The organism is Gordonia sp. SID5947 (assembly GCF_009862785.1).
Classification (GTDB): domain Bacteria; phylum Actinomycetota; class Actinomycetes; order Mycobacteriales; family Mycobacteriaceae; genus Gordonia.
The window spans coordinates 1,609,939-1,667,609 of the sequence record NZ_WWHU01000001.1 but is presented as its reverse complement, the minus strand read 5'-3'; the positions used below and the strand labels follow the sequence as shown (position 1 = coordinate 1,667,609).

Here is a 57,671-nt window from a genome sequence, read left to right as displayed (position 1 = left end):
TCCATCGGCTCGTAGCGGGTCTGCACCACCGGCTTGTAATCCAGCTCGATGTCGGAGAGAAGGTCGGTGCCCTTCTTGTAAGCCATGGTGTGACGCATGTAGTTGACGTCGTCGCGGTCGGGGTAATCCTCGCGCGCGTGACCGCCGCGGGATTCCTTACGGTTGAGCGCACCGACGACGGTGACCTCCGCCATCTCCAGCAGGAAGCCGAGCTCGATCGCCTCGAGCAGGTCGCTGTTGAAGCGCTTGCCCTTGTCGTGCACTCGCACGTGGGAGTAGCGCTCCTTGAGGGCGTGGACATCGGTGAGGGCTTGCTTCAACGTCTCCTCGGTGCGGAACACCGAGGCGTTGTTGTCCATCGTCGCCTGCAACTCGGTGCGGATGTCGGCCACGCGCTCGTGACCGTGGTCCGACAGCATCAGTTCCAGCCAGTTGTCGACCATCGCGGTCGGGCTGTCCGGCAGATCGACGAAGTCAGCGGAGTTGGCGTATTCGGCGGCCGCGATACCGGCGCGCCTGCCGAACACGTTGATGTCGAGCAGTGAGTTGGTGCCGAGACGATTGGCCCCGTGCACCGAGACGCACGCGCACTCACCGGCCGCGTACAAGCCGTGCACGACCTCGTCGTTGTTGCGCAGGACCTGACCCTCGATGTTGGTCGGGATGCCGCCCATCACGTAGTGGCAGGTCGGGTACACCGGCACGTATTCGGTCACCGGGTCGACGCCGAGATAGGTGCGGGCGAACTCGGTGATGTCGGGGAGCTTCTCGTTCAGCACTTCCTCGCCGAGGTGGGTCACGTCGATGTAGACGTAATCCTTGTTCGGTCCGGCACCGCGTCCTTCGAGGACCTCGAGCACCATCGACCGGGCCACGATGTCGCGAGGGCGAGGTCCTTGATCGTCGGCGCGTACCGCTCCATGAAGCGTTCGCCGTCGACATTGCGCAGGATGCCGCCCTCACCGCGGACCGCCTCGGAGATGAGAATCCCCAGGCCCGCCAGGCCGGTCGGATGGAACTGGTGGAACTCCATGTCCTCCAAGGGAAGTCCCTTGCGGAAGACGATGCCCATGCCGTCGCCCGTCAGGGTGTGGGCATTGGACGTGGTCTTGTACATACGTCCCGAACCGCCGGTCGCGAACACGATCGACTTGGCGTGGAACACGTGGATCTCACCGGTCGACAGCTCGTAGGCGACCACACCGGTGGCCACCGACTCGCCGTGCTCGTTCTCACCGAGGCAGATGTCGAGGGCATAGAACTCGTTGAAGAACTCGACGTCGTTCTTGACGCAGTTCTGGTAGAGCGTCTGCAGGATCATGTGACCCGTGCGGTCGGCGGCATAGCATGCGCGACGAACCGGCGACTTGCCGTGATCACGGGTGTGCCCGCCGAATCGACGCTGATCGATCTTGCCCTCGGGGGTCCGGTTGAAGGGGAGCCCCATCTTCTCGAGGTCGAGGACCGCGTCGATGGCCTCCTTGGCCATGATCTCGACCGCGTCCTGATCGGCGAGGTAGTCGCCGCCCTTGACGGTGTCGAAGGTGTGCCACTCCCAGTTGTCCTCTTCCACGTTCGCCAGTGCGGCGCACATACCGCCCTGGGCGGCGCCCGTGTGGCTGCGTGTGGGGTACAGCTTGGTCAGAACCGCGGTCCGGGCGCGGGGCGCGGACTCGATTGCCGCGCGCATCCCGGCGCCGCCGGCACCCACGATGACGACGTCGTAGCGATGTTCCTGCATAAGTCTGTCAATCTCCTCTAGCCGACGCTGTTCACGTCGAAGGTCAGCAGGGCATACGTGCCGAGCACGAGCACCAGGATCATCGAGATGCCGAGCAGCACGTTCAGCCAGAATCGGGTGGAGTCCTTGCGCGAGTAGTCCGCGATCACGGTCCGCACGCCGTTGCCGCCGTGTAGCTGGGCGAGCCACAGCATGGTGAGGTCCCAGACCTGCCAGAACGGCTCACGCCACCGCGCCGCGACGAACGAGGCGTCGATGCGGTGCACACCGTCGTCCCACGCGAGCATGATGAACATGTGACCGATGGTCAGGATGATCAGGGCGAGGCCCGAGAAGCGCATGAACAACCACGCGTACTTCTCGAAGTTGCCGCCCTTGCGCATCCGCGGCGACCGCGGGTTGTCCAGACTTGCGGGTCGGTCGTACTCGGTGCCCAGCGTCTTGGCGGCACCCGGAGCGGCTTGCGATGCAGTCATCAGGTGCCTCCTAAAACGAGTGGGTGATCAGGATCTGCAGCAGGCGGATGGCCGCCGCGCCGAACACGATGACGAAGATGGTCACGATCGCCCACAGCATCTGACGCTGGAACTTGGGGCCCTTCGACCAGAAGTCGATCAGGATGATCCGGACGCCGTTGAATGCGTGGTACAGCACGCACGCGACGAGCGCGATCTCCATCAGGCCGATGATCGGCGTCTTGTAGGTCTCGATGACCTCGGAGTACTTGTTCGGATCGATCCGGATGACCGCGGTGTCCAGCACGTGGACGAACAAGAAGAAGAAGATGGTGACACCGGTGATCCGGTGCAGCACCCACGACCACATGCCTGGGTCGCCGCGATACAGGGAGCGTTTGCGCACCGGGTCGGGTGCTACCTCGGTCGGGGTGCTCATCGGGAAATTGGCCTCCAACAGCGTCGATGGATGTGCCGAGTCGGCATTATGAGGCTCGGCCGTGGACCCATGCAAGAGACTTTAAACCTATGCTGACCCCGCGCATAAATTGCCCGAACCGATTTGGGCGACAACTGATCTCGACTTAGGTTTGCCTTACCAAGTTTCCGACTGGTAGGGGATACCACATCCTGGTCGTCCGTGATGAGTGTGAGGAGTTCGATTTGGCCTCTGAGGTTGACTGGAAACAGTTGCGGGACAAGGCATTATCGATGACCGATCGGGCGTATGCGCCATACTCGGGGTTCCCGGTCGGCGCAGCGGCGTTCACCGACGACGGTCGGGTGGTACTGGGCTGCAATGTGGAAAATGTCTCATACGGACTCGGCATCTGTGCCGAGGTCGCGCTCGCCGCGCACCTGGTGGCCACCGGAGGCGGCCGGTTGCTCGCGGTGTCGGTCTGCGACTCCCGGGGCGAGATCCTCATGCCCTGTGGGCGGTGCCGTCAGGTGCTGCTCGAACACGCCGGCCCCGAACTGGCGGTGGACCATCGGCGTGGGGCGGCGAGGTTGGGTGACCTGCTGCCCGACGCGTTCGGTCCGGACGATCTGGCGGCCGGCCGATGAACGATGACGTGTCGATAGGGCGCGCTCGCGACGCCGTGGAGACCGAGGTGATCGACACGATCTCGGTGATCGCCACGAAACGGGACGGTGGCGAACTGACCGACGCACAGATCGACTGGGTGATCGACAGGTACACCCACGGTTCGGGCGGCGGGGCGCACGTCGCCGAGGAGCAGATGTCGGCCCTTCTGATGGCGATCTTCCTGCGTGGGATGAACGGGCGTGAGATCTCCCGGTGGACGCACGCGATGATCGAATCCGGGCGGCGGATGGATTTCTCGGGCCTGCGGCGAGACGGTCGCCGGTTGGTGACGGTCGACAAGCACTCGACCGGAGGGGTCGGGGACAAGATCACCCTGCCGTTGGCCCCGCTGGTGGCATCGTTCGGAGTGGCCGTGCCACAGCTGTCCGGCCGCGGGCTGGGCCACACCGGCGGGACCCTGGACAAACTCGAGTCGATCCCGGGCTGGCGGGCCGACATCGGACCGGCCGAGATGGCCGAGCAACTCGAGCGGGTCGGTGCCGTGGTGTGTGCCGCAGGCGGCGACCTCGCACCTGCCGATCGCCGGCTCTATGCGCTCCGGGACGTCACCGGGACCGTGGCCTCCATACCACTGGTGGCCAGCTCGATCATGAGCAAGAAGATCGCCGAGGGCACGGGTGCACTGGTCCTCGACGTGAAGTTCGGCAGCGGCGCGTTCCTGAAGGCGCAGGACCAGAGCCGCGAACTCGCCGAGACGATGGTGGCGCTCGGTGAGGCAGCCGGTGTGACGACCACCGCGTTGTTGACCGACATGAACACCCCGCTCGGCCGGTGTGCCGGAAATGCGCTGGAAGTGGCCGAGTCGGTGGAGGTGCTCGCAGGCGGTGGCCCGGCCGACGTCGTCGAACTCACCCTCGCGCTGGCACGCGAGATGCTCGACGCGGCGGGACTGACTGATGCCGACCCTGCCGAACATCTGGCGAACGGCGCCGCGATGGACTCGTGGCGCGCCATGATCTCTGCGCAGGGGGGCGATCCCGACGCGCCGCTACCTCGGGCGCGGCACACCGAGACGGTGCTCGCTGCCGAGTCCGGCATCATGACTCGGCTCGACGCCATGGCGGTCGGCGTGGCGGCGTGGCGGCTCGGCGCAGGACGTGCAGTTGCCGACGAGTCGGTGCAGGCCGAGGCGGGAATCACGCTGCACGCCAAGCCGGGCGACCGCGTGCGGGCCGGGGACCCGCTGTTCACACTGCACACGCAGACACCGGACCGTTTCGGTGCGGCGCGAGCGGCACTGACGACGGCGGTCGGAATCGGAGATTCTGCACCACAACCCAGGCCGCTCGTCGCCGACCGCGTTACCGTCGGTCCATGACGCCCGCAGACCCGACCCCGCCGCCCGGGCGGCCGCTGGATCTCCCCAACATCTCCCTCGCCCGAAGGTGGTGCTCCACGATCACCTCGACGGCGGTCTGCGACCGGCGACCGTACTCGAACTCGCGCGCGAAGTGGACTATCCGGATCTACCGGCCGACGATGCGGAGTCGCTGGCGGCCTGGTTTCGCGATGCCGCCGACAGCGGCTCGCTCGAGCGCTATCTCGAGACGTTCGCGCACACCGTCGCGGTGATGCAGACACCGTCGTCGCTGAGGCGGGTAGCCCTCGAATGCGTGCAGGATCTCGCTGCCGACGGGGTGGTCTACGCCGAGGTGCGGTATGCGCCCGAGCAACACCTCGCTCGCGGGATGACGCTCGATGAGGTGGTCGAGGCGGTGCTGGCGGGATTCCGGGACGGCGAGGCGGAGGCCGCGGCCAGCGGTAACCCGATCGTGGTGCGATGCCTCGTCACCGCGATGCGTCACGCCGCCCGCTCGCGCGAGATCGCCGAACTGGCGGTGCGCTATCGGGACGACGGCGTGGCAGGTTTCGACATCGCGGGCGCCGAGGCGGGCAATCCGCCCACCCGCCACCTCGATGCCTTCGAATTCATGCGTGCGAACAACGCGCACTTCACGATCCACGCCGGCGAGGCGTTCGGGCTGCCCTCGATCCACGAGGCGATCGCCTTCTGCGGCACCGACCGCCTCGGACATGGCGTCCGGGTCATCGACGACATCACGTTGCCGGTGGGGGCGGACCTGGCCGCCGAGTCGTTCGACGGCGCGGAGCTGGGGCAGATCGCGAACATCGTGCGGGACAAGCGCATCCCGTTGGAACTGTGCCCGAGTTCGAACGTCCAGACGGGTGCGGTCGGCTCCATCGCCGAGCATCCCTTCAACGTGCTCGCACGTCTGCGGTTCCGGGTCACGGTCAACACCGACAATCGGCTCATGAGTGACACCACGATGAGCAAGGAGTTCTACCGGCTGGCCGAGCAGTTCGGTTACGGCTGGGCAGATTTCGAGCGGTTCACGGTGAACGCGATGAAGTCGGCGTTCATCCACTTCGACGAGCGGCTGGCGCTCATCGACGACGTGATCAAGCCCGGGTACGCGGTGCTGTTGGGCTGACCGGTCGGCAGGGGGGACCTCGATACGGCAGCCTCGCTGCGCTCGGTACCCACTCGATCGGCGGTTGGGTGCGGTGGAGCGGGCGCCTGGCGGGGGTCAGGACTTCTTGACGAGGCGATCCTCGAAGTCGTGCACCAGAGCGCGCCAAGCCTCGGATTCGTTGTCGAACGGAGGGCTGGGTGCCATGCGCTTCGGGTCGGGGTTGACGGCGTAGTCGATGAACCAGCCCAGCGGCGTGGTCGAGCCGAGAGCCTCGTGGACGGAATCGTCGTCGGCGTAGTCCGCTGCATCGGTGAGGAGCTCGACGGCGAGGTCGAGCTGGTTGCGGTCGATCCGGCGCGGGCCGTCAGCGATGTCGTCCACCAGCCCGGGCAGCACATACACGTTGTCGTCGATGACGTCGAACTCGAGCGAACCGTCGGTGGCCGAGGTGCGCACCGCGTCGAATGTCGACAGCTCGATGAGGTCGTGGTCGCTCGCGTCGGCCAGGTATCGGCTCAGCGCCCGCGCGGAGGTGAACACGAAGATCTTGCCGTCGGCCCCTAGGAACACCGGGTCGTCACCGAGATAGCAACGCAGAGAAAGGTATTCGCCGTCACCGGTCACGATCCGGATGGGATCGATGCCGACGTTGGCCCAGAAGTCGTCCTCGTCGATCTCGTCGTCTTCGTCCTCGTCGTCCGAACCGTCGACATCCTCGTCGGCGTCGTCGTCCGTCTCGTCGGTGTCGCCGTCGACCAGTTCGAGATCGTCGTCGTCGGGTTCGTCCTCGTCCTCGGCAGATGCGGCGGCCTCTAGTTCGGCCTCGGCGGTGGAGACGGCCGCGGCGTCGACGTCCGGGGTGCTGATGACGTCGTCGATCGCGTCGATGACGTCATCCCAGTGCTTCGCGATGAGTCGGCCGATCCGGACCCACAGGTCCACGCCGTCGCGTCCGACGAAGTTGCGGGTGCCGGTGGTGACGGCGCCCAGGATCGGGTTGCCGTTGAAGAACTTGGTGATGACCGTCAGTTCGCAGACCTCACCGAGGATCCGGACGATCTCGAGCGCATCCTCGAGTTCGGCGATGACCTCGGGACTGGGATCCTCTGCGGCGAGTTCGGGCACCCCGACCAGGTCGTAGGAGTGCTTGTCGTCGGGAACCAACTCGTCGGCCTGCACTCCGACCACGGTCGACCACGCCGGATGGTCGGCGAGATCGTTGTCGGTGCCGGCGCGGATGAACGCGGCCAGCTCTGCGACGCCCGGGAAACCGTACAGATCCTCGTCGAGTCCGAGGAAGGCCTCCCACTCGTCGTCACCCTCTCGCCACCGGGGTGCCCAGAGGGTGAAGGTGTTTCCGTCGGTGAGTCCGAGCTCGATGGGGACGATGTCTCCGGCCATGAGGACACAGCGTAGCGATCCGACCTGTGAACTCGGGTGGCGCCCCCGCGACCGGTCGGTGAACGACGGTCGTTGCGCATGCGTCGTCACCGCGGACGGAAGAAGCCTTGGAAGCCCTGACCGGCGTTGGTGGTGCGCAACGGCGACACCTGAACCGGATCCCCGGCCTCCACGAGTTGATCGTTGCCCACATACATCGCGACGTGCCCATCCCAGACTGCGAGATCGCCGGGTCGCAGCTGCGACTGGCTGACAGGTATACCGGCGGTGTCCTGATCCTGCGCGAGTCGCGGCAGCTCGACGCCCGCCTGGCGGTACGACCACTGGGTCAACCCGCTGCAGTCGAAACCGTCGGGCGTGGTGCCGCCCCAGACATACGGGACGCCCCGCTGGCTCAGAGCCGCCCGGACGGCGGCCGCGGCGCGCTCATCGGGTGCGTAGGCGGTGGAACCGTCAGGCAGCGTGATCGGGATGCCGTCCGCGGTGGACGCGGACGCCGGGCCTGCGGCCTCCGCCGGTGCGGTGTGGCGTCCGATCGAGGTCATCCGGTGGGTGTCCGATGCCAGTTCGGCTTGCGTGCGTGACACGATCTGCAGCCCGCGGCCCACGTGATCGAGCGCGACCGGAAGAATCGCCGCCACCCCCTGCGGGGTGAACAGAGTGGGCCCGAGGGCCTGCGCCGCACGCTGGAAGGATTCGACGAGCGCGTTGAGATGATCGGCGGCGGTCTTGACCTTCATGCCCGCACTTTCGATCAGCGCCGCGATCTCGACGCTGTCGCCGGCGACGTTCGCCATCACGCGAGCGGTTCGGCCTGCCGCGGCCACGGCGCTGGTGGCGCCCGGGCCCTGCCACGACTGCGAGACCTGCTCCGTCGAAGCCGTCGACGTCTGGCGGATCTGTTCGAGTTGCGCGGTGGTGGTCCGGAGCCTCTCGGCCGGGTTGCCGGGCGGCAGCACCCCCGTGCCGAGTGCGGTGATCATGATCCGTAGCGGCGCGATGAGTATGTCGACGGTCAGCATCAGAGTCGCAGCTCCCTGTCGGTGGCGGTCGACGGCGCCGCCGTCGACGTCACGGCCGCGGCATTGCGGTGGTCGGCGTCGGTGTAGCGGGAGCATGCGTCGCGGGTGTGTTCACCCTGCATCTGGTGCCTCCTCGCGGCCCCGTCGAGGCTGCGCGCCCGGGAGTCCAGGACGTAGGCGGTCGCGGCGAGGAACTCTGCGCCGATGACGCCGAAGGTCATGGTGAGCTCGCCGACCTCACCGCGTTGGCGCGCCGTGTGCGATCGGATCTCGGCTGCGGCGGAACGTTGCCCGCGCGCGTACTCGGTCAGTGAGTCGGGCTGGACGGTTACCTCTGTCATGTGTGATCTGACGTCCCGCCGGTGGGTCCGGTTCCACTTAAGGTGTGAGTCATGCAGGTACAGATCGTCGATCACCCCCTCGCGGCCGCACGGTTGACGACCATGCGCGACAAGACCACCGACAACGCCCGTTTCCGGGCCGCACTGTCGGATCTGACGCAGATGCTGGTCTACGAGGCGCTGGCGGGGGCCCCGACCGAAGATGTGCCCATCGAGACGCCACTGACCGCGTTCGCCGGTTCGCGGCTGGCCACCCCGCCCCTTCTCGTTCCGGTGCTGCGGGCGGGGCTCGGGATGGTGGAACAGGCCCACGCGATGGTGCCGGAATCCCATGTCGGGTTCGTCGGGGTCGCGCGCGACGAGACCACCGCACAACCCATCCCGTACCTCGAGTCGCTGCCCGACGATCTCTCCGGGCTTCCCGTGTTCGTCCTGGATCCCATGCTCGCCACGGGAGGTTCGATGTTGCACACCATCGATCTCCTGGTGGCTCGGCAGGCCGCCGACATCACCGCGGTCTGCGTCGTCGCGGCGCCGGAAGGAGTGGCGGCGCTGGAGACCTCCGGGCATCCGGTGCGCCTGGTGGTGGCAGCCGTCGACGAAGGACTCGACGAGGTGTCCTACATCGTGCCGGGTCTCGGCGACGCGGGCGACCGTCAGTTCGGTCCGCGCTGACCCGGGACCTGCCCGCCTCAGGCGGCGACGGCCGCCCACCGGCCGCCGTCGCGCCGGACCACCACATCGTGGTCGAAGCAGATGCTGATCGTCGTCGACGTGAGCGCGTCGTCCACCGCACCGGACGCGACCACCTCGCCGTCGCGCAACAGCATCGCGTGGCTCGTGCTGGTGGGCAGATCCTCGAGGTGGTGGGTCACCAGCACACTGGCCAGTTCGGGCACCTCCGAACGCAATTGGTCGATGCCGGTGAGCAGCTTTTCTCGCGCGGCGAGATCGAGGCCGGTTGCCGGCTCGTCGAGTAGGAGCAAGGCCGGGCGGGGCATGAGGGCGCGCGCGATCAGCGTGCGCCCGCGCTCGCCCTGACTCATCACCGGCCACTGCGAGTCGCGGCGCCGGGTCATCCCGAGGAGTTCGAGCAGTTCGTCGGCGTGGCGGTGTTCGTCGTCGGTGTACCGGTGTCGCCGGTCGAGTTCTGGCGTGTTCGTCAGTCCGGTGAGCACCACCTCGTGGGCGGTGAGGGGGATGTCGATCCGCCAGCGCGGATCGACATGACCGATATGCGTGCGTAGTTCGCGCATGTCCACGCGCCCGAGTCGTTTGCCCAGCACGTCCACCGTGCCATCGGTCGGGTGGCCGCGAGCGCCGAGAAGCGCCATCAACGTGGACTTGCCGGCACCGTTGGGGCCGAGAAGGGCCCAGTGCTCGCCTGGCTCGACCCGCAGGTTCACATCTCGGAGCAGTGGACGGCCGCCGCGGATCACGTCGAGGTTCGAGGCGTCGAGGACTGGACGGGTTGCCGTGTGCACGACCATCACCGTAGCCAGTGGGCGAGCATCGGTTCGTCGGCGACCGTCTCATGCCCGTGGCTGATGACCAGGGCATCGGGTGAGATGACATATGTCACACCGTCGTTGGTGACCCGGAAGGTGTCTCCGGTCCGTCGTGGGTGATCGATCTCGACACTTCGGCTGTCGGCAGAACCCTTGTAGTACAGCCGCCCGGTCTGAGCGCCGACCTGGCAGATCACGATGCGGGAGCGGGCCGTCTCGCCGATCATCACGGCTGGGTCATCGGATCCGTTGCAGCGCGGGCCGTCCGGGAATCCCTGCCAGTCGGTGCCCGGCACGGTGGGCACCGTTCGCCCGGTGGTGACGGTTGCCGTCGAGGTGGCGATGTCGGTGACGGTGCTGGTCACGATCGTCCGGCTGGTGGACGCGGTCGATGACGCCGAGGACGGGGGCGGTGCGGTGTCGTCGTCGAACAGCAGCAATGCGGCAAGCGCGGCCGCGACGACGATCAGCACCCCGGCCCCGATGATCACGATCGGCGCCGCCCACGGGGAGCGATCCTTCGGCGGTGTCGTCGGTCGGCTCATGGTTCCCCTCCGGGGAGTTCCGCCGCCACCCGCCCGACGAGCTCGTACAGCTGTTCAGATGTCCGCGTGACATCGGCGCGTCCGGGGGGAGCGATGACCTCGAGGTAGTACTTGAGCTTCGGTTCGGTCCCCGAGGGGCGAGCGATCACCCGGAGGGACACTCCGTCGGCGGTGCGCCCGGTCAGCTGCACCGCGTCGGTGCGAAGTCCGTCGTCGCGGGTGGCGAAGTCGTCGAGGTCGACCGGAATCCCGGCAGGTGCGCGGGGCGGCGAGGTTCGCAGTGCCGACATGAGATCGGTGATCTGATCGACGTCGGTGACGCGGATCGACCGTTGAGCGGTGACGTGGACGCCGTGGGCGAGCGAGAGTTCGTCGAGGGCGGCAGACAGGTCCGAACCCATCGTGAGTCGTCGGTCGGTGAGCATGGCGGCCACCACGGCCGCGGCGATGCCGTCCTTGTCGCGGACCGCGTCCGGGTCCACGCAGTGCCCGATGGCTTCCTCATAGGCGTAGAGGAGTGGTTCTCCTGCGCGCACAAGCCATTTGAACCCGGTGAGGGTCCGCACGTGGTGGGCGCCGGCGGCGGCGGCCACGGATTGCAGCATGGAGCCGGAGACGATGGTGCTGGCCACGACGGGCTCGGTGAGTTCCGTGCCGGCCAGCAGGTACCCGCCGAGCAGCGCCCCCGTCTCGTCGCCGGTCAGCATGCGCCACGTGCCGTGTACCCGGGTGCCGATCGCACATCGGTCGGCATCCGGGTCGAGTGCGATCACGAGGTCCGCGTCGACGCGTTCGGCCAACGCCAGGACCCGGTCGGAGGCGCCGGGCTCTTCGGGGTTCGGGAACCGGACGGTCGGGAAGTCGGGGTCGGGGGCGAACTGCTCGGGCACGACGTGTAGGTCGGCAAACCCGGCGCGTCGCAGTGCCGCCAGTGCGAGGGAGCCGCCCACCCCGTGCATGGCGGTGAGCGCGATCCGCACCGGCGATCTGTGCACCCGACCGAATCGCGTCACGAGCCGGTCGAGGTACCTCTCGGCGTTGGCGTCGGCGCGGTGATCGCGCGAGACCCGTCGCCTGGCTATCGCGTCGGCCGCAGGTGCCGTCTCGATCAGTTGCTCGATCCGGCGGTCCGCCGGCGGCACCAGCTGGGCTCCGCCGGTCAGATAGACCTTGTAGCCGTTGTCGGTCGGTGGGTTGTGGGATGCCGTGATGGCCACGGCGGCGGCGGCGTCGAGGTCGCGGCAGCCGAACGCGACCAGGGGCGTGGGAGTCGGGCCGGGCAGCGCAATCACATCGAATCCCTGTGCGGCGAGGACTTCGGCTGTCGCGGAGGCGAACTCGGGAGAGCCGTGACGGGCATCCCGGCCCACCACCACCGTCGCCCCGTCGAGTCCCTCAGCGCTCAATGCACGTCCGAGGGCATGGGTGGCGCGGGTGACCACCGCGACGTTCATGCCGGCCGGACCGGCACGTACCGGTCCACGCAGGCCTGCGGTGCCGAAATGGAGTGTGCCGGCGAAACGTTCGCGGAGCTGGTCGGCGTTCAGTTTGGACAGCTCGGCCCTGGTCAGGGGATCGGGGTCGGCGGCGACCCAGTCGCGAGGATCGAGGTTCGACATCGCGGACTCACAACTCGGCGATGATCGACGCGAGGAGTTCGCCCATCCGGGTGGCCGATGCGCGGCCGACCTCGAGGACCTCGGCGTGACTGAGCGGTTCGCCGGTCATGCCGGCCGCCAGGTTGGTGACCAACGACATCGCCAGGACGTGCAGGCCGGCGGCGCGGGCCGCGATGGTCTCGTGGACCGTCGACATGCCGACCAGATCGGCGCCGACGGTGCGCAGCATGCGGATCTCCGCCGGTGTCTCGTAGTGGGGGCCCGGCAGGCCGGCGTACACGCCTTCGGCGAGTGACGGGTCGGTGCGCCGGGCGACCTCGCGTAGATCCGGTGCGTACGCGTCGACGAGGTCGACGAACTGAGCGCCGACCAGCGGTGATCGGCCGGTGAGGTTGAGGTGGTCGTTGATGAGGACCGGCTGTCCGACTCTCATGTCGTCGCGGAGGCCGCCGGCGGCATTGGTCAGCACGATGGTGTGTACCCCGGTCGCTGCCGCGGTGCGGACCGGATGAACCACGCGGGCGAGATGATGTCCTTCGTAGGCATGGATGCGGCCCAGCAGGATCAGCACCCGGCGGTCGCCGACCTGTACCGAGTGGATGATTCCGCTGTGGCCTGCGGCTTTCGGCAGGGTGAAGCCGGGCAGTGAGGCCATCGGGAGGCTCGCCACGGGGGTGCCGAAGGCGTCCGCCGCGGGGGCCCAGCCCGAGCCGAGTACGACGGCGACGTCGTGGGCGGCGCAGTCGGTCTCGGCGGCGATCGTCGCGGCTGCGGCGACGGCTGCGGCGTCGGCATCGGCGGTGGGGTCCATGGCCCTTACCCTAATGCGCGGCGATAAGGTCGCTACATGCCGTTTCTCAGTTCTGCAGGCGATGTCACCGAGCTCTATCTCGGCTCCGAGGGCGTCGAACTCGACGAGTCGAATCCGGACAACAGGTTCCGGCTCGAGTGGCTCGCCTCGGTCGGTGACCTCCTCGACCAGATTGCCGCGGAGCCGACGAAACCGCTTGTCATCACCGCCACCGGCAAGTTCTTCAGCAACGGTCTCGACACCGACTACATCGCGGCCAACGCAAGCGGATTGCCACGCTATCTCGATCGTGTCCAGGAGCTGTACGTCAAGCTCCTCACCCTGCCCGTGCCGACCGCCGCCGCGGTCAACGGGCATGCCTTCGGCGCCGGGGCGATGCTGGCCTTGTGTGCCGACATCCGCGTGATGAGGACCGAGCGGGGATTCTGGTCACTGCCCGAGGCTGCGCTCGGGATGCCGTTCACGCGCGGCATGAGCACGCTCATCCGCACCCGCCTCACCGATGCCACGGCCACCGAGGCAATGCTGACATCCAATCGATACGGCGGCGACGACGCCGTGCGTGCCGGGATCGTCGATGAGGCGGTCGACGTCGACCGCCTGGTCGGCAGGGCACGGGAGCTCGTCGCCGAACGGGCGCCGCTGGCAGGTCCCAATCTCGGCGCGATCAAGCGTGGTCTGCGATTGCCGCTGATCTCCGACCTCGAGATCCCGACGCCGGCGTCCCTGCTGTGAGGGGTGGGCATGGGCGTGAGTGAGACCGAAACCCAATCGGTGGCGCCGCGTGACCTGATCGGTGCGTGGTGGACGGCGCACGGTCAGGATGTGGTGGCGTGGCGTCGCCACATCCATGCGCAGCCCGAACTCTCGCGGCAGGAGATCAACACCACCGAACTCGTGATGGCCGAGCTGACCGCGGCCGGTCTGCAGCCGCGTCGGTTACCGCTGGGCACCGGGGTGGTGTGCGATCTCGGACGTACCGACCAGCCGCGGCTCGCCTTGCGCGCAGACCTGGATGCCCTGCCGATCACCGAACACACCGGGCTCCCGTTCAGCTCCACCGTCGAAGGGGTCTCGCACGCGTGCGGGCACGACGCCCACACCGCCATCCTCATCGGCGTCGCCAAGTTGCTGGCTTCCGTGGACGCGCTGCCGGTGGGCGTACGGCTGATCTTCCAGCCGGCCGAGGAGGTCATGCCCGGCGGCGCTCTCGATGCCGTCGCCGCAGGCGTGATGAACGGGGTCAGCCGGATCTTCGCGCTGCACTGCGACCCGAAACTCCCGGTCGGAGCGGTGGGGTTGCGGTCGGGTGCGCTCACCTCGGCGGCCGATCACATCGACCTGCAGCTGCATTCGGCCGGCGGGCACACATCGCGCCCGCACCTCACCGGCGACCTGGTGTACGCGATGGGCACGGTGATCACCGGTCTGCCGGGGATCCTCTCCCGCCGCATCGACCCGAGATCGGGAACCGTGATGGTCTGGGGCGCCGCGCATGCCGGGAACGCGCCGAATGCGATCCCGCAGGAAGGGCGGCTGCGTGGCACCGTGCGCACCGGCGACCACTCGACCTGGGCCGAACTCGAACCCCTGGTCCGCAGCGTGATCGGTGAACTGCTCGCGCCGCTCGGGGTGCGATATGACCTGTCGTACTTCCGCGGGGTCCCGCCGGTGGTGAACGACGAGGTCGCCGTCGAGATGATGCGGACGGCCGTCGCCGCGATCGGACCCAACGCGGTCGCGGAGACCCCGCAATCGCCCGGCGGTGAAGACTTCTCGTGGTATCTCGAACACGTGCCGGGCGCGATGGGCCGCCTCGGTGTGTGGGATGGGATCGGCCCGCACGGTGACCTTCATCAGCCCAACTTCGTCCTCGACGAGCGTGCGCTGGAAATCGGTGTGCGGACCCTTGCCGGCATCGCGCTCGGCGCCTGACCGACCAGGTGGCCGGGCTCGACAGGCTCTACGGTTCGACCGGTCCCGGCCCGGGCCCGACGTTGCGCGATTCGCGCAGACGGAGATCTTGCACATACTCGGCGGGCGCCCCGGCGATCTCCGCCGCCTCGGCCATCACTCCGAGATAGCGTGCCGACGGGAGACCGCCCTCGTAGGCGTCGAGTACATAGAGCCAGGCGAGCACCGGCCCGTCGGCGGTGTCGACGCGCGCCCGGATCTTGACGTGGATACCGAGTTCGGATCCCTCCCAGCGATCGAGGTTGTCCTCGTCCTCGGAGGTCACGTCGTAGAGGACGACGAAGACCTTGGCGTCGGAATCGTCGCGGTCCTCGGTGACGGTCGCAAGCGAACCCTCCCAGCCGATGTCCTCGCCGCCGAAGGTCAATCGCCAGCCGTGCAGCCACCCGGTTCCCGACATCGGCGAGTGCGGTGCACGCTCGGCCATCTGCTCGGGATGCATGTTCGACCCGTAGGCGGCGTAAATCGGCACGGGCGAAAGCCTAGATGGTCGGCGCGCCCCGCGAAAGCCGAGGCTCCCCGACCGCGCGCCGTGAAACGGGCCGGGGACTAGGTTGGAACACGACAGATCGGGTGCAGGGCGCGTGACGGCGGCCCGGATCAGCTCGGTCGGCCCAGGAAGAGGAGAGGATTCACAGTGACCAAGATCGTGATCATCGGCGGTGGACCCGCGGGTTACGAGGCAGCGCTGGCCGCAGCCGCCTACGGCGCCGACATCACCGTGATCGACTCCGACGGCATCGGCGGAGCATGCGTTCTCTGGGACTGTGTGCCGTCGAAGACCTTCATCGCGTCCACCGGCATCCGCACCGAGGTGCGCCGCGCCGTCGACCTGGGTATCAACATCCGCACCGACGACGCGTTGGTGACCGTGCCGCAGATCCATCAGCGTGTACGGGATCTGGCGTTCGCCCAGTCCGCCGACATCAGGTCCCGGCTCATCAGCGAGGGTGTCACGCTGGTCTCCGGTAGGGCGCAGCTCGACGAACGGCAGATGGGCGTGTCCACCCATGGTGTGATCGCCACTCTCGCCGACGGATCGACCCAGCGCTACGAAGGTGACGTTGTCCTGGTGGCGACCGGCGCCTCGCCGCGCGTGCTGCCCGACGCCCGTCCCGACGGCGAACGCATTCTCAACTGGCGTCAGCTCTACGATCTGGAGGAACTACCCGAGCACCTCGTCGTGATCGGTTCGGGTGTGACCGGCGCCGAGTTCGTGCACGCCTACACCGAATTGGGTGTCAAGGTGACCCTGGTGTCCAGTCGCGACCGGGTGTTGCCGGGCGAGGACGAGGACGCTGCCCTGGTGCTCGAGGACGCCCTCGCCGAGCGTGGCGTCGAGCTGATCAAGCACGCTCGTGCGGACAGGGTTGAGCGGCATGGGGATTCGGTCACCGCGCATCTGGCCGATGGACGTACGGTCACGGGCTCACATGTGCTGATGACGGTGGGTTCGGTCCCCAACACGAACGATCTCGGCCTCGACAGGGCAGGGGTGGAGATCGATCGGAACGGCTACATCACCGTCGATCGGGTCTCGCGCACGTCGGTTCCCGGCGTGTACGCCGCGGGCGACTGCACAGGTCTGCTCCCGCTGGCGTCCGTGGCAGCCATGCAGGGACGGATCGCCATGTACCACTCGCTCGGCGAAGGGGTCAGCCCCATCAAGCTCAAAACCGTTGCGTCCGCGATCTTCACGCGTCCGGAGATCGCCACAGTCGGAGTCTCGCAGACGGCCATCGACGCCGGTGAGTATCCGGCCCGGACGGTGATGCTCCCACTGGCGACCAATCCGCGCGCCAAGATGAGCGGTCTGCGCCGTGGTTTCGTGAAGATCTTCTGCCGTCCGGCCACCGGCGTGGTGATCGGCGGCGTGGTGGTGGCGCCGAACGCATCGGAACTGATCCTCCCGATCGCGTTGGCGGTACAGAACAAACTGATGGTCTCCGATCTCGCGCAGACGTTCTCGGTGTACCCGTCGCTGACGGGTTCGGTGACCGAGGCCGCACGCCAGCTCGTTCGGCACGACGACCTCGACTAGGTCTCGGCCAGGTTCAGCGGGCGGTGTGAAGCCCCGCGACGAGCAATGCGACGAGTCGGCGGGCATCGTAGTTCTCGTCGCCGCCGATGCACAGGTTGCCGATGCCGCGAAGGAATTCGAGCGCGGTGATGTCGGTGCGGATCTCGCCCGCGGCCGCGGCGGAATCGAGCAGCTCGCCACAGACGGGGAGTAGCCGGTCCAAGAAGTACGTGTGCAGGGTCTGGAAACGTGCGATGTCGGAGCGCAGGGCGGCGGCGAGGCCGTGCTTGGTGGTCAGGAAGTCGACGAAGAGTTCGACCCATTCCGTGAGTGCGCGATACGGACTGGTCGCGGTCGCCATGAGGGTGGGTCCGGCGTGCGCGCAGGCTTCGACCTGGTGCTGATAGACCGCGATCACAAGATCCGCCCGGGTGGGGAAATGCCGATAGATCGTGCCCATCCCGACTCCGGCGCGATCGGCGATCTCGCGTACCGGCGCCTCCACACCGGACTCGACGAAGGCTGCGGCGGCCGCCTCGAGCAATGCCTGCTCGTTGCGCCGGGCATCCGCACGCTTCCGTGAGGGCGCCCGCCGCCCTTGCTCGGACCCCCCGGATCTCGGCGTCGATCCCATGTCGGCTCCCATCGACCGTTGATAAACGGAGCAGTGTTCCGTATCGTAACCGGAGCACGGCTCCGATTGACTGTCATCATGCCAGAGGTTGCCGCGGGCATCGAGATCCCCCGATGTCCGGCGGCGACACCGACAACGGAGGAGGCGCCACGATGGCTCCCACCACCACATCCCCGAGTTTCGGGATCATGACCGCGCCGATGCAGGTCGGCTACGACGACATCCAGCGTGTGTGGCGCGAGGCCGATCAGGTCTCCGCGATCGACCACGCATGGCTCTTCGATCACCTGATGCCGATCGGCGGCGACCCGGACGGCCCGATTTTCGAGGGGTGGACACTTCTCTCGGCGCTGGCCGCGCAGACCGAACGGCTTCGTCTGGGAATCTTGGTGAGCAGCAACAGATTCCGCCCTCCTGCGATGCTCGCCAAGATCGCGACCACGGTCGACGTGGTGTCGGGCGGCCGCCTCGATTTCGGGATCGGTGCCGGATCACGGCCGAGTGTTCCGCAGGCCCGGCGGGAGTACGACGCCCACGGACTGCCGTATCACGATGCGGCACATGCCGTGGCGAATCTGTCCGAGGCGTGCACCGTCATCCGGCGCCTGTGGAGCGAGGACGAACCGTTCGAGGTCGATGGTGAGCACATGCATCTGACGGGAGCGTTCGGCAATCCGAAGCCGGTCCAGACCCCGTACCCGCCCATCGTCATCGGGGGACGGTCGGCGCAGACGCTGCGGGTGGTCGCCGAACACGCCGACATCTGGAACATCCCCGGCGGTGACATCGAGGACGCCGTCGAGCGCAGCGCGCTGGTCGACCGATTCTGTGTCGAGATCGGGCGCGATCCGGCGACCGTCACCCGGTCGATCGCCCTGTCGGTCTCCTACGACCGCCCCGACGCGACCCGCGTCGAGATCATCGAGGCGCTCGAAGCAGGGTTCTCACATGTCGTCCTCATGTTGCCGTCCCCGTACCCGGACCGCGTGGCGCACTGGGTCGCCGACGAACTGATCAGCGCCGTGGCGTGACCGATGTCCTCGGTCAGGCGAGGTCGAAACTGTGGCCCACCGCGCGATTCCACCCGTCGTACAGGCGGGCGCGGTCGTCGGCCGCCATCCGGGGCTCCCAGCGCTTGTCCTGCGCCCAGTTCGCGCGGATCTCGTCCTCGGATTCCCAATAACCGACCGCCAGTCCGGCGGCGTACGCGGCGCCGAGAGCGGTGGTCTCGTTGACCACGGGCCGCACCACCGGGACATCGAGGATGTCGGCCTGGAACTGCATCAGCAGGTCGTTGACCACCATCCCGCCGTCGACCTTGAGGGTGGAGAGCTCGACGCCGGAGTCGGCCTGCATCGCTTCGATGACCTCGCGGGTCTGAAAGGCGCTGGCCTCCAAGGCGGCTCGCGCGAGATGTCCTTTGTTGACGAAGCGCGTCAGGCCGACGATCACCCCGCGGGCATCGGGGCGCCAGCGCGGCGCGAACAGCCCGGAGAACGCCGGCACGAAGTAGGCGCCACCGTTGTCCTCCACCGACGCGGCGAGCGATTCGATCTCGTGGGCGTGGCCGATGAGACCGAGATTGTCGCGCAGCCACTGCACCAGCGATCCCGTCACGGCGATCGAGCCCTCGAGCGCATAACGTGCGTCCTGGTCGCCGATCCGATAGCAGACCGTGGTGAGCAACCCGTGGTTGCTGAACACCGGTTCGGTGCCGGTGTTGAGCAGGAGGAAATTGCCGGTGCCGTAGGTGTTCTTGGCCTCGCCGGGATTCAGGCAGGCCTGTCCGAACGTGGCGGCCTGCTGATCGCCCAGGATGCCGGCCAACGGTACGCCGGGCAGGGAACCGTGTTCGCGCAGCGGGCCGTAGACCTCCGATGAACTACGGATCTCGGGCAACAGGGACATCGGGATGCCCATCTCGGCGCAGATCTCCTCGTCCCAGGCCAGGGTGCGCAGATCCATCAACATCGTCCGCGACGCGTTGGTGACGTCGGTGATGTGCAGCCCGCCGTCACGCCCGCCGGTCATGTTCCACGTGATCCACGAATCCATTGTGCCGAAGCACAGTTCACCTGCTTCTGCGCGCCGACGGGCGCCGTCGACATGATCGAGCAGCCACCGCACCTTCGGTCCGGCGAAGTATGTCGACAGCGGCAGTCCGGTGCGGTCGCGGTAACGATCCATGCCGGCGTCGCCTGCCAGCGTTCCGCAGAGATCATTGGTACGGGTGTCCTGCCAGACGATGGCGTGGTGAATCGGCTCGCCGGTCTCCCGGTCCCAGATGAGAGTTGTCTCACGTTGGTTGGTCAGTCCGCAGGCCGCGATGTCGCCATGTTTCAGATCCGCCGACGCCAGTGCGGCGGCGGCCACGCGACGGGTGTTGCGCCAGATCTCGGCGGCGTCGTGTTCGACCCAACCTGCCTGCGGGAACACCTGCTCGTGTTCGATCTGCTCGGAACTGATCACGCGGCCCTGCCGGTCGAAGATCATCGCCCGGGTGGACGTGGTGCCCTGGTCGATGGCGGCGACGTATGTGCTTGCACTACCCACGACGGACAGTGTCGCACGCGGTGGCATCGCACGAGATGAATTAGGCTGGGCAAGCATGAACACCGAGTTCAACCCAGATCGACCTGCGGATATGGGTCCGCTCTACCGGGTCGAGGCATGGCGCCGACTGACCAGTGAACAGTTCGATCTCGTCGTCATCGGGGGCGGGGTGGTCGGGGTGGGGGCGGCACTCGACGCTGCGACCCGGGGCCTTCGCGTCGCCCTGGTCGAAGCCCGTGACATCGCTTCGGGCACGTCGAGTCGGTCGTCGAAGATGTTCCACGGCGGCCTCCGGTACCTCGAACAACTCGAGTTCGGCCTTGTGCGTGAAGCGCTTCGGGAACGAGAGCTGTCGCTGCGGCTCCTCGCGCCGCATCTGGTGAAGCCATTGCCGTTCCTCTACCCGCTGACCCGCCGGGTGTGGGAACGGCCGTATGTGGGCGCGGGAATCTTCCTGTACGACCAGATGGGCGGTTCGAAATCTGTTCCCGGACAAAGTCATGTGACGCGATCCGGGGCTCTGCGGGTGGCGCCGGCCCTGAAGCGGAACTCGTTGATCGGCGGCATCCGGTACTACGACACCGTGGTCGACGATGCCCGCCACAGTCTCACTGTCGCACGAACCGCGGCCAACTACGGCGCGGTGATACGGACCTCCACCCAGGTCGTCGGATTCCTGCGGGAGGCAGATCGTGTCCTCGGAGTGCGAATCCGCGATTCGGAGACCGGAGAGATCGGTGAAGTGCGCGGGCACTGCGTGATCAATGCCGCGGGGGTCTGGACCGACGAGGTCCAGGCGCTCTCGAAACAGCGGGGCCACTTCAAGGTTCGCGCCTCCAAGGGGGTGCACATCGTGGTGCCCCGGGATCGCATCGTGAGCGAGACCGCGATCATTCTCCGTACCACCAATTCGGTGCTCTTCGTCATCCCGTGGGAGACACACTGGATCATCGGGACCACCGACACCGACTGGAATCTCGATCTCGCCCATCCGGCCGCCACCCGAGCCGACATCGACTACATCCTCGAACGGGTCAACGAGGTGCTGGTCACCAAGCTCACCCACGGCGACATCGAGGGCGTGTATGCCGGCCTGCGCCCGTTGCTCGCCGGCGAGGACGACGAGACATCGAAACTCTCCCGCGAACATGCGGTGGCGATCGTCGCGCCCGGGCTGGTGTCCATCGCCGGCGGCAAGTACACGACCTATCGGGTGATGGCCGCCGATGCCGTCGACGCCTGCACCGACTTCATCCCCACTCGGGTCGCGCCGTCGATCACCGAACGGGTTCCGTTGCTCGGCGCCGACGGATATTTCGCGCTGATCAATCAGTGCGAGCACCTCGGTCGTCGATTCGGGTTGCATCCTTATCGGATCCGGCGCCTCCTGAACCGCTACGGGTCGCTCATCGACGATGTGCTGTTCTACGCCGACGCAGAGCCCTCACTGTTGCGGCCGATCGCCGCGGCGCCGCAGTACCTGCGCGTGGAGGTCGTCTATGCGGCAGTCGACGAGGCAGCTCTGCACCTCGAGGACGTGCTGGCGCGTCGGACGCGGATCGCCATCGAGTATCCGCACCGCGGAGTTGATTGCGCGCAGGAGGTGGCCGATCTGCTCGCACCGATCCTGGGTTGGTCGGATGAGGATACGGCTTTCGAGGTCGCCACCTACATCGCCCGCGTCGAGGCCGAGATCGCTTCACAGCAACAGCCCGACGACGATTCCGCTGACGCCTTGCGCGCCGCTGCACCGGAAGCGCGACCCGAGATCCTCGAGCCGGTACCGGTGCCGGACTGAAGCCGAGGTGTCGCAGGGAGGAGAAAGTCGGGACCTTTGGCACTGTCGGCCGGCGTACGTCTGCGGCATGATCGTCTGTGACAGAAGGACGGATCATGGTCGAGAATGTCGTGCAGGTGCTCACCGACGACGAGGCCTGGGAACTTCTCGCGACCGTCGAACTCGGTCGGATCGCGGTGAGCGTCAACGGTCAACCCGACATCTTCCCGGTCAACTTCCACGCCGGTGAGGGGCGGATCGTCTTCCGCACAGGGGAGGGCACCAAGCTCTCCGAGATCGCGGTCAACGAGAACGTCGCCTTCGAAGCCGACGACCACACCGCACTGAGGGGTTGGAGCATCGTCGCAAAAGGTGCTGCACGCGTGTTGGTTTCGACACATGACATCGCCGCCGCAGATGAGTTGCCCTTACGTCCGTGGACTCCCACGGTGAAGTACAACTACGTCGTGATCTCGGTAGACGAGATCAGCGGAAGGCGCTTTCTGTTCGGTCCTGAGCCGGAACGGTATCCGGTCTGAATCGGGGGCGGGTACCGCACGTCCCGGGGCCGCCGTCGCGATCGTCTCAGGTCTGACAACCTGGGCAGTAGTAGATCACGCGATCATCGCCGATCGAGCCGAGATGACCTCGCTCGATCGGCGTTCGGCATCGACGGCACAATTGGCCGCGCCGGCCGTATACCCACAGTCGGGCGTTGGGCGCTGTCTTTCCGGTGGTCGTGCGGTCGGTGCGTGATCGGTTGGCCCAGAGCAGTCGTCTGCTCAGATCGACGGTCGCGGGCACATCGGCATCGCGCACCGCCCGTGTCGGCAGCATGCCGCGCAGGAAGCAGATCTCACTGCGATAGACGTTGCCGATGCCCGCCAGGAGACGCTGGTCGAGTAAGACGGCGCCGATCGGATCGTCGGGACACTCGCGGATACGACGGATGGCTTCGTCCGGATCCCAGTCGTCGGCGAGCAGGTCGGGACCGAGGTGATCGAGCGCCGCGTCCGGGTCGGCCGACAACTCGAGGATGCCCAGCTCGAAGCCCACCGCCTCGGCCACGTCGGTCCGGAGCACGACGCGCGCCTGGAAACCTGGTCGCCGCCACCGGCGGCCGAGCGGGTGTACGTGCCAGGCACCTTCCATCTTGAGGTGCGAATGGATGCTCACCGCACCCACATCCGGTCGAGTCTCGTCGGGACCCTCGACATCGATGAGGAGGTGCTTACCTCTCGATCGCACCGACACGACGCGGCGGCCGGACAGATCTGTGGTGGCCAACCGGGGGACGCGGAACTGTGTATACGACAATTGCCTGCCCGCCAGTGCTTTTCGAAGTCGTTCGGCCGTTGCGAAAACGGTGTCACCCTCAGGCATGCTGGCCGTAGCGCATCCGGAGCCCGCGCGGGGTGGTCGCGAAACCGGCGGTCACCAGGGTACTTGCGAAGTCGGACCGCAACGCCGGCCGGGAATCGATCTGATCGATCATCAACCGCGACATGCGACCTGAGCGCACGAGTGTCGCGAGGGCGCCTGCGGCGGCCTCGAGCGCCGGCGCCGATTCGGTGAACGTCAACAGGGTCTTGCCGCCCCGCTCGACGAATACGGCCAGAGAGCCGTCGACGAGGACGACGAGAGAGCCGGGCTTGCGTCCGGGCCGGTGTCCGACCTCCTCGGAGATGGACGAGGGCCATTCCAGAGCGGCGCCGAAAGGGTTGGCGGGGTCGTTCGACGCCAGGACGAGAGCGGGACTCGCACTGCGGCGGTCGACGAGGGCGTGCCGCCGTAGATCGTCGACGGTGGCCGGCGACGCGAACTGGGCACCGCCGAGGCCGTCCACGTAGTAACCGCGCCGGACCTGGCCGTTGTCTTCGAACACGGTGAGGGCCTTGTAGATCCGGGCAAATCCTCCCTCGATGTCCTCACCGGCGACGCTGCCGCGGGTGATGACGCCGTAACGCGCCAGGAGTTGCTCACAGGTCGCCTGGGTCGCGACCGTCGGATCGGGATCGAGCCGGGCGAGGGTGAACCACCGGCCACCCGCGGTCGGGGCGACCGTGCGTCCGGTGGTGTGTTCTGCGAGATAGCGCGACGACCGACGCTGGGCTCGCAGACGCGGCGCACGACCGCGTGACCGGTGTGCGGGTGTCGATCTCGACGCGGACGCGCTGCGTCTCGGCTGGATCATCGCGCGTACCGGCGCGAACGAGTCGTTGCTGATCCGCCCTGCCCAGACGAGATCCCACAGTGCGGCCTCCACGTCGGAAACCGGGACCGGGGTCGAGTTCTCGGCGTCGACGGCGTCGGCGACCTGGGCGAACCGGAGGGCGCCGCCGGGACCGAGGACCCGAGCGACCTCGGCGAGGAGTGCAGTGGTGTCGATCTCGTCCGGCGGGGGCAATGTCAGGGGCGCCACGTCTGCCGGGTGCAGAGCGATCCATCCGTCGGAATTGCCGATGCGGCCATGCCCGGACCAGATCACCTCGCCGGAGCTGAGAAGTTCGTCGAGCATGGCGGGCAGGTAATCCCGGATCCGGGCAGGCAGGATCAGCGACTCCCACGCGGACGCCGGGAGCGGGTATCCGGCGAGCTGATCGACGACCGTCGCCACACCGTCGACGCCGCTGAGCTGGTCATCGGCCGTCGCGTGCTGCCATGACGCCAGGAATCGTGCCAGGACGTCGGTTCCCACCGGAGCCACCTCGGCCCGGCTGGCCGCCAGGGAACCACGCCGGATCTGACCGAGGACGTCGGCGTGGCACCACTGCGTGGCGCGGTGGCCTCCGGCCGGCTCGACGTCCGGGAGGAAGTCGCCTTCCACCACCCGCCGGTCGGCGGCCAGCCGGATCAGCGTGTCACGGACCACCGCCACGGCCATCCCCAACGCCTGTGCGGCCTCGGTGACCGTGAACGGCCCGTGGGTGCGTGCGTAACGACCGACCAGGTCGCCGACCGGGTCGGGTACGGGTTCGAGATAGGCGGCCGGGATCCCCATCGGCGCGGGCACGCCCAGGGCGTCACGCAGTCGTGCGGTGTCGTCGATCGCCGCCCACAATGGCCGCCCACCATGATTGACGGAGATGATCTGGCCGGTCCGGTGAAGGTCGGTCAGATGATCGAGCGCCGAGGCGTCGCCGCGGTAGCGTTCGGCGACCTCCGCGGTGCTCAGCGGGCCCAGCCACCGCAGCAGATCGACGAGATCCTCGGCGTCGCGGGCCTGACGGTCGGGGGACAGACGCTGCAGCCGCGTGGTGACCTCGGCGATCACCGCCGGGTCGAGAAGTTCCCGGAGATCGACGCGCCCCAGCAGTTGCGCCAGCAGGCTGGTGTCCAAGGAGAGGGCCGCGGCGCGCCGCTCGGCCAGCGGCGCGTCGTCGGCGTACATGAAGGCGCCGACGTAACCGAACAGCATCGACGCGGCGAACGGCGACGGACTGGCCGTCTCGGTTTCGACGACCCGGATGCGACGCTGCCGGATTCGGGTGAGCAGATCGACGAGGGCAGGCAGGTCATAGACGTCCTGCAAGCACTCGCGCACCGCCTCCAACACGATCGGGAAGTCGGGGAACTTCGATGCGACGGAGAGCAACTGGGCACTCCGCTGACGTTGTTGCCACAACGGGGCGCGACGGCCGGGGTCGCGTCTGGGGAGCAGGAGGGCGCGCGCGGCGCATTCGCGGAAGCGCGAGGCGAACATCGACGAATCGGCGAGGGCGTCGGTGACGAGCTGTTCGATGTCGTCCGGTTCGATGACGAACACCCCCGTCCCCGGCGGATCGTCGTCGGTGTCGGGCAGTCGCACGATGATGCCGTCGTCGGATGCGGTGGTCGCCCCCTCGATACCCAGTGTTTCCTGCAGGCGCGCCGAGATCGCGCTGGCCCACGGAGCGTGCACGCGTAAGCCGTACGGGGAGTGCAGGATCAGTCGCCAGTCGCCCAACTCGTCGCGGAAGCGTTCGACGACGAGAGTGCGGTCGGTGGGCAGGTGCCCGGTTGCCTCACGCTGCTCCGCGATCAGGGCGGCCAGGTTGTCCCGGGCGAATTCGGTGAGTCCCAGACGCTCGGCGTGCTCGACCAGGGTGTCGGGATCGGCGACGGCGCCGGTGAACTTGCCGATGGCGGCGCCGAGTTCGGCAGGGCGACCGATGCTGTCCCCGATCCAGAACGGGAGACGGCCGGGCTGACCGTAGGCGGGAGACACGAGCACGCGGTCGTGGGTGATGTCCTCGATCCGCCAACTGGTGGCTCCCAGTGCGAAGACGTCGCCCACGCGCGACTCGTAGACCATCTCCTCGTCCAGTTCGCCGACACGCGTGGATTTCTCACCCACCATGAACACGCCGAACATGCCGCGGTCGGGGATCGAACCACCCGACGTCACAGCGAGTCGCTGTGCGCCCCGCCGTCCGGCGAGGGTGCCCGCCTCCCGGTCCCAGGTGACCCGGGGACGCAACTCGGCGAACTCGTCCGACGGGAATCTCCCAGCGATCAGGTCGAGGGTGGCGTCGAAGACCTGGCGCCCGAGTTCACGGTACGGCGCGGCGCGGCGGACCACGTCGAACCAGTGATCGACGTCGAGATCGTCGATGGCCGCGGCTGCGATCGTCTGCTGCGCGAGGATGTCGAGGGGATTCTGTGGGACCCGGAGTTCCTCGATCGCACCGTCGAGCATCCGCTCCACGGTGACCGTGCAGTGGATGAGATCGGTGCGGTGCTTCGGATACAGCACCCCCTGCGAGATCTCGCCGACCTGATGTCCGGCGCGACCGATGCGCTGCAACCCGTTCGCCACCGAAGGGGGAGCCTCGACCTGGATGACGAGGTCGACGGCGCCCATGTCGATGCCGAGTTCGAGTGAACTGGTGGCCACCACACACGCGAGCCGCCCCGCCTTGAGGTCGTCCTCGATCTGCGCGCGTTGCTCCTTGCTGACCGAGCCGTGGTGGGCGCGCGCCAGTGTCGGCTCGGACCCGGCACTCGACCCGCTGGCCATGATGAACGCCGGGGCACCCCCCGCGACGCCCGGATTCGGCGGTGGTGGCCCGCCGGCGGTGCCGGTGCGCTCGGCGCGGATCTCGTTGAGGCGGGCGGTCAGGCGCTCGGCCAGCCGTCGCGAGTTGGCGAAGACGATCGTGGCCCGATTCTTCTCGATCAGGTCGACGATCGATGTCTCCACATATGGCCACAGCGAACCGGCGGTCGGCGAGAACGCATCGTCGAGTTCGTCGGAGGTCTCGGGAGCGGGGATGTTCGCCATGTCCTCGACGGGGACGTCGACACGCAGATCGAAGGTCTTGGTGGCGGCGGGTTTCACCACCCGGCACGGGGCCGCACCGCTGAGAAAACCGGCGACCACGTCGGGGGGCCGGACCGTCGCCGACAGCCCGATCCGCTGAGCAGGCGTGTCGAGCAGTTCGTCGAGGCGTTCGAGGGTGAGCGCGAGATGCGTCCCGCGCTTGGTGGCCGCGACGGCATGGACCTCGTCGACGATCACCGCCTCGACGTCCCTCAACGTCTCGCGGGCCGCCGACGTGAGCATGAGGTAGAGCGATTCCGGTGTGGTGATGAGGATGTCCGGCGGCGTCTTGACCAGCGATCGGCGCTGAGCGGGGGGCGTGTCGCCCGATCGGACCCCTACGGTGATGGCGGGTTCGGGCAGATCGAGTTCCTGGGCTGCGCGGGTGATGCCGGTGAGCGGTGCTCGCAGATTGCGCTCGACGTCGACCGCGAGCGCCTTCAGTGGCGAGATGTACACGACGCGTGTGCCGTGCCTGCGATCGCGCTCCGCGGCCAGACGGTCCAGTGCCCACAGGAAGGCCGAGAGTGTCTTGCCCGACCCGGTCGGTGCGATGACCAGCGTGTTGTGACCGTCTGCGATGGATGACCAGGCACCCGACTGCGCCGCTGTCGGCTCCTCGAAGGCACCCGTGAACCACCGCCGGGTCGGGGCGGTGAAGCGGTCGAGTACGGAGGCCTTTCGGGGCACATTGCCATCATCCCTCACGTCACCGACAGGACCGGGTATACAGTCTCCTCACACCAGTGCGCGGGGAATCCGGTGAGAATCCGGAGCGGTCGCGCCGCTGTGATCCCGGCTCGCCAGCCGTGCGGGGAGAGCCAGAATGCCGGGCGCTGGTGGTTCGTTTCGACAACCCGATCGGGACAACCCGTTTGGGACAGGACCGATTGGGACAACGACGTGGGACGCGAAATCCCTGGGAAAGGACCACCCGTATGACTGCCTCGACGCAGACGACAACCAAGGCCCGATCGCTGGCCGTACCGGATCTCTCGGTGGCGAGCGCCGCGCTGTGGCTCAGCCTGACCGTGCTCCTCGCCGGTCTCGCCTACTACTTCCTCGGCTACGACCAGGGCGCCGTGTCGGTGTTCGGTTCCGACACCCACGTGCACGAGTTCGTGCACGACGCCCGGCACTTCCTCGGCTTCCCCTGCCACTGAGCACCAGAGCAGGGGAGACAACCACACATGGAGAAGAGATTCATCGGCGCAGGCCTGCTGTCGGGCCTGATCGCCGGCATTGTCGCGTTCGTGTTCGCCCGGCTGTTCATCGAGCCGCAGGTGGCCGAGGCGATCGATTACGAAGAGGGACGCTCGCACGCCGAAGAGATGGTCGCGGGGGAGCACGGTGCACATGAGCACGGAGAGGTCTTCGCCCGTTCGATCCAGGAGAACGTCGGTGCCGGTGTCGGCACCGTCGTGTTCGCGGTCTGCATGGGTGCGTTCTTCGCGGTCGCGTTCACCATCCTGTGGGCGTACCTCGGACGCCATCACCCGGGTACCGACCCACGTATGGTGGCCGCGGCGCTCGGGCTGATCGGGTTCGTCGCGGTGTTCGGTGTCCCGTTCTTCGCCTACCCCGCCAACCCACCCGCCGTCGGCGACGACGACACCATCGGTGCGCGCAGCGGTGCGTTCCTCACGATCACGTTGCTGTCGCTGGCGTTCGCGATCGCCGCGGTGGTGTTCGCACTGTGGCTGCGTCCACGGCTCGGCGGGCTGCGCTCGGCGGTCGCCGCCGCGGTGGGCTACCTCGTGGCCGTGGGGATCACGATCGCCCTGCTACCGGAATTCCACGAGGTTCCCGGCCCGGTCACCGACGACGCCGGACAGCTGACGTTCCCGGGCTTTCCGGGCGACGTGATCGCCGATTTCCGGATCTACACGATCGCCGATCAGGTCGTCCTGTGGTCGGTGCTGACCGTGGTGTTCGCGCTGATCCTCGGACGGCTCGCACGCCCGTCCCGGGCCGCCGGCGTCCGGGCCGGCGACGAGGTCGTCACCGAACAGCGCTGAGCCGCCGCGTTGTTCGTCATCACCGCCGGCCGCACCGGTCCCAACCGATCGTTGCGGTTCGGCGGTGACCTGTCCCTGGACGAGCGTGGTCACCGCGACATGAGCGCACTTGCCGCGGCGGCAGTCGACCCCGCCGGTGTTGTGGTGATCTGTGGGCCCGAGAGAGCGACACGTGAATCGTGTGCGCTGTTGGCCGCCGATCACGTCGTCGACGCCCGGCTCGCGTCGCCGGACTTCGGTGCGTGGTCTGGGCTGGCACCCGAGGAGATCGAACCGGAGCAGTTGCGGGCCTGGTTCACGGACCCGTCGGCATGCCCTCATGGTGGTGAGTCGATCGCGAGCTTCGTCGAACGCATACACCGCTGGCGTGCGGATGCCGAACCGGCTCCGGATGTGTGCGTGGTCTCGATGCCGGTGGCGCAGGCGCTGTTGGCCGACGACGCCGCCCGTTACTTCGCGGTCGAGGTCCGCCCGCGACCCTCTACGAACTCCCCGGCGGGCGATGACACAGGATCGCCAGAGTGTCCCTTTACTTCCGCTATGAGTCCTGACACAGTGTTCAGAAAGAAACTGAAACATGTTCTGATCGTGGGGAGAGTACGGCGATGTTCGAGTGGTCCGAAGAAGACGTGATGGTGCGAGAGGCGTTGCGCGCGTTCATCGACAAGGAGATCAAGCCGCACATCGACGAGCTCGAGACCGGTCAGCTGCCGCCGTATGACATCACCCGCAAGCTGTTGTCGACCTTCGGGGTCGACGCGATGGCGAAAGAGGCCCTGGAGAAGGAGCTCGAGGCCGAGGCGAACGGGGAGAAGAAGCCGTCCGGTGGCGGTGGCGGGAACATGTCGAGCTCGACGTTCATGATCCTCAACATCGAACTCGCCGGGGTCTGCCTGGGGCTCGTCGGGTCGATGGGTGTGAGCATGGGCCTGACCGCGTCGACCATCCGCAGCAAGGGCACGCTCGCGCAGAAGAAGCGGTGGCTGCCGGAGCTGGTGACGATGGAGAAGGTCGGCGCATGGGCGATCACCGAACCCGACTCGGGTTCCGATGCCCTCGGCGGCATGAAGACCACCGTCAAGCGCGACGGTGACGACTACATCCTCAAGGGGCAGAAGACCTTCATCACCAACGGTCCCCACGCCGACACCATCGTGGTGTTCGCCAAGCTCGACGACGGCAGCGACACCCCGATCCGTGATCGCAAGGTGCTGTCCTTCGTGCTGGACAAGGGGATGCCGGGCCTGACCCAGGGCAAGGCATTCAAGAAGATGGGCATGATGAGCTCGCCCACCGGTGAACTGTTCTTCGACAACGTGCGGCTCGGCAAGGACCGGCTGCTCGGCGAGACCGAGGACACCGGTTCGGACACGCGCGGCGGTGAAGGTGCGAAGGCCGGTTTCACCGCGGAACGCGTCGGGATCGCGGCACTGTCGCTGGGCATCATCAACGAATGCCAGCGTCTGTCTCTCGACTACGCCAAGAACCGCAAGCTGTGGGGCCAGGAGATCGGCGGATTCCAGCTCATCCAGCTCAAGCTCGCCGAGATGGAGGTCGCGCGGATCAATGTGCAGAACATGCTGTTCAACGCGATCGAGCGGACGCAGGCAGGCAAGCCGCCGACCCTCGCGGAGGCGTCGGCGATGAAGCTCTACTCGTCGCGGGCCGCGACCGAGGTCGCGATGGAGGCGGTCCAGCTGTTCGGCGGCAACGGTTACATGGCCGAATACCGGGTGGAACAGCTTGCGCGCGATGCGAAGTCGTTGATGATCTATGCCGGCAGCAACGAGATCCAGGTCACCCACGTGGCCAAGGGGTTGCTGCGCGCCTGATCGTGTCGGCGGATCGATCCCGGGTCATCCGTGCAGCAGTCGCCACACGCGATCGCGAGACATGGGCAACTCGTGCGGGCGGACACCGATCGCACGACGGATCGCGTTCGCCAGCGCCGGCGCGACCGGGTTGTAGGGTGACTCGCTCATCGATTTGGCACCGAACGGTCCCAGGTCGTCGGAGGTCTCCGCGAAACAGACCTCCGTGGTGGGGATGTCGCCCATCTGCGGGACCCGATATGTCCGGAACACCGGTGTCAGCGGAACGCCGCGATCGAGCATGATCTCCTCGTAGAGCGACGACCCGATGGCCTGCGCGACACCGCCTTCCACCTGACCGACGCACTGCTGGGGATTCATCACGGTGCCCGCATCGGCGGACTGCACCGATTGCAGGATGACGACGGTACCGGTCTCGGTGTCCACCGCGACTCGGAATGCCTGCACGTTGAATGCGATCGAGCGCAGATCGCCGTTCTCCTCGCCGGTCGCGACGATCCGGCCGGCGACGCGTGAGTCGTCGTCGACCGCGTCGATGATCTCGCGGAAGGAGATCAGCCGTTCTCCGACCATGGCGCCGCCCGGGCCCAGGACCACGCGGTCCGGTTCGTCCGTCGCGATCGTGGCCGCCACGCCGATCATCTTCTCGCGCAACGAGATACACGCGGCATGGAGTGCCTTTCCCGCAACGGTGATGCCGGCCGAGGCGAAAGCGCCCGTGTCGTAGTCGGCGGCGTCGGTGTCGCCGTGGCTCAGCCGGATCCGGTCGGGTGTGGTGTTCAGCGTGGTCGCGGCGACCTGGGTGTGCACGGTGGTGGTCCCGTTGCCGAACTCGGATGTACCGATCCCGACGTGGTACTCGCCCTCGGCATCCACGCCGACCCGGACGCGGGAGATGTGGCCGCGCGGCGCCATGGTGGCGATGGCCGCCAGCGCCATCCCCTCGCCGATACGCCAGTGTGGTCCCGTCGGTGCCTCGACGTGGTTGCCGCGCGCCAACGCCGTCTGGGCGAGGTCGAGACACTGGTCGAGACCGTAACTTCCGTACACCAGATCGGGCTCAGGTTCGGGGTTGGTGGTGAGGAGTGGATCCCCTGCGGCGACGGCATTGCGACGGCGGAGATCGAAGGGATCGATGTCGAGTCTCACCGCGAGTTCGTCGAGGGCGCTCTCGATCGCGAAGATCACCTGCCCCAGCCCGTACCCGCGGAAGGCTCCGGACGGCGGGTTGTTGGTGTAGACGACCTCCGCGTCCACCCGCTTGACGGGGCAGTTGTAGACCGAGATCGACTCGGCGCAGGCGTGGAACATGACGCCGAGCGCATGATTGCCGTACGCGCCCGTATCGGAGAGGACATCGATCTTCAGGGCAGTGAGTCGACCATCGGTGTCGGCGCCGAGATCGACCGTCACGCGGAACGGGTGGCGGTAGGTGGTTCGGGTCATCTCGTCGGCGCGGCTCATCTCGTAGCCGCACGGACGGCCGGTGCGCAGGACTGCGAGTGCCACGAGATCTTCGGTGAGGAGTTCCTGTTTGCCGCCGAAGCCGCCGCCGATGCGGGCGGTGACGACCCGAATGCGATCCGGGTCGAGATCGAGGAGGTGGGCCAGTTCGTCGCGGACGAGAAACGGGACCTGGGTGCTGGTGCGGATCACCAGACGCCCGTCGTCGTCGAGCCAGCCGATACTGCCGTGCGTCTCGAGTTGGGCGTGCGAGACCCGCGCTGTCGACCAGGTGCCGGACACGGTCACGTGTGACTGTGCCAGAGCTGTATCCGCGTCGCCGCCGAATCCGTGATGAAAAGCGGCGATCGTGTTGCGGTCCGCGTGGTTGACGCGATCGAGTGCGGTGCGGTCCGGATGGATACGTGGCGCGCCCGGTTGCCGGGCCTGCTCAGGGTCGAAGACGGCGGGCAGCTCCTCGTAGGTCACATCGATCAGCCGGCACGCGTGCTCGGCGGCCGCTGCGGTGTCGGCGACCACCGCGGCGACCCGTTGCCCGACGAAACGGACCACCGAATCGAGGATCAACGTGTCGTCGGGGTCGTCCTCGCGGTGCTCGTGGCGCGCTGTCGAGAACCTGCGATCCGGGACGTTCTCGTGGGTGAGGATGAGCGCGACGCCGTCCACCCGCTCGGCGGCCGAGGTGTCGATGGACACGATGCGAGCATGGGGGAGTGGCGATCCGAGTACGCGGAGGTGGGTCATCCCGGCAACCGCGATGTCGAAGGTGTACGGCTCGGTGCCGGTCACCACGCGTGCGGCGGCCGGTGGATTGACGGACCGGCCGACACTCACGGTGGCGGGGAGCGTGTTGCCGTCGGAGCGATACGTGTTGCTGTCGACGGGATTTCGGTTGCTGTCGGGGGGATTCGTGTTGCTGTCGGTGCGGCCGTCGGAAAGGCCGGCGGTGATGGCGTCCCGGATCGCCCGGTAACCGGTGCACCGACAGAGGTTCCCTTTCATCCTGCGCGGCAGCTCGTCGAGATCGTCGGGTTGCAGGGTGGAGGCCGTGACGATCATCCCCGGCGTACAGAATCCGCACTGAAAACCGAAGTTGTCGATGAAGGACTGCTGCATCGGATGCAGATCGTCGGGTGTCCCGACACCGCAAGCGGTGGTGATCGAGCGATTCGAGACCCGTTGTGCCGGATAGATGCACGAGTGGACGGGGGAGCCGTCGACAAGCACCGAGCAGGCCCCGCAGTCGCCTGCGTCACAACCCTTCTTCACCTCGAAGTGGGCCGTGTCGCGCAGCAGCGTGCGCAGGCACTGCCCCGGACGGGGATCGGCATCGTGCGGGGTCCCGTTCACCGAGAATCTCATGGGGCGACCCTCTCGAGGAGTTCGGTTCGGATCTCCTCTGCCAGAACGGCAGACACCGCTCGCCGCCAGTCGGCAGCACCGAGCGGATCGCTGTAGTAGCCATCCAGCAGGGAGACGTCCCGGTGCAACCGAGCCGCCGATGGCGGTGACGGGTAACGCAGGACCGCGGGTCGGGGAGTGGCGGCGGTGACCCCGATGGTCATCGCACCGTCGTGATCGTGACGACCGGTCACGACTGCGCCCGAACGACCCAGGTCGGCCAGGGCGATCGTGCGGAATGCCGTGTGCCCCTGCATCGCCGTCGCGGGGATGTCGACGGCGCGGAGGACCTCGCCGTCACGGAGCTGATTGGTTCCGTTGCCGGTGACGAATTCGGCCACCGGGATTCGGCGGTCGGTGCCGTCGGGGCACCAGATGACGGCGACACCGTCGAGACCGGCGGTGAGCGAGACCATCGACGCCGCCGCAAACGAGCGGCAGATGTTGCCGCCGACGGTGGCCACATTCCAGATCTTGAAGGATGCCAGGAGGGCGTTCGCACAGGCGCCGAACAGTGGCTGCGCAGACCATCCCGGGCGGACGGGCAGTGCGGCCAGTTCGGCGATGGTGCACGTCGCCCCGATACGCAGACCGTGGTCGGGAAGATCTTCCAGTGCAGGCCATCCCATCTCGGAGATGTCCACGATGCCGGACGCGTCCACCTGGGGTTCGGAGAAGAACCACGTACCGCCGGCCACCAGGCGCTCGCCGGCGGCGAGTCGCAGATCGCCGCGGGAACGGGCATACCGATAACCGGTGATGGTGTGGAGGTCCATCAGGACGCCTTGTCGATCAGCCGACGATGCTCCGAGGCGACCTCGGCCGCGACGGTGTCGGCATCGACGGTGAGGATGACGCCGTCCCCGACGATCCGACGTCCGTTCACCCAGGTCCCGATGATGGGTGGGACGGCGCCGAGTACCAGTGCCGCGATAGGGTCGTCGATTCCGCTGTGGGCCACCGACGAGAGATCCCACAACACGAGATCGGCCAGCTTGCCGACCTCGATCGAGCCGGTGTCGCCCGCACGACCGAGTACTTGCGCGCCACCGATGGTCGCCAACTCGATCGCGGTCCGCGTGGTGAGCGCGGTCGGGCCGCCCCGCGCCCGCGCCATGAGGACTGCCTGGTGTGCTTCCTCCAGCAGGCGGCAGGACTCGTTGGAGGCCGCGCCGTCGACACCGAGGCCGACCGGCACGCCGGCATCGACGAGGTCGCGGGTGCGGCAGATGCGGTTGCCCAGACGGGCATTGGAGGTCGGGCAGTGAGCGACACCGGTTGCCGTGGCAGCCAGGCGCGCGATCTCATCGTCGTCGAACTCGACGCCGTGCGCGAACCACACATCGTCGCCGACCCATCCGACCGACTCCATGTATTGCAGTGGGGTGCAGCCGAACTTCTCGTCGCAATAGGTGTTCTCGTCGACCGACTCGGCGAGGTGGGTGTGCAGGCGTACCCCGAGCTCACGGGCCAACGACGCCGACTCGCGCAGCAGGTCTGTGGTCACCGAGAACGGCGAGCAGGGCGCCAGCGCGATACGCAGCATCGACGACGTGCCCGCGTCGTGCCATCGGGACACCGCGTCGGCACTCGCGGTGAGTATCTCGTCGATGCCCTCGACCACCGAGTCCGGCGGTAGCCCACCGTCCTTCTCCGACAGGTCCATCGACCCGCGGGTGGGGTGGAATCGCAGCCCGATGGTCTGCGCGGCGTCGATCTCGGCGCCGAGCAGGTCGCCTCCTTCGGCCGGGAACACATAGTGGTGGTCGGTCGTGGTGGTGCAACCGGACAACGCGAGCTGGGTGAGACCGCCGAGGGCGGCGGTGCGCACGGCGTCCTCGTCGATACCGGCCCAGATCGGGTACAGGGTGGTCAGCCATCGGAACAAGGTGTGGTCGGCGGCGAGGCCGCGGGTGATCCATTGGTAGAGGTGGTGATGGGTGTTCACCAGCCCGGGCGTCAGCACATGCCCGCTCCCGTCGATTCGCACGGTGTCCTCGGGCAGCGCGGCCGGGGGCTCTCCGATCGAGACGATGCGCTCACCGTCGATGAGCACCGACGCCCGCGGGAGTTCGCGACGCATGGCGTCGACGGTGATCACGTATGCGTTCTCGATCAGGGTCATGGGGTCCTGGGAACGACGTGAGCGGGCCGGGTCACTGCGGGGGGACACTCGCGAAACGCTACGACGCTTGTGTCACAGGCGCATGTCGAGCGAACCGATGGTCAGACGTCCTCGACGAACATCGGGCGGCTGGGCGGAATGGCCAGCGCCAGTACGGTGGCCAGCCCGCAGGCACCGAGTGAGATCGCCGATGCCCAGAGGTAGCCGCTCTCGGCGGGAACGGTGACCGCGCCCCCGTCCGGGCCGGCCACCGTGACCATCGACCACGTCAGGATCATGCCGACCACGGCCGCCGACGTGGATGTCCCGACGACGCGCATGAGCGCGTTCACGCCGTTGGCCTCCCCGGTCTGCTCGACGCGGACCGCACGCATGATCAGGGCGGGCATCGCCGAGTACGCGATCCCGAGCCCTGCGCCGATCAGGCACGCGACGATCAGCATCAGCCACCACGCCAACGCCCAGGAGCCGGCGATGGCGACGATGAAGACCACGTAGCCCACACCGATCACCGAGCCACCGGTGGCGAGTGAGACCCGTGGACCGAAGGCACGGGTGAGGTGGGCGCTGACATGGGAGAACACGAACATCAGCAGGCCGCTCGGGGCCAGCACGAGGCTCGCGGTCAGCATGTCGAGTCCGAGCCCGTTCGGGCTCGAGGACGGTGCCATCAGCAACTGGATGGGGATCAGCTGCATCGAGTAGAAGGCGAACCCGGTCGCGACCGATGCGATGTTCGTCAGGAGTACGGGGCGTTCGATGGCGAGTGCGAGGTCGATGAGCGGATTCGCTCGGCGTCGTTCGACGAACCACCATCCGGTCGCCACGACGACGAACGCGGCAAAGAACGCGAGGGTGATGGGGTCGGCCCACCCCCAGACCGACCCTTTCGAGAGTGGAAGGAGCAGGCAGGAGAGCATGGCGGCCAGGCCGAGGGCGCCGACGACGTCGAACCGTCCGCCGGTGCGGGATCGGGACTGCGGGACGGTGAACGCGATCCCTACGCCGCCGGCGACGGCGGCCGCGGCGCATGCCCAGAACAGCGCGTGCCAGCTGACGTGCTGCGCGATCGCCGCGGCGAACGGCAGACCCAGGGCGCCACCGACACCGAGGGAGGCGCTCATGGTGCCGACCGACGATCCGAGATGTCGCGGCGGCACGATGTCGCGCATGACGCTGATCCCCAGCGCGATGGTGCCGAAGCCGAGCCCCTGCAATGCGCGGCCGACGAGGAAGGGAAGCAGCGAGCCCGACAGGGCGCACACGACAGACCCGACGGCCACACAGCCCATGCTCGCCAGGAGCATGAGACGTTTCCCGTACATGTCGCCGAGCCGACCGCCGATCGGCGTGATCACGGCGCCCACGAGCAATGTGATGGTCAGGGCCCAGGAGGTGTCGGACGGTGCGGCGTCCAACAGCACCGGAAGCTGCGGGATCAACGGCACGATGATCGTCTGCATCAGTGCCACGACGATCCCGGCAGCACAGAGGACGGTCACGGCCAGGCGGGGGTGGCCATCTGGGACGGTGGCCTGCGCACCGGTCTGTTCGTCGACCGGCCCACTCATCGCACTCACGACTGACACACCTCCGATGGCTACGCTATCGACCCCCGCTCATTCGGAGAAATCCGATATGACACACGTATCGCTCAGTCGTACCGCGGCCACGCGAGATCAGGGCCAGGGGATCGTGCGCTGCGGTCCTGTCGGCTCACGCTCGGCCGATCGCCGACGAATCGATCCGGCCACCGGGGTAGCCCGTCGTCGAGTCGATGGGGACGGACCTCGGTCCGAGCGCTCGGTCGGTGCTGTTACCGAAAACGCACAGGTCAGCGGCATTCTTGTGAGACCGTCGGTCTGAGGTCTGATCCCCCTGCGTTGCCTTGGGCGCCGTGTTGCCCCGATGTCCGCACCAGTAATCTGAGAGCACTCCAGCGTGTAATCCATGCGGCAAGGTGAGCGCTCGCCACGGTGAGGTGGACGTGCTCCGGCGCCCTGACGAGAGAGAGTCACGTGTTCGACAAAGTCCTGGTGGCCAACCGCGGTGAGATCGCGATCCGTGCCTTCCGCGCAGCCTACGAACTCGGGGCCAGAACGGTCGCGATCTTCCCCTACGAGGACCGGAACTCGGTCCACCGTCTCAAGGCCGACGAGTCCTACCAGATCGGTGTGCCGGGCCATCCGGTTCGCGCGTATCTGTCGGTCGACGAGGTCGTCGGGGCGGCGGTGCGGTGCGGGGCGGACGCCATCTACCCGGGTTATGGATTTCTCTCGGAGAACCAGGGGCTGGCTGCCGCGTGCGCGGAGGCCGGAATCACGTTCGTCGGGCCGTCGGCCGATGTGCTCGAGCTGACCGGGAACAAGGCGACCGCGGTGGCCGCGGCGAAGGCGGCGGGATTGCCGGTGCTGGCGTCGTCGGAGCCGTCGGCTGACATCGACGAGTTGCTACGCGCGGCGCAGGACATGCAGTTCCCGGTGTTCGTCAAGGCGGTGGCCGGCGGTGGTGGGCGCGGCATGCGTCGGGTCGAGCAGCTCGACGACCTCGCCGACGCGATCGCGGCGGCCTCGCGAGAGGCGGATGCCGCCTTCGGGGACCCGACCGTGTTCCTGGAACAGGCGGTGGTCAATCCTCGCCATATCGAGGTCCAGATCCTGGCCGACACCCATGGTGACGTGATCCACCTCTTCGAGCGGGACTGCAGTGTGCAACGCCGCCATCAGAAGGTCGTCGAGCTGGCTCCGGCACCGAACCTCGACCCGCAGCTGCGTGAGCGGATCTGCGCCGACGCGGTCGCTTTCGCCCGGCACATCGGCTACACGTGTGCGGGCACGGTCGAGTTCCTGCTCGACGAACAGGGCCGTCATGTGTTCATCGAGATGAACCCGCGAATCCAGGTGGAGCACACGGTCACCGAGGAGATCACCGACGTCGATCTGGTCGGCTCCCAGCTGCGGATCGCGGCGGGTGAGTCGTTGGCCGAGCTGGGATTGACCCAGGATCGGATCACCATCCGCGGCGCGGCGTTGCAGTGTCGCATCACCACCGAGGATCCCGCCAACGGGTTCCGTCCCGACGTCGGGCGCATCACCGCGTATCGCAGTCCCGGCGGCGCGGGGGTGCGCTTGGACGGTGGCGCGGTACTGGGTGCCGAGGTGAGCGGCCATTTCGATTCGATGCTCGTCAAGCTCACTTGTCGCGGAAGGGATTTCGCCACCGCTGTGCGCCGGGGACGCCGGGCGGTCGCCGAGTTCCGTATTCGCGGCGTCGCGACCAACATCCCGTTCCTGCAGGCGGTGCTCGATGATCCGGACTTCCGCGAGGGTCGCGTCACCACGTCCTTCATCGAGGAGCGGCCGTCGCTGCTGACCTCGCGGTCCTCGGCCGATCGCGGTACCAAGATCCTGTCCTATCTCGCGGACGTGACGGTCAACAAGCCGCACGGTGAGCGGCCGACGAAGGTCTACCCACGCGACAAGCTGCCCACGCTGGAACGTGCCGCCCTGGCCGCACCGCCGGATGGCTCTCGGCAGCGTCTGTTGGCACTCGGTCCGGAGGGGTTCGCCGCGGATCTGCGTGACTCCAAGCGGCTCGGTATCACCGACACCACGTTCCGTGACGCCCACCAGTCGCTGTTGGCGACCCGGGTGCGCACCAACGGACTGATGATGGTTGCGCCGTATGTCGCGGCGTTGACGCCGCAGTTGCTGTCGGTCGAATGCTGGGGTGGCGCAACCTATGACGTCGCTCTGCGGTTCCTCAAGGAGGATCCCTGGGATCGGCTGGCGCAGCTCCGCGAGGCCATCCCCAACATCTGCCTGCAGATGTTGCTGCGGGGCGCCAACACCGTCGGCTACACGCCGTATCCGACGAAGGTCACCACCGCGTTCGTGGCCGAGGCCACCGAGGTGGGTATCGACATCTTCCGCATCTTCGACGCGCTCAACAACGTCGATCAGATGCGACCGGCGATCGACGCGGTTCGGGAGACCGGTACCGCGGTGGCCGAGGTGGCGATGAGCTACACCGGCGATCTCGCCGATCCCGACGAGGATCTCTACACCCTCGACTACTACCTGCGGCTGGCCGAGCAGATCGTCGAGGCGGGCGCACATGTGTTGGCGATCAAGGACATGGCCGGACTGTTGCGCGCCCCGGCGGCCACCACGCTGGTCTCGGCGTTGCGCAAGGAGTTCGACCTACCGGTGCACGTGCACACCCACGACACCCCCGGCGGGCAGCTGGCCACCTATCTGGCGGCTTGGCAGGCCGGCGCGAGTGCGGTCGACGGCGCGAGCGCTGCGTTGGCCGGCACCACCAGCCAGCCCGCGCTCTCGGCGATCGTGGCGGCGGCCGCGCACACCGACCGTGACACCGGCCTCGACCTCAAGTCGGTATGCGATCTCGAGCCGTACTGGGAAGCGCTGCGAAAGGTGTACGCGCCCTTCGAATCCGGTATTCCGGCCCCGACCGGACGCGTGTACACCCATGAGATCCCCGGTGGCCAGCTGTCGAATCTGCGCCAGCAGGCGATCGCGCTCGGTCTGGGCAATCGGTTCGAAGCCGTCGAAGAGGCCTATGCGGCCGCCGACCGTATGCTCGGCCGGCTCATCAAGGTGACACCGTCGTCCAAGGTGGTCGGCGATCTCGCACTGGCGCTCGTCGGGCGTGGCATCACCGCCACCGAGTTCGCCTCTGACCCGTCTGCCTACGACATCCCGGATTCGGTGATCGGCTTCCTGCGGGGTGAGCTCGGCGATCCGGCAGGCGGGTGGCCGGAACCGTTGCGCAGCATCGCGTTGCAGGGTCGTGGTGAGGCCGCCCCGCCGGAGACATTGACCGACGACGACTCCGCGGCGCTCGACGTGCCCGGTCGCACGCGGCAGGAAACGTTGAACCGCTTGCTGTTCCCCGGGCCGACGAAGGAGTTCGAGAAGCACTACGAGGACTACGGCGACACCTCGCGTCTGTCGGCGAATCAGTTCTTCTACGGTCTGCGCTACGGCGAGGAGCACCGTGTCGAACTCGAACCCGGCGTCGAACTGCTCATCGGGCTCGAAGCCATCAGCGAGCCCGACGAACGGGGTATGCGGACGGTGATGTGTGTGTTGAACGGGCAGCTGCGTCCGGTGTCGGTACGCGACGGGTCGGTGGACTCCGCCGTCGAGGCGGCCGAACGGGCCGACCGGTCCAACCCGCATCACATCGGCGCCCCGTTCGCCGGGGTGGTGTCGTTGTCGGTGGACGTCGGTGACGAGGTCGCCGCGGGTGCGGCGATCGGCACCATCGAGGCGATGAAGATGGAAGCCACCATCACCGCACCGCTCGGCGGCAAGGTCGCGCGCGTCGCGGTCGGCGCGGTCACCCAGGTCGCACCGGGTGACCTGCTGATCGAGATCGGGTAGTCGCGAGGCGCGAGCCCACCCAGGACTCCCGGATGCCCGTGCGATAGCGCGTGTGTCCGGGAGTCCTGCGTGTCAGAAGAGCGGGGCCGTGCCATCGACGACGAGGTCCGCGCGATCCCGGGTGTTCGCGACGAGCGCCGCGTTCGGCTCGTCGACGTTCTCGACCCACGCGCGGGCAGCTTCGGTCGATCTGCCCGCGGCGACGTGGCGGGATACCAACCGATTCCGGCGCAGGCGGGTCGGCGCGTCCACGTAATACAACCGGGTGAGCAGATCGGCGACCGGTGACCATCGTCCGTCGAGGGCCAAGTAGTTGCCCTCGGTGACGATGAGGCCCGCCGTCGCCGGCAGCACGAGCGCCGCGGCGACCGGCTCGCCTGCGCTGTGGTCGAAGTCGGGGGCGTAGACGTCGCGGTCCGCCCCGATCACACGGGTCAGCAGCGCGATGTAGCCGTCCACGTCGAAGGTGTCCGGTGCGCCTTTGCGTTCGGATCGGCCCAATTGTGCGAGAACGCGATCGGCGAGATGGAACCCGTCCATCGGGAGATGGCCGACGAAACCATCGCCGTGCAATCTCCGATAGTGGTCGGTGAGACCGCGCGCCAGCGACGTCTTGCCCGATCCGGGCGGACCGGTCACGCCGACCACGATGCGCTCGCCGGCGCGGGCGGCGAGCACATCGTCGAGGTCGGTCAGGACGGACACAGCAGGAAACGATAGTCCCGCCACGTCGCTGGACTCGCGTGTCAGGACACTTCTGGCCGCACCGTCGTGATCTGGCCCGGAGTCGACTGTGCAGCCACGAAAAGAAGGGTGCGACGGGCGCCGGATTCGTGGCTCAGACGGGTTCGCTTTCGTCACGGTTATCTCAAAAGTCACAAAGTGTGCGATGATGGTCGAGCGAGTGCCACACGGCCCTCGTGTGCAAAATAGAGAGAAGTACCAGCATCATGGCTCAAGGAACCGTCAAGTGGTTCAACAGCGAAAAGGGCTTCGGCTTCATCGCTCCCGACGACAGCACCGATGGTGACGTTTTCGTTCACTACTCGGCCATTCAGGGCGGCGGCTACCGCAGCCTCGAAGAGCAGCAGCGTGTCCAGTTCGAGGTCGAGCAGGGCCCCAAGGGCCCGCAGGCGACCACTGTGACCGCCATCTGACCACAGTCTTCAACGACGAACGCCGCCCGGATTTCCGGGCGGCGTTTGTTGTATCTCGTCGTTGCTGGTGTATCTCGGTGTCGCTGTAGAATCTCGGTGTTTGTATCGTGCTGTTGTTGTGCCGCAACAGATGTGGCCGACGCCGATCATGCCATCGGCTCAGCCGGCCGCTTTTGGCTCTATGGCGCCGCACTGGAGTGCAGCGCGATGAAGGATCCGCTGGGCGTCGCGGTAGAGGTGGCTGTGCTCGGAACCGGGTGATGTGGTGCATTGGCCGGCTTGCCGCAACAGGGTGGCGGCAAGGGCAGACTGGGTTCTCGGCGGAATGACGAGCAGCGTCACCGTGGCGTGGTCGGCCGTGACCGACATCAGCGGCAGCACGTCGGGCGAATTCTCGGAGTCTAATCCGGGATAGCGCGCGAAATTCCGCCAATTCACGTCGATACGGCTGATGACACCCAGCCTGCTGCGGCCGGCCGCTTGGAGGGCCGGGAGTTCCTGTGAGATCTGCGATGTGTAGGGCAGCCAGGCCCCGGCGATCGGGAGAGTGAGGTCAGGTGCCAGTTTGAGCCGAGTCGGGCCGAGTGCGGGTGCCACGGTCGGACCGCCCGCTCAGTCTCGCCCCGCGGAAGTCGGATCGTCCGGCGCGTCGGAGAACTCGAGATCTGAGGTCGCGGTGGTCGCCAGCACGGCAGCGTGCGTGGTGTCGGTGCAGTGTGAAAAAAGATTGGCATCGTTGGACATCGGACATCCGTTCGGAGAAGTGATCGGTGGAGTGCGGCGTGATATCCGTTCCACCGCCGACTCGGTCCCCGCGAATGCGTGGACGCGTCGTATCGTCGGCTTCGTCCTGACTCTACCCCCTAGGGAGTGAAGTACGTCGCATCCGGTGCGGTGTCGGTCCGCACGCCGGGGCTCGCGGCGCCACCGTTGTGCCCGGTCAGCTGCCGCGGTAGGTCGTGTAGGAATAGGGGCTGAGCAGCACCGGGACGTGGTGATGGCGTGTCGGGTCGTCGACCGCGAAGCAGATGTCGATCTCCGGGTAGAAGCCGGTGATCCCGTGCGTGTCGAACCATCGACCGGTGTCGAACACGAGATGATAGGTGCCCGGTGTGACCGGTTCCGTGTTCACCTGAGCGATGCGGCCGTCATCGTCGGTGACGCCTGTCGCCAGCACGGTTCCGGTCGAATCCCTCAGGGAGATCGCCACCCCCCGGGCCGGTGAGCCCGACACCGCGTCGAGCACGTGAGTGGAGATGCCCGTCATGTCGTGGCTCCTTCGTCGAGGTGGCTACTCGCAGGGGTCAGCATCCTCGTCAGCCTACTGAGATTGATCTTCGCCAATTCCGTTCGCAGCTCCCGTCGTTCGGTTTCGGCGTCGTTGTGCATACGTCGACCGAGGATGTCGAGCAGCTCGTCGGCGGGCCGGCCGTCGGCGAACACGAGGTACACGTGGCCGAACTTCTCCTCGTATGCGGTGTTGAATTTCTCGAGGTCGGCGAGGACCGATGCGTCGGCGCCGGCCACCCCGGATTGCTCCCGCTCGGACGACGGGTTGTCGGGTCGGTCTCCGATACGTGGGTGCCCGGCGAGGGCCTCGTCGAGATCGGCGTCGGTGAGGTCGGCGAGGATGAGGTCCGCGTACTCGAGCAACGCCTCGTCGTCGGGGAAGGGGCGGGCATCGGCCACCCGTGACGCCCAGATCGAGGAGCTGCAGCACTCGTACAGCTGTTGGATGGCCTGACGTTCGGAGAGTTGGTTGAAACTCGCCAGTCCGCGCCAATCGACACGTCTCATGCGGTCAGCCTAGGAGAGTTCGGACGCTCGCGTGAACCGGGCTGACCTGAGCTGATCGACGGGGGCCACTCTCGTCTTGCGGTTCGTTCCGCGGATGGCGCTGATGGAGCCTGTGACCATGCTCGTTCACCTCTGTGTCGGCCGCTGACCGCTACAGCGTGAACCCAACCGGCCGACCCCGATGGACGGCGGATCGGGTGATTCCTTGGGTGAATCGGACAAAAGGCTTGTGTCGCACTAGTATCAGCGGTCGTCATGGGTGAGGAAATGCGCGGTCCGACGCACCGTCGCGACCCGGGCGGCATCATGGGTGTGGTGCTGGCGGCGGGTGCGGGGCGCCGCTACGGTGCACCCAAAATTGTTGCTGGCGAGGGTGATTGGCTGCGACGGTCCGTGGACGCCCTGGCCGACGGCGGGTGTGGCGTCGTGATGGTTGCCATGGGTGCCCGCATCGTCGACCCACCGGATAATGCTTCGATGCTCATCGTGCCGGGCTGGCGGAGCGGTGTGGGGGAAACGGTCCGGGTGGCGGCGACCGCGGCGCTGGACGCCGATGTGGACGGCATGGTCTTCCACGTTGTCGACACACCGGACGTGGGGCCGGAGGTGACCATCCGCCTCCTTGAGGCTGTCGGCCGTCGGCGCGATCGCATTGCCCGGGTCGTCTTCGGCGGTAGGCCCGGACATCCGGTGTACATCGGTGCCGATCACCTCACCGGGGTGATCGCGACGGTGGCCGGTGACGTGGGAGCGCAGTCGTATCTGGCCGGGCGCGCCGATCTGCTCCGGGTGGAATGCGGGGATCTCGCCTCCGGGCAGGACCGGGACACCCCGACCTGACTCGTGATCAGTGGCGCAGGGTCGCGATGATGAAGTCGAGCGTCCGGTCGCGGGAGGGTAGCCCGCGGGCGTGGCCGACGAGCATCGGCTGGGCGTACCGCATGAAGACCGACGCGATCAGCAGATGCGCGGTCACCTCGGCGTCGACTGTGGGAGCGATGACGCCGGCGGCTTGCGCGGAGCGGAGGTAGCCGCTGATCGCCGTCACGCCGCGCTGTGGCCCGTAGTCGTTCTCGAGGATCACCCCGCCCAATTCTGCGCGGAGCGCGGTGTCGGCCTGCGCGGCCATCAGCACGTCGAGTCCGTCTTCGAGGAACTCCTCGAGGCGGGTGGTGAACACGGTGAGGACCTCGCGCAGTTCGGAGATGTCGTGCGGCGCCGACGGCATCATCGGCCCGAACTCCCACAGTGGCCGCAGCGACTCGGTGAACACTGCGCCGACCAGCCCCTTTCGGTCCCCGAAGTGGTAGAAGATGCTGCCCTCGGAGATGCCGAGCCGATCGGCGATCTCCCGGGTGGTCAGCCGGGCGATTCCCCGGTCGCGCAGGACCTCCAGGGTGGCGGTGACGATCTCGTCGCGTCCGATTCTCGGTGGCCTTCCTCGCGTCGTCACGTCTGGCACTCTACGTGGGCGGAGGATTATTGAGTAATCGCTCAGAATATGTGACGATTAACTGAGTGTGAACTCAAAAAAGGAGCGCGCGATGCCCCGGAAATGGCTGACCCTGGCTGCGGTGTGCACAGGGGTGTTCATGTTGTTGCTCGACGTCACGATCGTGAACGTTGCGCTACCCGATATCCAGAGAGACCTCGGATCGTCGTTGGCCGGTCTCCAGTGGGTCATCGACGCGTACGCGCTCACTCTCGCGGCGCTCCTGCTGACGGCAGGGACCGTCGCCGACATCATCGGACGCAAACTGGTGTTCGCGTCCGGCATCGTCGTGTTCACGCTGGGTTCGCTCGCCTGCGGTCTCGCACCGACCATCGAGTTCCTGGTCGGGGCGCGGGCGGTCCAGGGAGTCGGCGGGGCGATCATGTTCGCCACCTCGCTCGCGCTGCTGGCACAAGCGTTTCCACCCAAGGAGAGGGGTATCGCGTTCGGCGTCTTCGGCGCCGTGACGGGCGTCTCTGTCGCCGTCGGGCCGGTCCTCGGCGGTGTGTTGACGACCGGTCTGTCGTGGCACTGGATCTTCTACGTCAACATCCCGGTCGGCATCGCGGCGCTTTTGGTGACCTACGTCGGGGTCGACGAGTCGAAGGCGTCCGGGATGCGGCGCATCGACTGGATGGGCTGCGTGAGTTTCAGTGCGGCCCTGGCCTTTCTGGTCTTCGGGCTCATTCGCAGCCACGCCGACGGCTGGGGTTCGGTGAGTGTCGCCGGATCGCTCGTGGTGGCCGGAGTGCTCCTCGTCGCATTCGTCGTCGTGGAACGGATGGTCGCGGATCCGATGATCGACGGCGCCCTGCTCCGCGTGCCGACCTTCAACGGCGGCCTCATCGCGGCGTGGGCGGTGTCGGCATCGATGTTCTCGACGCTCACCTATCTCGTCATCTACCTACAGACCATCATGGGGTACTCGGCGCTCGAGGCCGGTCTGCGCTTCTTACCGTTCTCCGGGGTCGTGTTCGTCGCGGCGGCCGTCGCCGGCCGTCTCTCGGACCTCGTGCCGGTCCGATGGCTCATCGGTCCGGGTTTCGTACTCGTCGCGGTCGGACTGTGGCTGATGCGCGGTACGGACCCGACCGGGAGCTGGACCCAGCTGGTCCCGGGGTTCGTCGTCGCCGGCATCGGGACCGGGTTGATCAATCCGCCGCTGGCCTCGACGGCGGTCGGGGTGGTCGAGCAGGAGCGGGCCGGCATGGCGTCCGGCATCAACTCCACGTTCCGGCAGATCGGGATCGCGACCGGGGTGGCGGTGCTCGGCAGCGTGCTCGCATCACATTTCGCCGGTACCGTGGCGTCCGCGTTGACCGGCGGCCCACTGACGGCGCGTGCGCAGGAGATCGGCGACGCCGTCGCGGACGGCAATGTTGCCGGTGTGATGGGGACAGTGCCGGGACCGTTGCGTGCCGAGGTCGCCCGGGTTGCCGCACAGGGATACGCAGACGCCCTGGATCGCGTTCTCCTCATCGCCGCGGTGGTCGCCCTGGTGGCCGGGCTGGTGGCGGCGGCGTTGATCCGAAGTCGCGACTTCCACGACCCCGACGCACCGGCGTCGACCGATCCCAGAGCAACCGGCGTCGAGGCTTCCGCGACCACCCGCTGAGTGCGTATCCGCGAGACTCGGGCCGGCGCCATCTGGTGAAACGTCCACGCCTCTGCGGATTCGTTGCCTTCTCGTCGCCATTCCGATGCACGGTGACGCCGCGGCGCGCATGTCGACCCGCTTAGTGTGCAGGTGAGCCGACAGCCCGGGAACCAGCGGGTGAGGAGGTGGTCGTCGTGACGCGAGCACACCACGGACCTGCCGCCGCGCTGGCGGCTGCCGGCCTCGCGATGGTCCTGATCTGCGGGTGTGGAGGCAGCCCAGGCGTGCCGGTGGGCCCCGAGCCCGGAACGGCCGAACACGGGCCGGCCGAACTCGACATCACGTTCCGATGGATGCCGAGCCCGGTGTTCGGACTCTTCGGTCCGGAGGGCACCTTCGTCCGCGCCTACATCGAATCGTTCGAACTCGCCGATGCGGGCCGGTCGACGACGTGGGGCTACCACGGATTCGTCGCGGCGTCGCCGTCGAACATCGACAGCATGATCGCCGCCTATCCGCCCGACGTGTCGTCGGAGAGGCCGGGCGTCGGCACCGCGATCTTCACGGGCCTGCGCCGGGTGGACGACGGCAACTGGACACGGATCGTGCTGTGCCGGCACGGATATCGGTCCGTTCGCGACGACCGGGCAAGCGGGTCGTCATGGACGTCGCGCAGCGATCCGCCGCGACCGGTGGAGATCGACTTCCGCCGAGTCGGCGCCGGGCCGCCCGACGTCCGGAGCGGCACCAACCGCACTCCGGACGGGGACATGTTCGGTGACTGGCGCACCACCCGGCTGGATTTTGCGGCCATCTATCCGACGCCGACCGGCGATCAGAACGCCTGCGCGACGATGACCCCGCCGGGTGTGCCCCAGCGTGCGCCGGCTCACAGCCGGCAGCCGTGGCCCACGATGGCTCCGAGTCCGGGGTGGTCGGCGACTTCGCTCCTGTGAGCGCACGGGTCAGCCGCCGGTGGCGGTATCGGTCGAGCTGATCGTGAGGCCGAGGGCGCCCTCTGCGAAACGGCTCACCGGGGCAGGGAAGCCGCCAAGGCCTCCTCGTGACCTGTCCGGGCACGGCCCCACAGTCGAGTACCGTCGGCGTCTGGCGCGACGCCGACCAGCGCGACGAGTTCACCGGTCGTGGGAATGCAGACAGCCCAGACGTAGCGTGTCTCGTCCGACCAGGCCGCGTTCGCGGCCGAAACGTAGGCGTCCGGGTCGACGATGCCCAGATCCGACAACGCCGGGACGTCGGTCATCCGCTCGTCAGCGCGCAGCGCTCGCAGATACCACGTCCCGGCGTTGATCTCGACCGGATTCATGCAGTTGGGGAGTTGCTACTTCAACTCGAGGAGCATGGTGCCCTGGGTCACCGCGGCACCGGCCTCGACAGCCAGGCCGGTGACCACACCGTCCTTGTGCGCGGTGACCGGGTTCTCCATCTTCATCGCCTCGAGCACGACCACGAGCTCGCCCGCGGAGACCTCCTGGCCCTCCTCGACCGCGACCTTGACGACAGTGCCCTGCATCGGTGCCTGCACGGCATCACCGGAGGCGGCGGCGCCGCCGCCCTTCTTGCGTGAACGTGCCTTCGGCTTCTTGCGGACCACGCCGTTGGCGCTGCCTCCGCCGCCGCCGAGTGCGAGGTCGCCGGGCAGCGAGACCTCGACGCGACGGCCACCGACCTCGACCACCACGTTCTGACGCGGCAGCGACTCGTCTTCTTCGATCGGCTCACCACCGGTGTACGGCTCGATCGGGTTCTCCCAGTCGGTCTCGATCCACTTGGTGTAGACGTCGAACTTCTCGTCACCGTTCTCGTCGACGTGACCGTGGAATGCCGGGTTCTCGACGATGTGCCGGTGGAACGGGATGACCGTCGCGAGTCCTTCGACCTGGAACTCGGCGAGAGCGCGACGCGAGCGCTCGAGCGCCTGTTCGCGGTTCTCGCCGGTGACGATCAGCTTGGCGAGCATCGAGTCGAACTGACCCCCGATGACGTCGCCCGCGACGACGCCCGAGTCGACGCGCACACCGGGACCGGTCGGCTCTTTGTAGACCGTGACGGGGCCCGGGGCGGGGAGGAAGTTGCGGCCGGCGTCCTCGCCGTTGATGCGGAACTCGAAGGAATGCCCGCGAGGTGTCGGATCCTCGGAGATCTCCAGCTTGTCGCCGTTGGCGATCCGGAACTGCTGGCGGACGAGATCGATACCCGAGGTCTCCTCGGTGACCGGGTGCTCGACCTGAAGTCGGGTGTTGACCTCCAGGAAGGAGACGAGACCGTCGGCTCCGACGAGGAACTCGACCGTGCCCGCGCCGTAGTAACCGGCCTCTCGGCAGATCGCCTTGGCGGAGGCGTGGATGCGGTCGCGCTGTTCGGTGGTCAGGAAGGGTGCAGGTGCCTCCTCGACCAGCTTCTGGAAGCGACGCTGCAGTGAGCAGTCGCGGGTACCCGCGACGATGACGTTGCCGTGCTGGTCGGCGATGACCTGCGCCTCCACGTGGCGCGCCTTGTCGAGGTAGCGCTCGACGAAGCACTCGCCACGACCGAAGGCGGAGATCGCCTCGCGGGTGGCCGACTCGAACAGGTGCGGGATCTCCTCGATCGTGTAGGCGACCTTCATTCCGCGACCACCACCGCCGAATGCGGCCTTGATCGCGACCGGCACACCGTGCTCCTTGGCGAAGGCGACGACCTCGTCGGCATCCTTCACGGGATCCTTGGTACCCGGCGCCATCGGGGCGTTGGCCTTGAGGGCGATGTGGCGTGCGGTGACCTTGTCACCGAGGTCGCGGATCGACTGCGGGGACGGCCCGATCCAGATCAGTCCGGCGTCGATGACAGCCTGTGCGAAGTCGCCGTTCTCCGAGAGGAAACCGTATCCGGGGTGGATCGCGTTCGCGCCGGACTTGGCTGCCGCGTCGAGGATCTTGTCGAACACCAGGTACGACTCGGCGGAGGTCTGACCACCCAGGGCGAACGCCTCGTCTGCGAGCTTGACGAACAGTGCGTCGGCGTCCGGCTCTGCGTACACGGCGACACTGGGGAGCCCGGCGTCGCGGGCTGCGCGGATCACGCGGACGGCGATCTCACCGCGATTGGCGATGAGCACCTTGGAAATAGTGGTCGAGCTGTTCGCAGAGGGACTAGGCACTTGTTCTCCTGGGCGTCGTGTCGTCGTCGGGCGACACCGGCTGGTGGTCGGGCATCACACTCGTTCTTGGGTCCACCCCGTGACGGACATGGTGGTGGCCGACCAGGGTGACGCATGACACTTGGAGTCTAGGTGCCACGCGCTCAGGGCAATACCCTAGCCCACCGATCAATTGCTCGGTCGGGGGACGGGTGCGTTCGGGACACCGAAGGTGCTGCTGTCGCCGATGGCTCGGAGGAGCTCGGTGAAACGGCGCAGGTAGGCGTGTACCGATGCGGCGGTGTCGTCGGCCCCGGTGCCGTCGGCCCTGGTGTCGTCGAAGGTGGTGTCAGTGAGATTGTTCACGTCTGTCGTCGCATCGACGATGGGGCCGACGACGGTGTCTGCGCTGGCCGGGAAGCGTGCCGAAACACGCATACCGGATGGCGTCCGGTTGATCCAGATGAACACCTCGTCGGTGGCGTAGCTGTGACTGCGCAGCACCTTGGCGCGGCCTGCATCGGCCTCGGCGGCGCCGGGTGCGTACCGGGTGTCGATGAACGAGATGACGAAATGCGGCTCGCCCTGGTAGCCGATGAGTTCGGCGACGCGCAGGAATGGGAGGGACGCCCCTTGCCGGGACCGTTTCAGCTCCGCGGTGGCCCGCGTCACGGCTTGATCGAAGGTGGGGGAGTCGGAGACGTCGAGGCAGAACGGCGCCACCGCGACGAACCAACCGAGGGCGGTCAGCCATCGGCTGTGATCGCGCGTGTGTCGCGGCAGGACGCAACGGAACTCAGGGTCTCCGGTGCGTTCGTGGTAGACCATGGCGAAGGCCGCCAGCACCCCGGCGGTCAGTGTGCCGCCCGCTTGTGAACACACCGCGGTGAACCGGTTTGCGGCATCGTCGTCGAGGACGACCCCGGTGATCGAATCCTGCGGGACAGAGCCTTCTTCGGGAGCGGGGGCGAGCTCGCCGGTGGCGTCGTCGGCAGCGGGGCGAACCATGGCGCCGCCTGCGCCATTGTCTCGATAGTCGAAGCCGGGCAGGTCGCCGCGTCCGGTGCGCAGGAATGACGACCAGGTGGCCACCGCAGGATGGTCAGCGCCGGTCTGGTCGGCCTGCCGACGTTCCTCGGCGCTGAAGTCGACGTAACTGCCGACGGGCGGCAGGTCGGGCTCGGTGCGATCGCGAGCCGCGCGGTAGAGCGTCACCAGTTCCTGTTGGGCCATGATCAGCGAGTAGCCGTCGACCAGCGAGTGGTCGGCGGCGAACAGCAACGTGAAGGAGTCCTCGCGACCCACCGTGGCGAACATGTAGGCGGGCCAGTGCAGGGGTGCGGTCGCCCGGTCGAAGGCACCGGCGATCTGCTCGACGAGTGGGCCGGACTGGGTGTACCAGCCGATCCGGCCCATCTTGAGCTTGACGGTGCCCTCGGCCGTACTCAGTCGTTGGAGGCCGTCACCCTTGATGACGACGTGGCTCCGGAGGACCTCGTGACGGTCGATCCACGTCATCAGGGTGCTGCGGATCGCGGGGATCGACAGTGGCTCGTCGAACTCGATGGACAGGCCGAGCCACGATTCCCGGCCACCTTCTCGGCGTGTCCGCAAACGGTATTCGAAGGCGGACCGAAGGTGTTGTTCGTGATTGTGGGAGGTCAATCGGGAGTCGTGACTCCAGTTGCCCAGCCCACCCGGGACGTAGGGCATCCACTCGACGAGACCGCCTGGCTCGATCGGCTCCTCGAGGATCTGGATGAACTTCATGTCGTGGCGGGCGGCCCACCGGACCCGGCGGTCTGCGCACGCACCTGACCCTTGATCCGGGCGAGCATGCCCGCCATGCCGCGCAGTCGCAGGGGACTCACCGCCGAACCGAGGCCCAGATCGTGGTAGAAGTCGGCCGGTACGGCGAGGATGTCGTCGGCGGACGCGCCGTCGAGACCTTGATGCAGGATCGATGCGAAGCCACGTGTGGTCGGGGCTTCCGGTGGGGCGCTGAAGTGCAAGCGCACCGACGCCGGCTCCGACGCGTCGACCGACAGGAACACCGGAGACTGGCATTCGGGGACCGGCTCCATCGCATCCTCGAGTAGATGCTCGGGCAGGTCGGGGAGCTCGCGGGAGAACTCCAACAGGAGGGTCACCTTGTCGGCATCGCCGAGTGCGCCGAAGTCATCGACGATCTCGGCGAGCGCGGCCGGGAGGCTCATGCCGAAGCGGGTGCCGAGCCGGGTTCCGTGCCGACGGCGATCGGCACCCGCACCGCGTTGCCCCACTCGGTCCAGGAGCCGTCGTAGTTGCGCACGTTCCCGAAGCCGAGCAGGTGGGTCAGCACGAACCAGGTGTGACTCGAGCGCTCGCCGATCCGGCAGTAGGCGATCGTCGGCGTCGACGGCTCGAGATCGCCGTAGATCTCGTCCAGTTCGGCCTTGGCGCGGAACCGGCCGTCGGGAGCGGCGGCCTTGGCCCACGGGATGGAGATCGCGGTGGGGATGTGTCCACCGCGCAGCGCGCCCTCCTCGGGGTAGTCGGGCATGTGGGTGCGTTCTCCGCTGTACTCCTGCGGCGATCGGACGTCGACGAGGGGTTCGGAACCGAGCGCGCCGAGAACCTCGGGCGCGAACGCCCGGATCAGCGTGTCGTCACGCTCCACGACGGGGTAGTCGGAGCGGGGATAGTCGGGGACGTCGAACGATGTCTCGCGGTCCTCGGACATCCAGGCGTCCCGGCCGCCGTCGAGCAGTCGCACGTCCTCGTGACCGAAGAGTGTGAACACCCAGAGCGCGTAGGCCGCCCACCAGTTGCTCTTGTCGCCGTAGATGACGATCGTGTCGTCGCGTTCGATGCCCTTGCTACGCATCAGTTCGGCGAACTGTTCACCGTTGATGTAATCCCGTGTCACCGGGTCGTTCAGGTGCAGATGCCAATCGACCTTCTGGGCAGTCGGGATGTGGCCGATGTCGAAAAGCAGGACGTCTTCGTCGGACTCGATGATCTTGAGTCCCTTGGCACCGAGATGTGCCGAGAGCCACTGCGTCGTGACGAGGCGCTCCGGGTGGGCGTAGTCGGCGAACGCCGGATTCGGATCGGTCTCAACGCTCAACTGCGGTCCCCTTCGTGATGTGTCGTCGGTCCGCGACGGGCTGGACTGTGGCGGACCCACCGACGTACGTGTCTCGCACATGAGCCTACCCACAGTTCAAGTCGCATGGTCGGCCGCGTGCCGCGGCGTGGACGAGGCCTGGGCTCGCTCGTTCATCGAGCGTGCCCGGTTCACCCCACCTGACGGCACAGCACGCCGGACGAGACGACGCGGAGGCGGTCGTCGACCGCTTCGAGCACGCCGGCCATCGTCGCCCGCGCGAGCGCGGTGTCCGGATACCTGGCCCGCAGATGGACACCGTCCGCGTCACGCCAGAACCAGAACTGTGCGGTGTCGGCGCGGCGTGGACTCGAGATCTGCCGAGTGGTCACCGACGCCGGCAGACCGAGCTTGCGATAGTCGACGTAGGACACCATGAAGACGTCGTGCCGCACGGCTCGGATCAGGTCGCCGTAGGCCCGGTACACGGGCGTGAGGCCGATCCGGGCGAGCGGAAGTGCATCGCCGAGCCGTGTTGTGTTCGCGCGCAAGGTGGTTGCGCGCTGACCTGACCCGCTGAGAAGGATGGGGGCGTTGCCGACCAGCCAGCCGACGGCTGTGCGGTCGGTGGCGCGGTGGCGGGTGTGGACCGGAATGATGGTGGGCAGCTCGGACGGCCCGCCGACGGTGTGGACCGCTTCGGCCACCGCCGTGAGCAACGCCGGGTACGTTCGCGCGTCGAGCGTGTGCACGGTCCGCTCGAAGCGGCGGGCCGTCGTGGCGCACATGAGCGCGCGAACCTCCGTGCGCACCGGGGCGGTGTCGCCGGGAGCGAGGCCGAGATCGAGGGGGAACTCGGGGACGGTCCAGTGGTTCGCGGCGAGGAATTCGCCCCACCGCCGCAGACGCCGGTCTCCGGGGCCCACAGGCGTTGCGGCCTCCTCGACCGCCCGGATGTCCAGAAAGCTCGCCGGCTGCGTGACCGTCGTGTCCGAGAGGTCGTCGACGAGGTCTGCTGCGATGACGGCGAGTGAGTAGGCGTCGACGTAGCAGTGGTCGAAGGCGAGGATCACGGTCGTCGACGACGGCCGGCGGACCGCTGCGAGATAATGCCGTAGCGGTCCGAACGGCGAACACACCGTTGCGATGTCGTCCACCAGACCGTCGGCGAGCGGGGGCTCGGTGGCCACCGGCTGCACCGTGAGGCCACCCACCGGTAGCAGGTGGCGGATGTGCCCGCCGTCGGAGGAGACGAAGTGACACCGCAGGACCTCGTGGCGGTCCACCAGCCTCCGGAGGCCGCGGGTGATGTCGTCGACGTTCAGCGCCTCGGCGAACTCGACCGTCAGCGCGAGCCATCCGGCGGAGCCGTCACGCCGCGCCGCGTCGAGGTGGAACTTCTCGTTCTCCGACGCCGGGACCGACACCGGTCGGGCTTCGGCGGTCGCGGACAGTCCCCAGCGGATGACCGTGCCCGGCTCGATCTCGACGGCATCGTCACCGCAGAGCTTCACGGGCGCATCCTCTCGTGGCCGACCGGGTCAGGGGAGATGCCACAACGTCGTCACGTCGACTCCCACGTCGGCGAGGAGCCGACGAACCGTCGGCAGTCCGATCCCGATCACCGATGAGGGATCGCCGTCGATGGCCTCCACGAACCAGCCGCCGAGGCCGTCGAGGGTGAACGCGCCCGCGACCGCGAGCGGCTCACCGGTCGCCGCGTAGGCGTCGATGGTCGCGTCGTCGATGTCGGCGAAGTGGATCGTGGTGGCCGCTGATGCGTTCGCCGTACCGACGACGCGGGACCCCTCGATGCGCGAGACCCAGTGTCCGGTCAACAGTTCCGCGGACCGCCCCCGCATCCGCCGCCACCGGTCGCGCGCCACGTCCACGGTGTGCGGCTTCCCGCTGAGCGCACCGTCGAACAGCAGCATGGAGTCACAGGTCAGCACCACCGTATCGCCCGCGTGGTCGTCGCCCGCGAGTATCGCGGCGACCACGGCGTCCGACTTGGCGCCCGCGAGGCGTACCACCACCTGCTCGGGTGGCGCATCGGGCAGGGCGTCGAGTACTGCGTCCTCGTCGACGTCGGAGACGATCACCCGCGGGTCCAGCCCGGCGGCCCGCAGCACCCGCAGCCGGGCAGGCGACGCGGATCCGAGCACCACCGAGACGGTGGTCACGCCCTCAGGTTGGTGAAGCTGGTCGGCGCTCCCCAGATGGGACGCAACCGGTCCTCGGGCCGACCCCAATCGTCGCGCGGGCCGGCATCGACCGGCCCGCTCGGCGAGGATCCGGCGGCCGCGGCGATCAGCGACGCGAGGACGGCGACGTCTTCATCACTCGGATTGCCACGCACGACGCGTAGCAGCGGCTGTGCGGCAGCGGAGTCGTTCTGGGTGTCGACGGTGTCGCTCATAGGGGGATGTTCCCATGCTTCTTCGGCGGCAGGGTGACCATCTTGCGCTCCAGCAGTCGCAGGGCGGTGGCCACCTGGCCACGGGTGTGGCTGGGCGGGATCACGGCGTCGACGTAGCCGCGCTCGGCGGCAACGTACGGGTTCACCAGCGTGTCCTCGTACTCCTGCTGCAGCTGGAGTCGCAACGCGTCGACGTCGTCGCCGTTGGCCTGGGCCTCCTTGAGCTGACCGCGGTAGACGAACCCGACGGCACCCGACGCGCCCATGACCGCGATCTGCGCGGTCGGCCACGCGAGGTTCACGTCGGCACCCATGTGCTTGGAGCCCATCACGTCGTATGCGCCGCCGTAGGCCTTGCGGGTGATGATGGTGATCTTGCCGACGGTGGCCTCGCCGTAGGCGTAGAGCAACTTGGCGCCGCGACGGATGATGCCGTTGTACTCCTGATCGGTGCCGGGCAGGAAGCCGGGAACGTCGACCAGGGTGACGATCGGGATGTTGAAGGCGTCGCAGGTGCGGACGAATCGGGCGGCCTTCTCCGAGCCCTTGATGTCGAGACATCCGGCGAACTGTGTCGGCTGGTTGGCGACGATACCGACGCTGCGGCCGTCGACGCGGCCGAAGCCGACCACCACGTTGGTGGCGTACTCGGCCTGGACCTCGAGGAACTCGTCGTCGTCGAGGATCCGGCGGATCACCTCGTGCATGTCGTAAGGCTGGTTCGGGGAGTCCGGGATCAGGGTGTCGAGTTCGAGGTCCTCATCGGTCAGGGTGTCCTCGATGGACCCGGCGGCCGGCTCCGCGACCGGGAGGCGTGGCGCCTCGGCCCGGTTGTTGCTGGGGAGGTATCCCAGCAGTTCCTTCACGTACTCGAGTGCGTCCTCTTCGTCCTGGGCGACGTAGTGGGCGGTGCCGGACTTCGACATGTGGGTGTGCGCACCGCCGAGGTCCTCCATCGTGACGTCCTCGCCGGTCACCGTCTTGATGACGTCGGGGCCGGTGATGAACATCTGGCTGGTCTGATCGACCATCACCACGAAGTCGGTGAGCGCGGGCGAGTAGACGTGACCACCAGCGGCGGCGCCCATGATCAGCGAGATCTGCGGGATGACACCGGATGCACGGACGTTGCGGTGGAAGATCTCGCCGTAGAGGCCGAGCGAGACGACGCCCTCCTGGATGCGGGCGCCTGCGCCGTCGTTGATGCCGATCAGCGGACGGCCGGTCTTGATCGCGAGATCCATGACCTTGACGATCTTCTCGCCGTAGACCTCACCGAGGCTGCCGCCGAAGACGGTGGCGTCCTGCGAGAAGATGCACACCTCGCGACCGTCGATGGTGCCGTAACCGGTCACCACGCCGTCGCCGAGCGGGCGGCGCTCGGCCAACCCGAAGTTGGTGCTGCGGTGGCGCGCGAGCGCGTCCAATTCGACGAACGACCCCTCGTCGAGCAAGTGGGTGATGCGCTCACGCGCGGTCAGCTTGCCC

Annotated in this window: 51 protein-coding genes, 2 pseudogenes and 1 riboswitch (2 of these 54 only partly in view); of the genes and pseudogenes, 19 read left to right on the top strand and 34 right to left on the bottom strand. The window is 67.5% G+C overall.

The window, feature by feature from the left end; genetic code table 11:
* The 3 genes and pseudogenes from sdhA to sdhC all read right to left on the bottom strand — a co-directional run.
* A pseudogene (sdhA, locus tag GTV32_RS23805) lies at positions 1-1,741 on the bottom strand (succinate dehydrogenase flavoprotein subunit); it reaches 13 nt to the left of the window's first position.
* 17 nt (positions 1,742-1,758) lie between these two features.
* A complete protein-coding gene (locus GTV32_RS07690; protein WP_161059636.1) occupies positions 1,759-2,217 on the bottom strand; it encodes a succinate dehydrogenase hydrophobic membrane anchor subunit in 459 nt (152 codons plus the stop codon).
* 10 nt (positions 2,218-2,227) lie between these two features.
* On the bottom strand, positions 2,228-2,635 hold the full coding sequence (sdhC, locus tag GTV32_RS07685) for a succinate dehydrogenase, cytochrome b556 subunit (protein ID WP_161059635.1): 408 nt from the start codon (positions 2,633-2,635) through the stop codon (positions 2,228-2,230).
* Positions 2,636-2,859: 224 nt separating this feature from the next.
* Here sdhC and GTV32_RS07680 point away from each other — a divergent pair, with 224 nt between their 5' ends.
* From GTV32_RS07680 to GTV32_RS07670, 3 genes are all read left to right on the top strand, one after another.
* Positions 2,860-3,261, top strand: a complete 402-nt coding sequence (locus tag GTV32_RS07680; protein WP_161059634.1) for a cytidine deaminase — start codon at positions 2,860-2,862, stop codon at positions 3,259-3,261.
* Positions 3,258-4,622 (top strand): thymidine phosphorylase, encoded by a 1,365-nt coding sequence (locus tag GTV32_RS07675; RefSeq protein WP_161059633.1) that lies wholly within the window; start codon positions 3,258-3,260, stop codon positions 4,620-4,622. The genes GTV32_RS07680 and GTV32_RS07675 overlap by 4 nt, the downstream gene beginning before the upstream one ends.
* A 67-nt stretch (positions 4,623-4,689) precedes the next feature.
* Complete coding sequence (locus tag GTV32_RS07670) at positions 4,690-5,757, top strand: adenosine deaminase (protein WP_161059632.1); 1,068 nt, start codon at positions 4,690-4,692, stop codon at positions 5,755-5,757.
* 96 nt (positions 5,758-5,853) lie between these two features.
* Here the strand turns inward: GTV32_RS07670 and GTV32_RS07665 are convergent, their stop codons facing one another.
* The 3 genes from GTV32_RS07665 to GTV32_RS07655 form a co-directional block, all read right to left on the bottom strand.
* Positions 5,854-7,140 (bottom strand): primosomal protein, encoded by a 1,287-nt coding sequence (locus GTV32_RS07665; RefSeq protein ID WP_161059631.1) that lies wholly within the window; start codon positions 7,138-7,140, stop codon positions 5,854-5,856.
* An 86-nt stretch (positions 7,141-7,226) separates the two neighbouring features.
* Positions 7,227-8,162: a C40 family peptidase gene (locus tag GTV32_RS07660; RefSeq protein WP_161059630.1), complete on the bottom strand. Its 936-nt coding sequence runs from the start codon at positions 8,160-8,162 to the stop codon at positions 7,227-7,229.
* Positions 8,162-8,503 carry a type VII secretion target gene (locus GTV32_RS07655; protein WP_161059629.1) on the bottom strand — a complete coding sequence of 114 codons (342 nt, stop codon included), beginning with the start codon at positions 8,501-8,503 and terminating at the stop codon, positions 8,162-8,164. Before GTV32_RS07655 ends, GTV32_RS07660 begins: the two co-directional genes overlap by 1 nt.
* A 51-nt stretch (positions 8,504-8,554) precedes the next feature.
* Here GTV32_RS07655 and upp point away from each other — a divergent pair, with 51 nt between their 5' ends.
* Positions 8,555-9,178: a uracil phosphoribosyltransferase gene (gene upp, locus GTV32_RS07650; protein ID WP_161059628.1), complete on the top strand. Its 624-nt coding sequence runs from the start codon at positions 8,555-8,557 to the stop codon at positions 9,176-9,178.
* A gap of 17 nt (positions 9,179-9,195) precedes the next feature.
* On the opposite strand, the gene GTV32_RS07645 is transcribed toward upp, so the two are convergent.
* The 4 genes from GTV32_RS07645 to GTV32_RS07630 are packed head-to-tail and all read right to left on the bottom strand — an operon-like array spanning position 9,196 to position 12,986.
* Positions 9,196-9,987, bottom strand: coding sequence for an ATP-binding cassette domain-containing protein (locus GTV32_RS07645; RefSeq protein WP_343287246.1), 792 nt, complete (start codon positions 9,985-9,987; stop codon positions 9,196-9,198).
* A 5-nt stretch (positions 9,988-9,992) separates the two neighbouring features.
* Positions 9,993-10,556, bottom strand: a complete 564-nt coding sequence (locus GTV32_RS07640; RefSeq protein WP_161059626.1) for a hypothetical protein — start codon at positions 10,554-10,556, stop codon at positions 9,993-9,995.
* On the bottom strand, positions 10,553-12,175 hold the full coding sequence (locus GTV32_RS07635) for a phospho-sugar mutase (protein WP_161059625.1): 1,623 nt from the start codon (positions 12,173-12,175) through the stop codon (positions 10,553-10,555). Before GTV32_RS07635 ends, GTV32_RS07640 begins: the two co-directional genes overlap by 4 nt.
* A 7-nt stretch (positions 12,176-12,182) precedes the next feature.
* The gene (locus GTV32_RS07630; protein ID WP_161059624.1) at positions 12,183-12,986 is read right to left on the bottom strand and encodes a purine-nucleoside phosphorylase; all 804 of its coding nucleotides are present in this window, start codon (positions 12,984-12,986) and stop codon (positions 12,183-12,185) included.
* Between the two features lie 36 nt (positions 12,987-13,022).
* Here GTV32_RS07630 and GTV32_RS07625 point away from each other — a divergent pair, with 36 nt between their 5' ends.
* Both GTV32_RS07625 and GTV32_RS07620 read left to right on the top strand, forming a co-directional pair.
* Positions 13,023-13,721 carry an enoyl-CoA hydratase/isomerase family protein gene (locus tag GTV32_RS07625; RefSeq protein ID WP_161059623.1) on the top strand — a complete coding sequence of 233 codons (699 nt, stop codon included), beginning with the start codon at positions 13,023-13,025 and terminating at the stop codon, positions 13,719-13,721.
* Between the two features lie 39 nt (positions 13,722-13,760).
* Positions 13,761-14,921 carry an amidohydrolase gene (locus GTV32_RS07620; protein WP_343287437.1) on the top strand — a complete coding sequence of 387 codons (1,161 nt, stop codon included), beginning with the start codon at positions 13,761-13,763 and terminating at the stop codon, positions 14,919-14,921.
* Positions 14,922-14,949: 28 nt separating this feature from the next.
* On the opposite strand, the gene GTV32_RS07615 is transcribed toward GTV32_RS07620, so the two are convergent.
* A complete protein-coding gene (locus GTV32_RS07615; protein ID WP_161059621.1) occupies positions 14,950-15,432 on the bottom strand; it encodes a gamma-glutamylcyclotransferase in 483 nt (160 codons plus the stop codon).
* 165 nt (positions 15,433-15,597) lie between these two features.
* On the opposite strand from GTV32_RS07615, the gene GTV32_RS07610 reads away from it, so the two are divergent.
* Positions 15,598-17,001 carry an NAD(P)H-quinone dehydrogenase gene (locus GTV32_RS07610; RefSeq protein WP_161059620.1) on the top strand — a complete coding sequence of 468 codons (1,404 nt, stop codon included), beginning with the start codon at positions 15,598-15,600 and terminating at the stop codon, positions 16,999-17,001.
* 13 nt (positions 17,002-17,014) lie between these two features.
* On the opposite strand, the gene GTV32_RS07605 is transcribed toward GTV32_RS07610, so the two are convergent.
* Positions 17,015-17,614 (bottom strand): TetR/AcrR family transcriptional regulator, encoded by a 600-nt coding sequence (locus GTV32_RS07605; protein ID WP_161062398.1) that lies wholly within the window; start codon positions 17,612-17,614, stop codon positions 17,015-17,017.
* A gap of 152 nt (positions 17,615-17,766) precedes the next feature.
* Between GTV32_RS07605 and GTV32_RS07600 the strand changes: the two genes are divergently transcribed.
* Positions 17,767-18,645, top strand: coding sequence for an LLM class flavin-dependent oxidoreductase (locus tag GTV32_RS07600; RefSeq protein WP_161059619.1), 879 nt, complete (start codon positions 17,767-17,769; stop codon positions 18,643-18,645).
* Between the two features lie 13 nt (positions 18,646-18,658).
* Here the strand turns inward: GTV32_RS07600 and glpK are convergent, their stop codons facing one another.
* The gene (gene glpK, locus GTV32_RS07595) at positions 18,659-20,194 is read right to left on the bottom strand and encodes a glycerol kinase GlpK (RefSeq protein WP_161059618.1); all 1,536 of its coding nucleotides are present in this window, start codon (positions 20,192-20,194) and stop codon (positions 18,659-18,661) included.
* Between the two features lie 28 nt (positions 20,195-20,222).
* Between glpK and GTV32_RS07590 the strand changes: the two genes are divergently transcribed.
* Both GTV32_RS07590 and GTV32_RS07585 read left to right on the top strand, forming a co-directional pair.
* Complete coding sequence (locus tag GTV32_RS07590; protein ID WP_161059617.1) at positions 20,223-21,965, top strand: glycerol-3-phosphate dehydrogenase/oxidase; 1,743 nt, start codon at positions 20,223-20,225, stop codon at positions 21,963-21,965.
* 95 nt (positions 21,966-22,060) lie between these two features.
* A complete protein-coding gene (locus tag GTV32_RS07585) occupies positions 22,061-22,483 on the top strand; it encodes a pyridoxamine 5'-phosphate oxidase family protein (RefSeq protein WP_161059616.1) in 423 nt (140 codons plus the stop codon).
* A 46-nt stretch (positions 22,484-22,529) separates the two neighbouring features.
* Here GTV32_RS07585 and GTV32_RS07580 read toward each other — a convergent pair whose 3' ends face one another.
* Both GTV32_RS07580 and GTV32_RS07575 read right to left on the bottom strand, forming a co-directional pair.
* Positions 22,530-23,327 carry an Fpg/Nei family DNA glycosylase gene (locus GTV32_RS07580; protein ID WP_161059615.1) on the bottom strand — a complete coding sequence of 266 codons (798 nt, stop codon included), beginning with the start codon at positions 23,325-23,327 and terminating at the stop codon, positions 22,530-22,532.
* A complete protein-coding gene (locus tag GTV32_RS07575) occupies positions 23,320-27,936 on the bottom strand; it encodes an ATP-dependent helicase (protein WP_161059614.1) in 4,617 nt (1,538 codons plus the stop codon). The genes GTV32_RS07580 and GTV32_RS07575 overlap by 8 nt, the downstream gene beginning before the upstream one ends.
* A gap of 63 nt (positions 27,937-27,999) precedes the next feature.
* A riboswitch (cobalamin riboswitch) is annotated at positions 28,000-28,077 on the top strand.
* 107 nt (positions 28,078-28,184) lie between these two features.
* On the opposite strand from GTV32_RS07575, the gene GTV32_RS07570 reads away from it, so the two are divergent.
* The 4 genes from GTV32_RS07570 to GTV32_RS07555 are packed head-to-tail and all read left to right on the top strand — an operon-like array spanning position 28,185 to position 31,096.
* The gene (locus GTV32_RS07570) at positions 28,185-28,409 is read left to right on the top strand and encodes a CbtB-domain containing protein (protein ID WP_161059613.1); all 225 of its coding nucleotides are present in this window, start codon (positions 28,185-28,187) and stop codon (positions 28,407-28,409) included.
* Between the two features lie 27 nt (positions 28,410-28,436).
* Positions 28,437-29,264: a CbtA family protein gene (locus tag GTV32_RS07565; protein WP_161059612.1), complete on the top strand. Its 828-nt coding sequence runs from the start codon at positions 28,437-28,439 to the stop codon at positions 29,262-29,264.
* 9 nt (positions 29,265-29,273) lie between these two features.
* On the top strand, positions 29,274-29,897 hold the full coding sequence (locus GTV32_RS07560) for a histidine phosphatase family protein (RefSeq protein ID WP_161059611.1): 624 nt from the start codon (positions 29,274-29,276) through the stop codon (positions 29,895-29,897).
* Positions 29,870-31,096, top strand: a complete 1,227-nt coding sequence (locus GTV32_RS07555; RefSeq protein WP_161059610.1) for an acyl-CoA dehydrogenase family protein — start codon at positions 29,870-29,872, stop codon at positions 31,094-31,096. Before GTV32_RS07560 ends, GTV32_RS07555 begins: the two co-directional genes overlap by 28 nt.
* A 24-nt stretch (positions 31,097-31,120) precedes the next feature.
* Here the strand turns inward: GTV32_RS07555 and GTV32_RS07550 are convergent, their stop codons facing one another.
* From GTV32_RS07550 to GTV32_RS07535, 4 genes are all read right to left on the bottom strand, one after another.
* Positions 31,121-33,922, bottom strand: a complete 2,802-nt coding sequence (locus GTV32_RS07550; protein WP_161059609.1) for a molybdopterin cofactor-binding domain-containing protein — start codon at positions 33,920-33,922, stop codon at positions 31,121-31,123.
* Positions 33,919-34,737 (bottom strand): FAD binding domain-containing protein, encoded by an 819-nt coding sequence (locus tag GTV32_RS07545; RefSeq protein WP_161059608.1) that lies wholly within the window; start codon positions 34,735-34,737, stop codon positions 33,919-33,921. Before GTV32_RS07545 ends, GTV32_RS07550 begins: the two co-directional genes overlap by 4 nt.
* Positions 34,737-36,086 carry an 8-oxoguanine deaminase gene (locus tag GTV32_RS07540; RefSeq protein WP_161059607.1) on the bottom strand — a complete coding sequence of 450 codons (1,350 nt, stop codon included), beginning with the start codon at positions 36,084-36,086 and terminating at the stop codon, positions 34,737-34,739. The genes GTV32_RS07545 and GTV32_RS07540 overlap by 1 nt, the downstream gene beginning before the upstream one ends.
* A 101-nt stretch (positions 36,087-36,187) precedes the next feature.
* Positions 36,188-37,657 (bottom strand): MFS transporter, encoded by a 1,470-nt coding sequence (locus tag GTV32_RS07535; RefSeq protein WP_161062397.1) that lies wholly within the window; start codon positions 37,655-37,657, stop codon positions 36,188-36,190.
* 447 nt (positions 37,658-38,104) lie between these two features.
* Here GTV32_RS07535 and GTV32_RS07530 point away from each other — a divergent pair, with 447 nt between their 5' ends.
* A complete protein-coding gene (locus tag GTV32_RS07530) occupies positions 38,105-41,494 on the top strand; it encodes a pyruvate carboxylase (protein ID WP_161059606.1) in 3,390 nt (1,129 codons plus the stop codon).
* 72 nt (positions 41,495-41,566) lie between these two features.
* On the opposite strand, the gene GTV32_RS07525 is transcribed toward GTV32_RS07530, so the two are convergent.
* Positions 41,567-42,199, bottom strand: coding sequence for a nucleoside/nucleotide kinase family protein (locus tag GTV32_RS07525; protein ID WP_161059605.1), 633 nt, complete (start codon positions 42,197-42,199; stop codon positions 41,567-41,569).
* Between the two features lie 245 nt (positions 42,200-42,444).
* Between GTV32_RS07525 and GTV32_RS07520 the strand changes: the two genes are divergently transcribed.
* Positions 42,445-42,651 carry a cold-shock protein gene (locus GTV32_RS07520; RefSeq protein WP_161059604.1) on the top strand — a complete coding sequence of 69 codons (207 nt, stop codon included), beginning with the start codon at positions 42,445-42,447 and terminating at the stop codon, positions 42,649-42,651.
* A gap of 159 nt (positions 42,652-42,810) precedes the next feature.
* Here GTV32_RS07520 and GTV32_RS07515 read toward each other — a convergent pair whose 3' ends face one another.
* The 4 genes from GTV32_RS07515 to uraD form a co-directional block, all read right to left on the bottom strand.
* A complete protein-coding gene (locus tag GTV32_RS07515) occupies positions 42,811-43,248 on the bottom strand; it encodes a DUF5994 family protein (RefSeq protein ID WP_161059603.1) in 438 nt (145 codons plus the stop codon).
* Between the two features lie 15 nt (positions 43,249-43,263).
* Entirely contained in the window at positions 43,264-43,395 is a 132-nt protein-coding gene (locus GTV32_RS23800) for a hypothetical protein (protein WP_272918230.1), read from the bottom strand.
* A gap of 196 nt (positions 43,396-43,591) precedes the next feature.
* Positions 43,592-43,918, bottom strand: coding sequence for a hydroxyisourate hydrolase (gene uraH / locus GTV32_RS07510; RefSeq protein WP_161059602.1), 327 nt, complete (start codon positions 43,916-43,918; stop codon positions 43,592-43,594).
* Positions 43,915-44,448, bottom strand: a complete 534-nt coding sequence (gene uraD / locus GTV32_RS07505) for a 2-oxo-4-hydroxy-4-carboxy-5-ureidoimidazoline decarboxylase (protein ID WP_161059601.1) — start codon at positions 44,446-44,448, stop codon at positions 43,915-43,917. Before uraD ends, uraH begins: the two co-directional genes overlap by 4 nt.
* Positions 44,449-44,703: 255 nt before the next feature.
* Between uraD and GTV32_RS07500 the strand changes: the two genes are divergently transcribed.
* Entirely contained in the window at positions 44,704-45,288 is a 585-nt protein-coding gene (locus GTV32_RS07500; RefSeq protein ID WP_237421494.1) for an NTP transferase domain-containing protein, read from the top strand.
* A 7-nt stretch (positions 45,289-45,295) separates the two neighbouring features.
* On the opposite strand, the gene GTV32_RS07495 is transcribed toward GTV32_RS07500, so the two are convergent.
* Positions 45,296-45,901 (bottom strand): TetR/AcrR family transcriptional regulator, encoded by a 606-nt coding sequence (locus tag GTV32_RS07495; RefSeq protein ID WP_161059600.1) that lies wholly within the window; start codon positions 45,899-45,901, stop codon positions 45,296-45,298.
* Between the two features lie 91 nt (positions 45,902-45,992).
* On the opposite strand from GTV32_RS07495, the gene GTV32_RS07490 reads away from it, so the two are divergent.
* Positions 45,993-47,555, top strand: coding sequence for an MFS transporter (locus GTV32_RS07490; protein ID WP_161059599.1), 1,563 nt, complete (start codon positions 45,993-45,995; stop codon positions 47,553-47,555).
* Positions 47,556-47,731: 176 nt separating this feature from the next.
* A complete protein-coding gene (locus GTV32_RS07485) occupies positions 47,732-48,493 on the top strand; it encodes a hypothetical protein (protein ID WP_343287245.1) in 762 nt (253 codons plus the stop codon).
* Between the two features lie 9 nt (positions 48,494-48,502).
* On the opposite strand, the pseudogene GTV32_RS07480 reads toward GTV32_RS07485, so the two are convergent.
* The 9 genes and pseudogenes from GTV32_RS07480 to GTV32_RS07440 all read right to left on the bottom strand — a co-directional run.
* Positions 48,503-48,864 (bottom strand): annotated as a pseudogene (locus GTV32_RS07480) (hypothetical protein).
* A 15-nt stretch (positions 48,865-48,879) separates the two neighbouring features.
* Entirely contained in the window at positions 48,880-50,697 is a 1,818-nt protein-coding gene (locus tag GTV32_RS07475; RefSeq protein WP_161059598.1) for an acetyl/propionyl/methylcrotonyl-CoA carboxylase subunit alpha, read from the bottom strand.
* A 168-nt stretch (positions 50,698-50,865) separates the two neighbouring features.
* Positions 50,866-52,446, bottom strand: coding sequence for a condensation domain-containing protein (locus GTV32_RS07470; protein ID WP_161059597.1), 1,581 nt, complete (start codon positions 52,444-52,446; stop codon positions 50,866-50,868).
* On the bottom strand, positions 52,443-52,892 hold the full coding sequence (locus tag GTV32_RS07465; RefSeq protein ID WP_161059596.1) for a SufE family protein: 450 nt from the start codon (positions 52,890-52,892) through the stop codon (positions 52,443-52,445). Before GTV32_RS07465 ends, GTV32_RS07470 begins: the two co-directional genes overlap by 4 nt.
* Entirely contained in the window at positions 52,889-53,785 is an 897-nt protein-coding gene (locus GTV32_RS07460) for a sulfurtransferase (protein ID WP_161059595.1), read from the bottom strand. The genes GTV32_RS07465 and GTV32_RS07460 overlap by 4 nt, the downstream gene beginning before the upstream one ends.
* Positions 53,786-53,955: 170 nt before the next feature.
* Positions 53,956-55,278 carry a condensation protein gene (locus GTV32_RS07455; RefSeq protein WP_161059594.1) on the bottom strand — a complete coding sequence of 441 codons (1,323 nt, stop codon included), beginning with the start codon at positions 55,276-55,278 and terminating at the stop codon, positions 53,956-53,958.
* Between the two features lie 27 nt (positions 55,279-55,305).
* Complete coding sequence (locus GTV32_RS07450) at positions 55,306-55,947, bottom strand: Maf family protein (protein WP_343287244.1); 642 nt, start codon at positions 55,945-55,947, stop codon at positions 55,306-55,308.
* Positions 55,944-56,183: an acyl-CoA carboxylase subunit epsilon gene (locus tag GTV32_RS07445; RefSeq protein ID WP_161059593.1), complete on the bottom strand. Its 240-nt coding sequence runs from the start codon at positions 56,181-56,183 to the stop codon at positions 55,944-55,946. Before GTV32_RS07445 ends, GTV32_RS07450 begins: the two co-directional genes overlap by 4 nt.
* Positions 56,180-57,671, bottom strand: partial view of an acyl-CoA carboxylase subunit beta gene (locus GTV32_RS07440; RefSeq protein WP_161059592.1) — the 3' portion only. The gene runs 137 nt beyond the window's last position; only the last 1,492 of its 1,629 coding nucleotides appear in the window; its start codon lies beyond the right edge, outside the window — the gene reads right to left on this strand; its stop codon occupies positions 56,180-56,182. The genes GTV32_RS07445 and GTV32_RS07440 overlap by 4 nt, the downstream gene beginning before the upstream one ends.

Bases quoted from the DNA above. Each gene is read 5' to 3' on its own strand.
- GTV32_RS07690 (WP_161059636.1), bottom strand. From the start codon at position 2,217: ATGACTGCATCGCAAGCCGCTCCGGGTGCCGCCAAGACGCTGGGCACC.
- sdhC (WP_161059635.1), bottom strand. From the start codon at position 2,635: ATGAGCACCCCGACCGAGGTAGCACCCGACCCGGTGCGCAAACGCTCC.
- GTV32_RS07675 (WP_161059633.1), top strand. From the start codon at position 3,258: ATGAACGATGACGTGTCGATAGGGCGCGCTCGCGACGCCGTGGAGACC.
- GTV32_RS07665 (WP_161059631.1), bottom strand. From the start codon at position 7,140: ATGGCCGGAGACATCGTCCCCATCGAGCTCGGACTCACCGACGGAAAC.
- GTV32_RS07660 (WP_161059630.1), bottom strand. From the start codon at position 8,162: ATGCTGACCGTCGACATACTCATCGCGCCGCTACGGATCATGATCACC.
- GTV32_RS07655 (WP_161059629.1), bottom strand. From the start codon at position 8,503: ATGACAGAGGTAACCGTCCAGCCCGACTCACTGACCGAGTACGCGCGC.
- upp (WP_161059628.1), top strand. From the start codon at position 8,555: ATGCAGGTACAGATCGTCGATCACCCCCTCGCGGCCGCACGGTTGACG.
- GTV32_RS07640 (WP_161059626.1), bottom strand. From the start codon at position 10,556: ATGAGCCGACCGACGACACCGCCGAAGGATCGCTCCCCGTGGGCGGCG.
- GTV32_RS07635 (WP_161059625.1), bottom strand. From the start codon at position 12,175: ATGTCGAACCTCGATCCTCGCGACTGGGTCGCCGCCGACCCCGATCCC.
- GTV32_RS07630 (WP_161059624.1), bottom strand. From the start codon at position 12,986: ATGGACCCCACCGCCGATGCCGACGCCGCAGCCGTCGCCGCAGCCGCG.
- GTV32_RS07625 (WP_161059623.1), top strand. From the start codon at position 13,023: ATGCCGTTTCTCAGTTCTGCAGGCGATGTCACCGAGCTCTATCTCGGC.
- GTV32_RS07605 (WP_161062398.1), bottom strand. From the start codon at position 17,614: ATGGGATCGACGCCGAGATCCGGGGGGTCCGAGCAAGGGCGGCGGGCG.
- GTV32_RS07600 (WP_161059619.1), top strand. From the start codon at position 17,767: ATGGCTCCCACCACCACATCCCCGAGTTTCGGGATCATGACCGCGCCG.
- glpK (WP_161059618.1), bottom strand. From the start codon at position 20,194: ATGCCACCGCGTGCGACACTGTCCGTCGTGGGTAGTGCAAGCACATAC.
- GTV32_RS07590 (WP_161059617.1), top strand. From the start codon at position 20,223: ATGAACACCGAGTTCAACCCAGATCGACCTGCGGATATGGGTCCGCTC.
- GTV32_RS07585 (WP_161059616.1), top strand. From the start codon at position 22,061: ATGGTCGAGAATGTCGTGCAGGTGCTCACCGACGACGAGGCCTGGGAA.
- GTV32_RS07580 (WP_161059615.1), bottom strand. From the start codon at position 23,327: ATGCCTGAGGGTGACACCGTTTTCGCAACGGCCGAACGACTTCGAAAA.
- GTV32_RS07570 (WP_161059613.1), top strand. From the start codon at position 28,185: ATGACTGCCTCGACGCAGACGACAACCAAGGCCCGATCGCTGGCCGTA.
- GTV32_RS07565 (WP_161059612.1), top strand. From the start codon at position 28,437: ATGGAGAAGAGATTCATCGGCGCAGGCCTGCTGTCGGGCCTGATCGCC.
- GTV32_RS07555 (WP_161059610.1), top strand. From the start codon at position 29,870: ATGTTCGAGTGGTCCGAAGAAGACGTGATGGTGCGAGAGGCGTTGCGC.
- GTV32_RS07550 (WP_161059609.1), bottom strand. From the start codon at position 33,922: ATGAGATTCTCGGTGAACGGGACCCCGCACGATGCCGATCCCCGTCCG.
- GTV32_RS07545 (WP_161059608.1), bottom strand. From the start codon at position 34,737: ATGGACCTCCACACCATCACCGGTTATCGGTATGCCCGTTCCCGCGGC.
- GTV32_RS07540 (WP_161059607.1), bottom strand. From the start codon at position 36,086: ATGACCCTGATCGAGAACGCATACGTGATCACCGTCGACGCCATGCGT.
- GTV32_RS07535 (WP_161062397.1), bottom strand. From the start codon at position 37,657: ATGAGTGGGCCGGTCGACGAACAGACCGGTGCGCAGGCCACCGTCCCA.
- GTV32_RS07520 (WP_161059604.1), top strand. From the start codon at position 42,445: ATGGCTCAAGGAACCGTCAAGTGGTTCAACAGCGAAAAGGGCTTCGGC.
- GTV32_RS23800 (WP_272918230.1), bottom strand. From the start codon at position 43,395: ATGTCCAACGATGCCAATCTTTTTTCACACTGCACCGACACCACGCAC.
- uraH (WP_161059602.1), bottom strand. From the start codon at position 43,918: ATGACGGGCATCTCCACTCACGTGCTCGACGCGGTGTCGGGCTCACCG.
- uraD (WP_161059601.1), bottom strand. From the start codon at position 44,448: ATGAGACGTGTCGATTGGCGCGGACTGGCGAGTTTCAACCAACTCTCC.
- GTV32_RS07500 (WP_237421494.1), top strand. From the start codon at position 44,704: ATGGGTGAGGAAATGCGCGGTCCGACGCACCGTCGCGACCCGGGCGGC.
- GTV32_RS07490 (WP_161059599.1), top strand. From the start codon at position 45,993: ATGCCCCGGAAATGGCTGACCCTGGCTGCGGTGTGCACAGGGGTGTTC.
- GTV32_RS07470 (WP_161059597.1), bottom strand. From the start codon at position 52,446: ATGAAGTTCATCCAGATCCTCGAGGAGCCGATCGAGCCAGGCGGTCTC.
- GTV32_RS07465 (WP_161059596.1), bottom strand. From the start codon at position 52,892: ATGAGCCTCCCGGCCGCGCTCGCCGAGATCGTCGATGACTTCGGCGCA.
- GTV32_RS07445 (WP_161059593.1), bottom strand. From the start codon at position 56,183: ATGAGCGACACCGTCGACACCCAGAACGACTCCGCTGCCGCACAGCCG.